This is a genomic window from Herbiconiux sp. A18JL235, assembly GCF_040939305.1.
GTDB lineage: Bacteria > Actinomycetota > Actinomycetes > Actinomycetales > Microbacteriaceae > Herbiconiux.
The window spans coordinates 3,047,162-3,104,249 of sequence record NZ_CP162511.1 but is presented as its reverse complement, the minus strand read 5'-3'; the positions used below and the strand labels follow the sequence as shown (position 1 = coordinate 3,104,249).

Annotated in this window: 49 protein-coding genes (1 of these 49 only partly in view); 20 read left to right on the top strand and 29 right to left on the bottom strand. The window is 69.1% G+C overall.

Annotated elements, in window-relative coordinates:
* Window positions 1–504: the 3' end of a glycoside hydrolase family 3 N-terminal domain-containing protein gene (locus ABFY20_RS14485; protein ID WP_368496936.1), read on the top strand. The gene continues 696 nt to the left of window position 1, outside the view; the window shows 504 of its 1,200 coding nt (coding positions 697–1,200); its start codon lies beyond the left edge, outside the window; its stop codon occupies window positions 502–504.
* A 34-nt stretch (window positions 505–538) separates the two neighbouring features.
* On the opposite strand, the gene ABFY20_RS14480 is transcribed toward ABFY20_RS14485, so the two are convergent.
* Window positions 539–1,729, bottom strand: coding sequence for a DUF4349 domain-containing protein (locus tag ABFY20_RS14480; protein WP_368496935.1), 1,191 nt, complete (start codon window positions 1,727–1,729; stop codon window positions 539–541).
* Window positions 1,730–1,931: 202 nt separating this feature from the next.
* On the opposite strand from ABFY20_RS14480, the gene ABFY20_RS14475 reads away from it, so the two are divergent.
* Window positions 1,932–2,126 carry a hypothetical protein gene (locus ABFY20_RS14475; protein WP_368496934.1) on the top strand — a complete coding sequence of 65 codons (195 nt, stop codon included), beginning with the start codon at window positions 1,932–1,934 and terminating at the stop codon, window positions 2,124–2,126.
* Between the two features lie 83 nt (window positions 2,127–2,209).
* A complete protein-coding gene (locus ABFY20_RS14470) occupies window positions 2,210–5,263 on the top strand; it encodes a DUF2207 domain-containing protein (protein WP_368496933.1) in 3,054 nt (1,017 codons plus the stop codon).
* Here ABFY20_RS14470 and ABFY20_RS14465 read toward each other — a convergent pair.
* From ABFY20_RS14465 to ABFY20_RS14450, 4 genes are all read right to left on the bottom strand, one after another.
* The gene (locus ABFY20_RS14465) at window positions 5,250–5,621 is read right to left on the bottom strand and encodes a hypothetical protein (RefSeq protein ID WP_368496932.1); all 372 of its coding nucleotides are present in this window, start codon (window positions 5,619–5,621) and stop codon (window positions 5,250–5,252) included. The two genes, ABFY20_RS14470 and ABFY20_RS14465, sit on opposite strands and share 14 nt — an antisense overlap.
* 244 nt (window positions 5,622–5,865) lie before the next feature.
* Complete coding sequence (locus ABFY20_RS14460) at window positions 5,866–7,644, bottom strand: ABC1 kinase family protein (protein ID WP_368499801.1); 1,779 nt, start codon at window positions 7,642–7,644, stop codon at window positions 5,866–5,868.
* A 464-nt stretch (window positions 7,645–8,108) separates the two neighbouring features.
* Window positions 8,109–8,744: a PadR family transcriptional regulator gene (locus ABFY20_RS14455; RefSeq protein WP_368496931.1), complete on the bottom strand. Its 636-nt coding sequence runs from the start codon at window positions 8,742–8,744 to the stop codon at window positions 8,109–8,111.
* Window positions 8,745–8,853: 109 nt separating this feature from the next.
* A complete protein-coding gene (locus ABFY20_RS14450; RefSeq protein WP_368496930.1) occupies window positions 8,854–9,789 on the bottom strand; it encodes a polysaccharide deacetylase family protein in 936 nt (311 codons plus the stop codon).
* A gap of 190 nt (window positions 9,790–9,979) precedes the next feature.
* Here ABFY20_RS14450 and ABFY20_RS14445 point away from each other — a divergent pair, with 190 nt between their 5' ends.
* The gene (locus ABFY20_RS14445) at window positions 9,980–10,270 is read left to right on the top strand and encodes a hypothetical protein (RefSeq protein ID WP_368496929.1); all 291 of its coding nucleotides are present in this window, start codon (window positions 9,980–9,982) and stop codon (window positions 10,268–10,270) included.
* A gap of 28 nt (window positions 10,271–10,298) precedes the next feature.
* Here ABFY20_RS14445 and ABFY20_RS14440 read toward each other — a convergent pair whose 3' ends face one another.
* From ABFY20_RS14440 to ABFY20_RS14390, 11 genes are all read right to left on the bottom strand, one after another.
* On the bottom strand, window positions 10,299–12,110 hold the full coding sequence (locus ABFY20_RS14440) for a DUF4407 domain-containing protein (RefSeq protein WP_368496928.1): 1,812 nt from the start codon (window positions 12,108–12,110) through the stop codon (window positions 10,299–10,301).
* Window positions 12,111–12,319: 209 nt separating this feature from the next.
* On the bottom strand, window positions 12,320–13,411 hold the full coding sequence (locus ABFY20_RS14435) for a nitrilase-related carbon-nitrogen hydrolase (protein WP_368496927.1): 1,092 nt from the start codon (window positions 13,409–13,411) through the stop codon (window positions 12,320–12,322).
* Window positions 13,412–13,597: 186 nt separating this feature from the next.
* Entirely contained in the window at window positions 13,598–14,587 is a 990-nt protein-coding gene (locus tag ABFY20_RS14430) for a LacI family DNA-binding transcriptional regulator (protein ID WP_368496926.1), read from the bottom strand.
* Between the two features lie 134 nt (window positions 14,588–14,721).
* Window positions 14,722–15,435 (bottom strand): gluconate 2-dehydrogenase subunit 3 family protein, encoded by a 714-nt coding sequence (locus tag ABFY20_RS14425; protein WP_368496925.1) that lies wholly within the window; start codon window positions 15,433–15,435, stop codon window positions 14,722–14,724.
* Window positions 15,436–15,477: 42 nt separating this feature from the next.
* A complete protein-coding gene (locus ABFY20_RS14420; RefSeq protein ID WP_368496924.1) occupies window positions 15,478–17,130 on the bottom strand; it encodes a GMC family oxidoreductase in 1,653 nt (550 codons plus the stop codon).
* Entirely contained in the window at window positions 17,127–18,071 is a 945-nt protein-coding gene (locus ABFY20_RS14415) for an aldo/keto reductase (RefSeq protein WP_368496923.1), read from the bottom strand. Before ABFY20_RS14415 ends, ABFY20_RS14420 begins: the two co-directional genes overlap by 4 nt.
* The gene (locus ABFY20_RS14410) at window positions 18,068–19,078 is read right to left on the bottom strand and encodes a LacI family DNA-binding transcriptional regulator (RefSeq protein WP_368496922.1); all 1,011 of its coding nucleotides are present in this window, start codon (window positions 19,076–19,078) and stop codon (window positions 18,068–18,070) included. Before ABFY20_RS14410 ends, ABFY20_RS14415 begins: the two co-directional genes overlap by 4 nt.
* A gap of 42 nt (window positions 19,079–19,120) precedes the next feature.
* Window positions 19,121–20,206: an ABC transporter permease gene (locus ABFY20_RS14405; RefSeq protein WP_368496921.1), complete on the bottom strand. Its 1,086-nt coding sequence runs from the start codon at window positions 20,204–20,206 to the stop codon at window positions 19,121–19,123.
* A 46-nt stretch (window positions 20,207–20,252) separates the two neighbouring features.
* A complete protein-coding gene (locus ABFY20_RS14400; RefSeq protein ID WP_368496919.1) occupies window positions 20,253–21,773 on the bottom strand; it encodes a sugar ABC transporter ATP-binding protein in 1,521 nt (506 codons plus the stop codon).
* Complete coding sequence (locus ABFY20_RS14395) at window positions 21,770–22,852, bottom strand: sugar ABC transporter substrate-binding protein (RefSeq protein ID WP_368496917.1); 1,083 nt, start codon at window positions 22,850–22,852, stop codon at window positions 21,770–21,772. The genes ABFY20_RS14400 and ABFY20_RS14395 overlap by 4 nt, the downstream gene beginning before the upstream one ends.
* A 218-nt stretch (window positions 22,853–23,070) precedes the next feature.
* A complete protein-coding gene (locus ABFY20_RS14390) occupies window positions 23,071–23,571 on the bottom strand; it encodes a MarR family winged helix-turn-helix transcriptional regulator (protein ID WP_368496916.1) in 501 nt (166 codons plus the stop codon).
* Window positions 23,572–23,661: 90 nt separating this feature from the next.
* On the opposite strand from ABFY20_RS14390, the gene ABFY20_RS14385 reads away from it, so the two are divergent.
* Window positions 23,662–24,609, top strand: coding sequence for an NADP-dependent oxidoreductase (locus ABFY20_RS14385; RefSeq protein ID WP_368496915.1), 948 nt, complete (start codon window positions 23,662–23,664; stop codon window positions 24,607–24,609).
* Window positions 24,610–24,697: 88 nt separating this feature from the next.
* Here the strand turns inward: ABFY20_RS14385 and ABFY20_RS14380 are convergent, their stop codons facing one another.
* Window positions 24,698–26,272 carry a hypothetical protein gene (locus ABFY20_RS14380; RefSeq protein ID WP_368496914.1) on the bottom strand — a complete coding sequence of 525 codons (1,575 nt, stop codon included), beginning with the start codon at window positions 26,270–26,272 and terminating at the stop codon, window positions 24,698–24,700.
* 112 nt (window positions 26,273–26,384) lie between these two features.
* On the opposite strand from ABFY20_RS14380, the gene ABFY20_RS14375 reads away from it, so the two are divergent.
* The gene (locus ABFY20_RS14375) at window positions 26,385–27,236 is read left to right on the top strand and encodes a hypothetical protein (RefSeq protein WP_368496913.1); all 852 of its coding nucleotides are present in this window, start codon (window positions 26,385–26,387) and stop codon (window positions 27,234–27,236) included.
* Here the strand turns inward: ABFY20_RS14375 and ABFY20_RS14370 are convergent.
* From ABFY20_RS14370 to ABFY20_RS14360, 3 genes are read right to left on the bottom strand one after another with little or no spacing between them, the layout of a single operon-like run.
* Entirely contained in the window at window positions 27,208–28,578 is a 1,371-nt protein-coding gene (locus ABFY20_RS14370; protein WP_368496912.1) for an MFS transporter, read from the bottom strand. The two genes, ABFY20_RS14375 and ABFY20_RS14370, sit on opposite strands and share 29 nt — an antisense overlap.
* 2 nt (window positions 28,579–28,580) lie before the next feature.
* Window positions 28,581–29,567 (bottom strand): amidohydrolase, encoded by a 987-nt coding sequence (locus tag ABFY20_RS14365; protein WP_368496911.1) that lies wholly within the window; start codon window positions 29,565–29,567, stop codon window positions 28,581–28,583.
* On the bottom strand, window positions 29,564–30,883 hold the full coding sequence (locus ABFY20_RS14360) for a homoserine dehydrogenase (protein WP_368496910.1): 1,320 nt from the start codon (window positions 30,881–30,883) through the stop codon (window positions 29,564–29,566). Before ABFY20_RS14360 ends, ABFY20_RS14365 begins: the two co-directional genes overlap by 4 nt.
* Before the next feature lie 157 nt (window positions 30,884–31,040).
* On the opposite strand from ABFY20_RS14360, the gene otnK reads away from it, so the two are divergent.
* The 3 genes from otnK to ABFY20_RS14345 are packed head-to-tail and all read left to right on the top strand — an operon-like array spanning window position 31,041 to window position 33,849.
* A complete protein-coding gene (gene otnK / locus ABFY20_RS14355; protein WP_368496909.1) occupies window positions 31,041–32,321 on the top strand; it encodes a 3-oxo-tetronate kinase in 1,281 nt (426 codons plus the stop codon).
* Window positions 32,318–33,007, top strand: a complete 690-nt coding sequence (locus ABFY20_RS14350; RefSeq protein ID WP_368496908.1) for a class II aldolase/adducin family protein — start codon at window positions 32,318–32,320, stop codon at window positions 33,005–33,007. Before otnK ends, ABFY20_RS14350 begins: the two co-directional genes overlap by 4 nt.
* A gap of 26 nt (window positions 33,008–33,033) precedes the next feature.
* On the top strand, window positions 33,034–33,849 hold the full coding sequence (locus ABFY20_RS14345; RefSeq protein WP_368496907.1) for a DeoR/GlpR family DNA-binding transcription regulator: 816 nt from the start codon (window positions 33,034–33,036) through the stop codon (window positions 33,847–33,849).
* A 31-nt stretch (window positions 33,850–33,880) separates the two neighbouring features.
* Here the strand turns inward: ABFY20_RS14345 and ABFY20_RS14340 are convergent, their stop codons facing one another.
* The 3 genes from ABFY20_RS14340 to ABFY20_RS14330 form a co-directional block, all read right to left on the bottom strand.
* Entirely contained in the window at window positions 33,881–34,351 is a 471-nt protein-coding gene (locus ABFY20_RS14340) for a hypothetical protein (protein WP_368496906.1), read from the bottom strand.
* An 8-nt stretch (window positions 34,352–34,359) separates the two neighbouring features.
* Window positions 34,360–35,463: a type I restriction endonuclease gene (locus ABFY20_RS14335; RefSeq protein WP_368496905.1), complete on the bottom strand. Its 1,104-nt coding sequence runs from the start codon at window positions 35,461–35,463 to the stop codon at window positions 34,360–34,362.
* 93 nt (window positions 35,464–35,556) lie between these two features.
* Window positions 35,557–36,084, bottom strand: a complete 528-nt coding sequence (locus tag ABFY20_RS14330) for a MarR family winged helix-turn-helix transcriptional regulator (protein WP_368496904.1) — start codon at window positions 36,082–36,084, stop codon at window positions 35,557–35,559.
* A 26-nt stretch (window positions 36,085–36,110) separates the two neighbouring features.
* Between ABFY20_RS14330 and ABFY20_RS14325 the strand changes: the two genes are divergently transcribed.
* Together ABFY20_RS14325 and ABFY20_RS14320 are read left to right on the top strand one after the other, a co-directional pair.
* Complete coding sequence (locus ABFY20_RS14325) at window positions 36,111–37,220, top strand: LLM class flavin-dependent oxidoreductase (protein ID WP_368496903.1); 1,110 nt, start codon at window positions 36,111–36,113, stop codon at window positions 37,218–37,220.
* Window positions 37,213–37,926, top strand: a complete 714-nt coding sequence (locus ABFY20_RS14320) for an NADPH-dependent F420 reductase (RefSeq protein WP_368496902.1) — start codon at window positions 37,213–37,215, stop codon at window positions 37,924–37,926. Before ABFY20_RS14325 ends, ABFY20_RS14320 begins: the two co-directional genes overlap by 8 nt.
* A gap of 78 nt (window positions 37,927–38,004) precedes the next feature.
* Here the strand turns inward: ABFY20_RS14320 and ABFY20_RS14315 are convergent, their stop codons facing one another.
* Window positions 38,005–38,670, bottom strand: a complete 666-nt coding sequence (locus ABFY20_RS14315; protein WP_368496901.1) for an NYN domain-containing protein — start codon at window positions 38,668–38,670, stop codon at window positions 38,005–38,007.
* A 157-nt stretch (window positions 38,671–38,827) separates the two neighbouring features.
* Here ABFY20_RS14315 and ABFY20_RS14310 point away from each other — a divergent pair, with 157 nt between their 5' ends.
* From ABFY20_RS14310 to ABFY20_RS14290, 5 genes are all read left to right on the top strand, one after another.
* Window positions 38,828–40,150: an ABC transporter substrate-binding protein gene (locus tag ABFY20_RS14310; RefSeq protein ID WP_368496900.1), complete on the top strand. Its 1,323-nt coding sequence runs from the start codon at window positions 38,828–38,830 to the stop codon at window positions 40,148–40,150.
* Window positions 40,151–40,211: 61 nt separating this feature from the next.
* Window positions 40,212–41,108, top strand: coding sequence for a carbohydrate ABC transporter permease (locus ABFY20_RS14305; RefSeq protein ID WP_368496899.1), 897 nt, complete (start codon window positions 40,212–40,214; stop codon window positions 41,106–41,108).
* Between the two features lie 4 nt (window positions 41,109–41,112).
* Entirely contained in the window at window positions 41,113–41,901 is a 789-nt protein-coding gene (locus ABFY20_RS14300; RefSeq protein WP_368496898.1) for a carbohydrate ABC transporter permease, read from the top strand.
* Complete coding sequence (locus tag ABFY20_RS14295) at window positions 41,898–43,064, top strand: glycoside hydrolase family 99-like domain-containing protein (protein WP_368496897.1); 1,167 nt, start codon at window positions 41,898–41,900, stop codon at window positions 43,062–43,064. Before ABFY20_RS14300 ends, ABFY20_RS14295 begins: the two co-directional genes overlap by 4 nt.
* Window positions 43,057–45,642, top strand: coding sequence for a family 78 glycoside hydrolase catalytic domain (locus ABFY20_RS14290; protein ID WP_368496896.1), 2,586 nt, complete (start codon window positions 43,057–43,059; stop codon window positions 45,640–45,642). The genes ABFY20_RS14295 and ABFY20_RS14290 overlap by 8 nt, the downstream gene beginning before the upstream one ends.
* A gap of 31 nt (window positions 45,643–45,673) precedes the next feature.
* On the opposite strand, the gene ABFY20_RS14285 is transcribed toward ABFY20_RS14290, so the two are convergent.
* Window positions 45,674–46,675 carry a LacI family DNA-binding transcriptional regulator gene (locus ABFY20_RS14285; RefSeq protein WP_368496895.1) on the bottom strand — a complete coding sequence of 334 codons (1,002 nt, stop codon included), beginning with the start codon at window positions 46,673–46,675 and terminating at the stop codon, window positions 45,674–45,676.
* A gap of 255 nt (window positions 46,676–46,930) precedes the next feature.
* Here ABFY20_RS14285 and ABFY20_RS14280 point away from each other — a divergent pair, with 255 nt between their 5' ends.
* Window positions 46,931–49,093, top strand: a complete 2,163-nt coding sequence (locus ABFY20_RS14280) for a right-handed parallel beta-helix repeat-containing protein (protein ID WP_368496894.1) — start codon at window positions 46,931–46,933, stop codon at window positions 49,091–49,093.
* Window positions 49,094–49,126: 33 nt separating this feature from the next.
* On the opposite strand, the gene ABFY20_RS14275 is transcribed toward ABFY20_RS14280, so the two are convergent.
* Entirely contained in the window at window positions 49,127–49,708 is a 582-nt protein-coding gene (locus tag ABFY20_RS14275; RefSeq protein ID WP_368496893.1) for a hypothetical protein, read from the bottom strand.
* Window positions 49,705–51,078 carry a hypothetical protein gene (locus tag ABFY20_RS14270; RefSeq protein WP_368496891.1) on the bottom strand — a complete coding sequence of 458 codons (1,374 nt, stop codon included), beginning with the start codon at window positions 51,076–51,078 and terminating at the stop codon, window positions 49,705–49,707. The genes ABFY20_RS14275 and ABFY20_RS14270 overlap by 4 nt, the downstream gene beginning before the upstream one ends.
* 46 nt (window positions 51,079–51,124) lie before the next feature.
* On the opposite strand from ABFY20_RS14270, the gene ABFY20_RS14265 reads away from it, so the two are divergent.
* On the top strand, window positions 51,125–51,334 hold the full coding sequence (locus tag ABFY20_RS14265) for an LPXTG cell wall anchor domain-containing protein (RefSeq protein WP_368496890.1): 210 nt from the start codon (window positions 51,125–51,127) through the stop codon (window positions 51,332–51,334).
* Between the two features lie 114 nt (window positions 51,335–51,448).
* Here ABFY20_RS14265 and ABFY20_RS14260 read toward each other — a convergent pair whose 3' ends face one another.
* Both ABFY20_RS14260 and ABFY20_RS14255 read right to left on the bottom strand, forming a co-directional pair.
* Entirely contained in the window at window positions 51,449–52,837 is a 1,389-nt protein-coding gene (locus ABFY20_RS14260; protein WP_368496889.1) for a DUF222 domain-containing protein, read from the bottom strand.
* 556 nt (window positions 52,838–53,393) lie between these two features.
* Window positions 53,394–55,085: an InlB B-repeat-containing protein gene (locus ABFY20_RS14255; RefSeq protein WP_368496888.1), complete on the bottom strand. Its 1,692-nt coding sequence runs from the start codon at window positions 55,083–55,085 to the stop codon at window positions 53,394–53,396.
* Window positions 55,086–55,306: 221 nt separating this feature from the next.
* Between ABFY20_RS14255 and ABFY20_RS14250 the strand changes: the two genes are divergently transcribed.
* Entirely contained in the window at window positions 55,307–55,786 is a 480-nt protein-coding gene (locus tag ABFY20_RS14250; protein ID WP_368496887.1) for a hypothetical protein, read from the top strand.
* A gap of 373 nt (window positions 55,787–56,159) precedes the next feature.
* Window positions 56,160–56,480 (top strand): Ltp family lipoprotein, encoded by a 321-nt coding sequence (locus ABFY20_RS14245; protein ID WP_368496886.1) that lies wholly within the window; start codon window positions 56,160–56,162, stop codon window positions 56,478–56,480.
* The last annotated feature ends 608 nt before the right edge of the window (window positions 56,481–57,088 follow it).

Genomic DNA, 57,088 nt, shown 5'->3' with positions numbered 1-57,088 from the left:
TCGACCCTCAAGCACTTCCCGGGCCACGGTGCGGCGGGCGGCGACTCGCACACCTCCATTCCGACGACCGACCTGGGCTACGAGCAGTGGCTCGCCGAAGACGCGCCGCCCTTCCAGGCCGGCGTCGACGCCGGCGCCGAGATGGTGATGTTCGGGCACCTCGTGTACTCCTCGGTCGACGGTGCCCCCGCATCCCTGTCGCCCGAGTGGCACCGCGTGCTGCGCGAGGAGCTCGGCTTCGAGGGCGTCGCCGTCACCGACGACCTGCTCATGCTCGAGAACTCCGGCGTCGACGCCTACGCCGACCGCACCACGAACGCCATCGCCGCGGTCGCCGCCGGCAACGACCTGCTGCTCTACAACAGCACCGTCGACGTGCCGACCCTCTCGGCGGCCATCGCGTCGGCCGTGCGCGCCGGCACCATTCCCGAGTCGCGCATCGACGAAGCCGCCCTCCGCCTCCTCGAGCTCCGCCGCACCCTCTGGGTCGCCGGCGCCCGCTGAGGCCGCCGACCCTCACCGACCTCGCGCGCTGGCGCTACGAGCCCGGGTAGGGCGGGGTGCCGCGGCCTTCGGGGTGGTCAGGCTCCGAGTCGCCCGTCGCGGGGTGGGCCGTGCCGGGATGCGCGGAGTCGGCCTCCGCTGGAGACGAACCGGTCGCTGGGTCGTCCAGCACCGCGGTGTCGGCGGTGCGCGACGTGTCGGCAGTCGCATCAGCAGCCACGGCGGGCGACCCGTAGCTCTGCGGGGCGGCCGGCGCGGCCGTGGCCGGAGTCTGCGCCGAGTACGCGCTGGGCTGCGGTGCGGTCACGTACGTCGGGATCGCGCCGCCCGAACCCGCGCCACCCGCGCCCGCGGCCCCAGCCCGCGCCGCACGGCGCCGTGCGCCGCGGCGCGACAACCCCACGATCAGCACGCAGACCGCCGCGATCACCGCGAGCGGCAGCAGCCAGGGCAAGAGCACCCCGATCATCACCACGAGCCCCGACATCGCCGCCACGAGCGACGCCCAGCCGGTGGCGAGGCCGCTCCAGAAGTCGCCGGGGGCGCTCGAGGGCAGGGCGCCCTTCTCGGTGAGGTCGACGGTGAGTGTCGAGTAGGCGATCTGGTCGGAAAGGTACTGCTTCTGCGACTTGAGGCTGTCGAGCTGGGCCTGCCGGTCGGAGATGGCGGTCTCGAGCTCCACGAGGTCGGCGGTGGTGGCGGCCTGGTCGACCAGGTCGAGCAGCCGGTCGACCGACGCCTGGAGGGCCTTGATCTGCGCATCCAGGTCGCGCACCTGCAGCGTCACGTCGTTCGAACTGAGCGACACGGAGTCGACGGTGCCGAGCTCCTGCAAGCCCTCGATGGCGGCGTCGACCGAATCGGCGGGCACCCTGATGACGAGCTGGGCGCTCGACCGCGACTCGTCGGAGCCGGCCTGCTGCGACCGCGAGTCGATCCGCCCGTCGAGCGACTCGACGAGATCGACCGTGGCGTCGACGGCTGCTGTGGGGTCGTCGACGGTCACGGTGATCCAGCCGGTGGTGATGACGCTCTGATCCACGGCCGCGGAGTCGACTGCCGACGAGCCGCCCTCGGCCGACGAGACCCCTCCGTCGCGCGCTCCCGGTGCCGGTTCGACCATCACGGGGCCGTCGGCGGACTGCGACGACCCACCGGCTTGAGCGCATCCGCTCAGCACGAGCACGGCGACGACAGCGGTCGATGCGAGGATCATTCGTCTCATGGCACTCACGGTAGGGGCGCTTGTCTGGGCACCGGCTGGGATTGCCGCGATGGTTATCCGCTCGTTATCCGGGCACCCTCGATGAATTCGCCAAGGGGCTTGCGCATCCCGCCCGATTCAGTCTCTCGGGGCCGACGGACGAGCGGATGCGCGCCGACGGTCGTAGGTTGAGCACCATCAGCTACTGACGAAGGAGGCCCCCATGGGATTCATCGATGACGCGAAGGATGCTGCCGAGGCGACGGGCAAGAAGATCGGCCGGGCCTTCGACGACACCAAGGAGCGCTTGAGCGACAAGGCCGACGAGGCGAAGGCCGAGCACGAGGTCAAGAAGGCCGAGGCCGAGCGCGACGCCACGAAGGCGAAGAACGACTACAAGGAGTCGCTGCGCGACTGACCGGTGTCGCACGCGTCGCAGAGGGCTCCGGGTGACCCGGGGCCCTCTGTGCTGCCCGGCCGCGCCGCCTTAGACTCGAACGGATGACGGGGGACATCGACGACGTGGGAGACGCGCGCGCAGTGCATGACGACGCCGACCGCATACCCGACCCCCGCCCGCAGCACACCCCGCTCTGGGCCCTGCTCTCGCGCTGGCTGCTCGGGCTCGAGGCGTGGCTGCGCTCGCACGGGGGCACGCGCCTGCGCCGCGGCCTGCGGGCGTTCTGGGCAGTGGTCGCGCTCGCCGGTGCCGTGCTGCTGTTCGGGCCGGTCATCAACGAGCCGATGTCGCTCGACGACATCACCGGGTCGGCTTCGACGGCCACCGACACCTGGATCGCCCGCGACTTCGACGTCGACTACACGATCGAGCGCACCGACGAGGGGCGGCTCGAAGCCGAGGTCGTGGAGACCATCGGTGCCTTCTTCCCCGACGGTGTGGCGGAGACGGGCATCGTGCGGGTGCTGCCCACGCAGTACGAGGGGCACGCACTGGACCCCTCCGACATCGAGGTGACGGTCGACGGCGAGCCGGCGACGGTCGATCGTTCCGAGAGCAGCGACCAGCTGACGCTGACGCTCAGCCCGGGTACGAGCACGACCGCCCCCCTCAGCGGCGACCACGAGTTCGTGCTCCACTACCGCCTGCACGACCTCGCCTACACCGATGTCGACGAGGCGACCGGAGCATCCGTCGACCTGCTCGCCTGGGACGTCTTCGGCCCGTCGTGGCCCCAGGCGTTCAGCGGGCTCGACGTGAGCATCACGCTCCCGGCCGAGCTCGACGACGCCCTCGTGCGCCAGCCGCGCGGCGCGCTGGCGTGGACGCTGCTCGCCGCCGGCGAGTGGCTGAGCCCCGAAGACCCGCCGGCCGGTGCGGGTGCGCCCCCAGGTGCCGTCAGCTACGGCTTCACGAACGACCAGAACATCCCGCCCTACGCCTCGGCACGGTTCACGATGGTGTTCGAGCCGGGCACCTTCGTGATGCCGCCGCCGACACCGCTGTTCCTCGTGCAGAGCTTCGGGCCGCTGCTGCCGCTGCTGTTCCTCGCGGTCACCCTGCTGCTCGCGCTCGCGGCGCGGGCCGTCGCGTGGAGCGACGCGCGGGGTCGCCCGTGGTTCGTCGCGCAGTCCGACCCGCCGAAGGGCCTGAGCGCGCGTGCCGCCGCGCAGGTGCTCCGCACCCCGCGCACCTTCGAGCTCGCCTCGGCGCTCGAGGCGGTGAGCGGCAGGGGCCGCCCCGACCGCACCGCGCTCCTGCGGGCTGCGGCGCGTGCCGCCCGCCGCACCGGCCGCCTCGGCGACCGGGTGCGCGCGACGCTGGGCTACCTCTCCGCCTCCGAATACGCCGGGCAGCTGCGCGGGGGCCTGCGCCGCATCCCGACCGGGTTCGTGCGCGACGTCTTCATCGCCGCCCCGCTCGCGCTCACCCTCCTGCAGTGGGGGCTCGTGCGCCAGCTCTCCCACCAGGAGCCGCTCGCCGTGGTGTGGTGGCCGGCGGCGTTCGTGGTGGTGTCGTCGGCGATCTCGCTCGTGGTGCTCGCCCTCGCGCTGACCGCCCGCCCGCTCACCAGGAAGGGTGCGCTCGTGCGGCAGCACCTGCTCGGCATCGGGGTCTACGCCGAGCGCACGCAGCTGCTCGATCGGGCGACGACGCGCGACCCGCTGCTCGCCTACGCCGTCGTGGCGTCGGGCCGGGGTGAGGCCCGCGACACCGGGCGGCGCGTGCTCAGCCTCATCGAGGGCGAGCTCGGCGACCAGGCGGCCTCGCGCGGGTGGCGCAGCAGCGACTTCCTGAGTGCGCCGCGCATCCTGGTGCGGGTGGTGGCGGTGGTGCTGTTCGCCGCCTCCGTCACCGCCGCCGCGGTGCTGCCGAACCCGTACCCGCGGTCGCTCGACCCCGTCGCCTACTCGGGCGACATCCCGGGCACGTACTTCAACGAGGTGCGCTCGTTCGAGGCGGACGCCGTGCTCACGGTCGACGACGACAGGCGCGCGCGGCTCGCGGTCACCGAACGCATCGTCGTGGACTTCGCGACCGAGTCGACCTCCGAGGTTCCGCAGTTCGTGCGGCAGTGGCCGACGCGGGCCGACGGCCAGGAGCTCGGGCTCGCCGTGACGGGGGTGACGCTCGACGGAACGGATGCTGCCTACCGCGCGTCGCGCGAGGGCGACACGGAGCTCATGACGACCATGTTCCGCGAGGTGCTGACGGGGGAGCACGAGGTGGTCGTGACATACGAGCTGGCCTCGCCCGTGCTGGCTGCGACGGGAGCGCGGGTCGCCGAGGGCTCCGACACCGTCGACCGGCTGCGCTGGACGGCGCTGCTCGAAGGCTGGGAGTCGTCGCCCGGCTGGCAGCAGGACGACGCGCCGTCGCCCCTGACGCTGTCGCTCACGATCCCGGATGCGCTGGCCGGCTCGGCGCTCGCCGCCGGCTGGATCACGGAAGACACCGACTCCTCCGACAGCGCCCGACTGTGGGAGCAGACGGTCGTGCCGTTCGGGCGGGTGGCCTCGGACGCGGCCGACGACACCGGTACCATCGACAGCCGGGAACCCGTGGCCGGCGGCACCCGATACCTGCTCGACGTGCGCGAGGACGGCAACGGCTTCCCGTTCGAGCTGCGGGTCAACGATCTCGGGGCGATGCTCGACTACCCGGCGGGCACCTTCGCCGGGCCCGACCCGGGTGCGCTCGTCTTGCAGAAAGTGCGCGACGCGTTCCCCCTCGCGCTCGTCGTGGCGCTCGGGGTGGTCGCGCTCGCGATCGGTGCGGTGAGTGCGCTCGCGGCGCGTCGGCGCGGCTCGCGGCGGGCGCCGCCCGGGTTCGTGCGCGACCTCGTCTGGTGGCTCGGCAGCTCGACCGCCGTCTCGACGGTGTGGCTGTTCGTCTGGGCGAGCTCCGACATGCCGGGCGACTGGCCCGAGTTCCCGCCCCTCGGCCTTTCTGCTCTCGCCGCGATCGTCGGCGCCGCGGCGTGCTGGGCCTTCACCCTCCGCCAGCAGCCGTCCACCGCCCGAGGCGCGAGTCGCCCCGCCGGTCGCGCGCCGAGCGGCGCCGCACGGGCGAAGAGGTCCGCTACCCGAAGATGAGTCGCGGGCCGCTCCGCATCTCGCTCGCCGTGAAGCTGAAGGCCGGGCGCAGCTCCCCGCCGACGTGGAGGCCGTAGACGTCGAGGCCCTGCGGCACGCCCTCGATCACGATCGGGAACCCGCAGCCCACGATGTCGTTGGCGACCATCGCATCGCTGTTGAACTCGCCCGCCTCGACGACGCCCCGGGCGATCACGCCGTCGGCGCCGAGCACCTGCACCTCGCCTCCGGCGACGATGTCGGCATAGCCGTCGGGTGCGAGGCAGCCGTTGTCGCCGGTGTCCCACTCGTGCTGCGCGCGCTCGGCGAGCTGCTGGGGAGTGATGAACGGGTCGTCGATGAGGACGAACCCGTACACGGTCGACGTCGCCGCCGCCAACGCTGACGCGGACGGAGTGGGCGCGGGCTCGCGCTCATCCGAACCTCCCCCACCGGGCAGGAACGGGGCGACGGCGCACGCGCTCAGGGTGAGGGCGACGCCACCGACTACAGCGCCGAGCGCGCACCGCCGAAGGCGACCGCCCGGAGTGTTCGTCTCCACCACATGCCCCCTGATCCAGGCGCGCACCATCCGCCCCCGGAAGAACGATAGCCGACGCGCGTCAGCGGTCGCGCGGGCCCGTTCGGCCGGCGAAGAGGGCGTGGAGGAGGGGGAGCACCGACACGATCATGAGCACCGTGCCGAAGACGGCGTCGTCGGCGCGCACGATGGCCCCCGCGATGAAGACGGCGCCGAAGAGCACGCCCGAGATCAGGCGGCGGGCGGTGCGCTCGAGGCGGCCGACGCGGCGCTCCAATGCCGGGTTCGACACCACGAGGCGCCCCTCCTCCGCGCGCGTGACGAGGTCGTCGAGACGCTTGGGAAGCCGCCAGGCGAGCTGGAGGTTCTCGAGGGCCTGCCGCCCGAGGTCTTGGGCGAGGTTGCCGCGCTCCTCGCGGATGAGCTGCTGCGCATACGGCTCGACCGAGTTCCACAGGTTGAACGACGGGTCGAGCGCGCTGCACACCCCCGAGGTGAGCGACATCGCCCTGATGATGAGCAGGAAGTTCTCGGGCAGCTGGAACGGCAGCGACCTCACCACGTGCCCGAACTCCACGCCGAAGTCGCGGAACTCCCGCGGGTCGACCTCGCGCAGCTCGGCGAACCCCATCCCGCCGAAGCGCGCGAAGAGCTGCGTGAGCGCTCGCTCGAGCTCGCTCGTCTCGGCCGACGGCAGCAGCACCCCGAGGTCTTGGGCCGCGGCGACGAGCCCCTTGCCGTCGCGCGAGGCCGCGGCGATGAGCATCTTGCGGAGCCCTGAACGGGTGTTCGCCGGAACCGTTCCCATCATGCCGAAGTCGATGAAGGTGAGGCGCCACGGATGCGCGACCGCAGCATCCGTCTCGCTCGCGTCGTCGAGGTCGCCGGGGTCGCCGGGTCGCGCATCCGCCGGCGGCGCGAGAGGCGTGACGAAGATGTTGCCGGGGTGCGGGTCGGCGTGGAAGAAGCCGTTCGTGAACAGCTGGTCGAACATGACGGCGGCGAACACGGGGGCGACGTCGGCCGGGTCGATGCCGGCGGCGCGGAGGGCGTCGGCGTCGGTGATCTTGATGGCGGTGACGTCTTCGAGGGTGAGCACGCGGCGGGTCGAGCGCTCCCACACCACCTGCGGCACGCCGACCCGCGCGTCGGCCGCGAAGTCGTCGGCGAAGCGCACCGAGTTCGCGGCCTCGTGCAGGTAGTCGATCTCCTCGAGCGAGGTGGCGGCGAACTCCTCGACGAGTGCGGGCGCGTCGACGCGGTCGGAGACGAGGCGCACGTGGCTCAGCCAGCGACCCACGCGGCGGAGGGCGGCGAGGTCGACCTCAACGATGGCGTCGATGCCGGGGCGCTGCACCTTGAGCATGACGGCGTCGAGCCCGGTGTCGGCGGCGTCGGCGGGTGCGAGGCGTGCGCGGTGCGCCTGACCGAGGGATGCCGCGGCCACGGGCGTCTCGTCGACCCAGGTGAACGCGCGCCAGAGCGGAAGGCCGAGCTCGGCCTCGGCGAGCTGCTTGATGAGCTCGAACGGCACCGGCGGAACCTCGTCCTGCAGGCCCTCGAGCTCTTTGGTGATCTCGGGCGGCAGCACGTCGAGTCGCGACGACATGAACTGGCCGACCTTGATCATGAGCCCGCCGAGTTCGACGGCGAGCACGTGGAAGCGCCGGGCGAAGCGCTGCATGCGCTTCGGGCGGGTGCGTTCGGCGATGCGGGTGAGGCCGATGCGGGGCAGCAGCAGCTCGAAGAACCAGGTCACCGCGAGGTTCCACCCGGCGAAGCGCAGGATGCGCCGGTAGCGCTTGCGCGTGTCGGGGGCGCGGGAGGCGGTGCCGATGACGGTGGTGGGGGCGGCGGGCAGCGGGGGCGGGGCGGGTGTGGACGGGGCCGCGGCGGGCGGCGCGGTCACGGGGCGCGCCGGCGCAGGCGGCGCGGAACCGGCCGGAGCGGGCTGCGTCGGCGCGGCAGGCAGAGCGGCGTCCACCTCCTCGATCGCATCGTCGTGGTGATGGCTCGCGTCGGCTGCCAGGCGGGCCAGCTCCATCGGCAGGTCGAACGCCACGGTGGGCTCGGCGTCGCCGGGGGCTGCGTCGCGAGCCTCGTGATCGGCCTCAGCCGCCGCTCGCGCCGCCGCCATCGGCAGGTCGAACACCATGGTGGGTTCGTCACCGCGTGAGGCGGTCGCGGCGTCGTCGTCGGCGTCGTCCACTCCGGGCTTCGGGCGGCCCCACGCCCACTCGAGCGGCGTGGTGTCGGCGGGCCCGGCACCGGGCGCGCGCGGGTCTCTGGCCCGGTCGGAGCCGGGCGGGAGCTCTGCCACCCGGGTCAGTCCTGCGCGAGGATGGCGTACAGACGCTTGCGAGCATCCTCGAGCTCGGAGACCGCCTGCTTCACCTGCTCGGGCGTGCCCGTGCGGCCCACCTGAGCGGCGGCCTGCGCGAGCTCGAACCCGGCCTTCGGCAGCGCGCCGCGGTCGGTGTCGCCGCGCCCGCCCATGCCGAACGGGTTGCGCCACCCGTCAGAACCCGAGCCAGAGCCCGAACCCGAGCCCGACGCGCTGTCGGATGCGCCCCACGGCTCGGTGCCGTCGGCCTCGGCCACGGTGGCGCGGCCCGCCTCGGTGAGCGAGTAGGTCTTGCGGCCGTTCGACTCCTCGGCGGCGATGAGGCCCTCGTCGGCGAGGAGCTGGAGGGTCGGGTAGACCGAGCCGGCGCTGGGCTTCCAGTTGCCGCCGCTGCGCTCCTCGATCTCGTGGATGATCTGGTACCCGTGCATCGGCTTCTCGGCGAGCAGCGCGAGCACGGCGGCCCGCACGTCACCACGGCCCATCCGCGAGCCGACCTTGTTCTCGAAGCGCTCGCGCAGCTGCTCCATCGCGCGCCAGAGCCCGTCGGTCTGCGAACCAGACCCGCCGCCGAATGCACCCGTACCGAAACCGCTCGACCCGAACGAACCGCTCATCATGACCTCCTCGAGAACCGCCAACGATACTCAACGATAGGCCTCGCATCCGCTCGGGGCACCCTCCTCCAGCAGATGCTCAGGCCCGCCACGCCCGGGGCGGGCGGGCTCAGCGCAGGAACACGTCGTCGAGGGTGACGGTGCGGAGCCCGCGCTCGGCGATGAGCGCCGACAGCTGCGGGAAGACGTTGGTGACGGGCAGGTAGTTGAGGTGCCCGATGATGATGTGCTGGGGCAGGAACCACTGCGTCGCGAAGTCGATCACCTGCTGCTCGGTGATGAGCCCCGAGTCGGAGAGCGAGCCGTACCAGAGCACGGGACAGGTGTAGCCGATGCTCGCGGCGAGACGGTCGACGCGTGCGTCGTGGTAGCCGTAGGGCGGGCGGAAGTAGGGGCGCGCATCCACGCCATAGGTGTTCAGGATGAAGTCGTGGTTGCGCTGCAGCTGGTCGATAACACCGGCATCGCTCTGGCTGGTGAGGTCGACGTGGTCGAGGGTGTGGTTGCCGAGCTGGATCTGCCCCGATTGCACGAGCGGGCGGAGGAGGTCGGCGTTCTGCGTCCAGCCGCCGTAGCTTCCGTTCAGGAAGAAGGTCAGGCGGGTGCCCGTCGCGGCCGCGAACTCGGTGTAGAGGCGGATGACATCGGCGTTCGACCCGTCGTCGACCGTCCAGGCGAGCAGGTTCCCCTGGCCGGGGAGCTCGGTGATGGCGCCGCCGGGGAGGGCGACTTTCTCGACGGGCGGCAGGGCCGGGGTGGGTTCGGGGGTCGGCGTCGGGGTCGGGGTCTCGGTGGGTGTGGGGGTCGCGGTGGCGGTCGCGGTCGCCGCGACCGGGGTGGCGCCCGCCGTCGCCGTCGCTACGGGTGAGGCGACGGGGGATCGGGGAGCCGCCGAGCTCGACACCGCGGCGAACACACCGCCGCCTGCCGCGACCGCTCCTGCCCCCACGATGCCCAGGAAGAGACGCCGGTCGATTCCCGCGATCGCCGACTGCGACGACTCCGCCGCGTGCTTCGGGGCGGATCGTTCATGCCTCGGCGTCACGTGCATCCTTCGTCTCGCGTCGACGAGGGTTCCGTCAACTCGACATTTGACGATATGCGTTTCGTGTGAGCGCCCGCTACCACGTCTTCGGGTGTCACCGCGCCCCGGATGCTGCCCGGGCGGGGTCGTCGTAGGGTCGTGAGTCACGAGCGAGACGCCGTGAGCCCCCAGCAGAACGGACGGAGCCCCCATGACCAGCGCACTCGACGACCCCACTCAGCGCCCGCAGACCCTCCAGCGCCCCCGGGGTGGGGTGAACCCGATCGCGATCGTGGCGCTGCTCGCGGGCCTGGCGGCGATCGTGCTGCTCGTCATCCGGGTTCCGACGTGGATTCCGCTGTGGTTCGCCGCCATCGGCCTCTTCGTCGCCATGATCTCGGTGCTCGGCTCCCGCCCCTCGGCCACCCGCTGGGTGAGCACGATCGCCATCGCCGCCTCCGTCATCCCCTTCGCGATGATGCCCCTCTACATCACGACCTGATGCTCGTCGTGGCCGCTGCGCCGATCCCTCAGAGGTTGTCGGGGAGGCCGGCGCGGCGGAGGTAGTCGGCGCGGTCGGAGTTGCGGGGGAGAGGGCGGGTCGGCGGATCGCCGGGGGTGCGGCCGGCCGAGGTCGACAGCTCGGCGGTGTCGCGGAACAGGTCGGCGAGCTCGTCGGTGGCGTCTCGGTCGGCGTCTCGCGGGTTCGGGCGGTCGAAGCGCTCGGTGGGCGCGTCGTCACGCGCGGGTGCGAGTCCCTGGTCGGCGGATGCCCCACCGAGGAGCGCGTCGAAGCGGGTCGTCTCCGCGAGGTCGCGCGGGCGGGAGGACGAGTCCTCGCGGCTCGGCGCGAAGCGGGCGGGCCACTCGATCTCGCGTGCGACGGGGGTGGTGCGGTTGCCCGCGCCGTTACGGGAGAAGGGCCAGCGCTTGGCCGGAGCCGCTTCCTGCGGGTCGGCCGCGGGGCCACCCGCGCCCAGCGCACCCGCGCCCTGACCCGCCTCCCCAGACTCGAGCTCCCGCTCCCACTCCTCCATGCGCGCGGCGGCCCGCGCCCCCGCGTACGACCCCCACACCTCGAGCGCCCGCGAGATCACGGCCTCCTGCTGCTCGAGCACGGCGGCGTTGATCCGCTTGCCGAACTCCAGCTGCTGCTCGGCCCGGTCAGACGCCACCGACACCTGCACCGACGCCTCGGCTTCGATCGCCCGGGCCCTCTCGCGAGCCCAGATCTCACCGCCCGACACCTCGCTGTCCTCACGCACGTCGAGCATCCGGTCGTAGGCGGTGGGCGAGCCGAGGTTCGACAGCACCTTGACGATGACGGGCAGCAGTTCGATGCACACGAACAGGGCCGCGATCATGATGTGCGCGACGTTGAGGAGCGCGTTCTTCTCTCCAAGGCGGAACAGCGCGTCGAGCCGCGACAGCAGCCCCGCGCTGTTGTCGACCGCGTTCTCGTACGCGGCCTGCTCGGCCGCCCGCTGCTCCTGCGCGGTGGCGAGGGTCGCTTTGTCGGCGGCGAGCTGGTCCTGCGCCGCCGAGAGCCGACTCTGAGCGGATGCTTCGAGGTTCGACTGCGCGGCGGTGAGCGCCGCGGCCTCCGCCTGCTTGGCGGCGTCGAGGCGCGCTTCGGCGGTCTGCAGGGCGGCGAGCTTCGACGCGGTGACGGGGCCGTCGCCGCGCACACCCGTCCCCCCGCTCCCGTCGATCTCGGCAAGGTAGGCCGCCTGCGCGGCGTCGTACGCGGCCTGCGCCGAGGCGGTCGCCGCCTGCGCCGCCGCGTAGTTCGGGTCGGCCGACAGATCGGTCTGCAGTCCCTTGTCGACGATGGCCTGGTTCGCCGCGATCGACTCCTCGAGCCCCGGAATGGCCGCGAACCTCGGGTCTGACGCCATCCGCTCCTCGAACGCCGCCTTCTCCTCGGCCTGCATCACCTGGATCTCGGAGTTGATCTCGGCCGCGAAGATCTGCAACGTCAGCGGCGTCGAGATGACCGTTCCGATGATGAGCGCGAGCGCGATGCGGGGAATGGCGAGCCCGATGTTGCGCGCCACGCCCTTCTGCTTGGCCATGCCGATGATGAGCAGCCGGTCGAGGTTCAGGATGATGACACCCCAGAACACACCGACGACGATCGCCACCGCGAGCGGCGCCCCCACCGCCATCGACAGCGCGAACGCCGCCGACACCGCGCTGAGCAGCGCCGTGCTGAGGATCACCCCGCCCATCGCGACGAACCGCGCCCGGTCACCAGGCGTGTCGGCGAGCACGTCGAGCCGTGCCCCGCCGAGCCACGCCATGGCGTTGGAGACGGGGTTCGAGTTGTAGCGACGAGCCATTCAGCGGCGACCTTTCGGGGAGGCGATCTCGGCCAGAACAGCGGATGCGCGCTCGACCGCGCAGGCTCGCCCTGACACGAGGAGCGAAGCTACTGCACGCGCATCCACGTTTCCTGGCACGTGCCTGTGGGGCACACAAGGGACGAACGCCCCCTCTCCCGTTGAACCGGAGGAGGGGGCGTTCATGACGGACTAGAGAAGAAGGGTGCCTACTCTCTGTACCCCGTCGGGGGCGTCAGCACTCCGCGCTCGATCAGCTTCTCGATGTTGTCGGCACGCGTCTGGTGCTCGCGAGCCAGCCAGCCCTCCGTCGGCGGCGCATCGAGGTATTGGTTCTTCGGGTAGATCGGCTGGTCGTAGATGGCCCGGTACTGCTCGGTGCGCAGGTCTTTGAACTGGTTGTACAGCCCGTTCGCCACGCGCGCCCGCCGCAGTGCCTCGATGTCGATCGTGGTGCAGACGAAGGAGTCACCGGTGGTCCACCCGCGCTGCTGCGTGAGCACCTGGCCGCGGGGGCCGACGATCATCGACTGGCCGCCGAAGAGGTCTTGCACGCCGCCGTCTTCGCGGTACTCCGGGCCGAGGTTCGGGGCCACGACGTAGGCCGAGTTGAACATGGCGTGGGCGCGGTTCTGCAGCTCCCACATGCCGTTCTGCACGGCCGGCTCGATGAGGGTGGGGCGGATGATGATCTCCGCACCGTTCATGGCGAGACCGCGTGCCACCTCGGGATAGACGCCTTCGTGGCAGATGGCGATGCCGATGTTGCCGATCTCGGTGCGTGCCACCGGGAAGATGGCATCCATCACGTTGCCGTTGCCCTTCTTCTCGATCCACTCGTCCCACACGTCGTGCGGGTTCATGTTCCCGAGCATCCCGCCCTCGTAGGCGTCGCTGGTGGCCTTGTAGCGCTTGTAGACGATCTCGCCCTGCGGGTCGATGATGAACGCCACGTTGAAGTGGCGGTCGGGGAAGTCGTCGTCTTTGACCATGTACAGCTCGGCCGCAATGTAGGTGTCGAGCTCGCGGGCTTTCTTGGCCAGCTCGTCGGTCTCGGGGCCGGGGATCGTCACGGCGAAGTGACGCTCCTTCTCGCGGTTGCCGGGGAAGTTGGCGATCATGCCCTGAATCGCCATCTCGGGAAGCACCACCAGTCGAACCGGCGCGCCTTCCCAGCGACCCACCATGACGGCGGTGTCGATGAACTCGTTGATTCGCTTCACATTCGCCACACCATCGCCCGGATTCTTCACGCTGAAGGTTCGGGGCGACACTGCCACGACGACGAAGGGGTCGACCATGTTCGTGCTCTCTTTCCGTAAGGAACGCGGAGCTGATCCGCGCTGATCGAAGTGCACCGAACTCGATCCGACGGATCTGAGTTAGCGCTCACTCAGAGTAACCACGTCGACGACATCAACGCAAGAGAAGCAGGCGGATGCGGGCCTGCGGCTTGCTTGCTCTTTGGTGTTAGCGCACTATCGTGCTCAGGGCTGCCGCATCGGAGCGGTGGTCTGCCGCACCACCAGCTCGGGCTGGATGAGCGGGATGACCTCGTCGGCCGCGCCCTTGATCATGGCCAGGATGCGGCTGACCGCCGTGTGACCGATCTGCTCGAAGTCGAGGGTCACGGTGGTGAGCGCGGGCCGATAGAAGGCCGACTCCTTGACGTTGTCGAACCCGACGACGCTCACCGAGCCGGGCACGTCGATGCCCGCCTCATCGAGCGCTTTCACCACGCCGAGCGCGAACGGATCATTGGCGGCGAAGACCGCGGTGACCTCGGGTGTCTCGGCGATCATCCGCCCCACCCGGTGGCCTTCGGCAGCCGACCAGTCGGCAGTGGTGAACGCGGGCGGAGCCACTCGGCCCTGGGCGGAGAGCTCCTCGGCCCAGCCGCGGGCGCGGGCGGTCGTCGCCATCCAGCCCTCGGGGCCCTGCACGTGCCAAACGGTCTCGTGACCGAGTTCGAGCAGGTGCCGCACCGCCTCTCTCGCTCCCCGCACCTCGTCGATGGAGATGCTGGTCGGGCTCGCGGGCGTGCCCTGCTCGAAGGTGACCATCGGCACACCGATGTCGAGGCTCTGGATGACCGAGATCGCCTCGTAGAGCGGTGCCAGCACGATGATGCCGTCGACCGCATCCGGCCCGACCGATTCGAGGGCGGCGCGGATGGCGTGGCGGTCGAGCGATCCCAGGGTCACCAGGCGTGTGGAGTAGCCGTGACGGCGGGCTTCTTCCGAGATCCCGTAGAGGGCGACCGACGGACCGAGCACCGCGAGTTCGAAGCTCACCACACCGATCGTCATGGTGCGATTGCTGGCGAGGGCGGCCGCGGCCGGGTTGCGCCGGTACCGCAGCTGCTCGATCGCCCGCTCGACGCGCTCGCGGATCTCGGGAGCGACGTTCTGCGCCCCGTTGACGACACGCGACACCGTCTGCTGCGACACCCCCGCGAGCTTCGCCACGTCGATCATGCGCGGCCCCTGCGAACGCGAGCCGAGCCGTTCTCCGCGGGTGCTTGTCGGGGAGGCTGAGGCGGCGCGAGGCATCTGCTCATTATGCCCGCCCGGGCGCCGATCGACAGTCGTCGCCACGGGCGGGCCGCCGCTCATGGCCGCCGGTAGCGCAGCACCGCGGGGTGCCGCTCGTAGGGCCACTCGGCGCCCTCGACCATGTAGGCGCGGGTGGTGTAGCTGCCGTCCATCGTCGAGGCCAGGCTCGGCGGGCCGTCGAAGCCGATGACGCCCCAGCCCACGCGGTTCTCGTTGCCGCCGTACACGGGGTCGCCGTAGAACCCCTGACGCGTGTTCAGCACGAGGAGGGGGAAGAACTCCAAGAAGTCCTCGTTCACGGGTTGGTTTCCGGCGGGCGCCCCACCGAGACCGACCCCCTCGTCGTTCAGCGCGAACCGTCCGGGCTTCGACGCTCCCGACAGCTCCTCCAGCACGGCGTCCTGCGCCTCGTCGTCCAGCGCGACGAAGGTCGACGCTCCGTGCTTCCCGGCGAGGGCGTCGAGCTGCCGCACCCCGTCACGGTAGAAGCCCTGCCTCGCCTCGATGCGCTCCCGCCAGGCCTCTTCCTCGAGCCCCTCCATGCGGAGGAAGCCGTTGCCGTCGGCGGCGGGGAAGATGAACTGCGTGCCGGCGAGCATCCGGTCGATGAAGCGCACCACCTTGGCCTCCCGGGCGCCGGGATGGTGGTCGGTGGGGATGATGCGGGCCGTTGCCGCCTCGACCGTCGCCCACTCGTGCTCGCTGAAGAACAACGGTTCGTCGTCGTCTCGTGTGGAGATGGGCGCGGTCACCCATTCTGCCTGTCCCATGTCTCAGTCCTTTCTTCGGGGTGTCGTCAGTCGGTGTCGTCGTCAGTCGGTGGTCCAGCCGTGGCGGTCGACCTGCAGGATGCGGTCGGCGCAGCGCCAGGCGTTCGCCATGATGGTGAGCGCCGGGTTGATGCCGGTGGCGGTGGGGAAGAAGCTGGCGTCGAACACGTAAAGGTTCGGCACCTCGTGGGAGCGGCACCAGCGGTCGACGACCGAGGTGGCGGGGTCGTCGCCCATGCGGGTGGTGCCGAGCTCGTGCGAGGTGTTGCCCGTGATGCGCTCCATGTTCACCGGCACGACACGGGAGGCGCCGGCCGCCTCGAGGATCTCGCCGTTCTTCTTCACCTGCCAGCGCTCCTGCGCGAAGTCGTTCGCATGGGGTGTATGGGTGATGCGGGCGACCGGCAGGCCCCACGCATCCTTCACCGTCGGGTCGAGGTCGACCCGGTTGCTCTCGACCGGGAGATCGTGCAGCAGGATGCCGATCTTCATGCTGTGGTTGAAGAACTCACGGTCGGCGTCTTTCGCGGCGGCGCCCCAGGTGGGGCGGCCGGGGAAGCTCCAGTTCACCGGGTGCCCGATCATCGAGGGGAAGATGAGCGAGCCGAGGATGTGCCCGCGGCTCTCGTCGGTCTCGTAGAAGTCGAACGAGCACAGGCTCATGTAGTGCCCGGCCCAGCCGTAGAGCGGGTCGTGCACCTCGCGGTCGAACAGGCCCACCGAGAACGAGTACTGGTGGAAAGTCGCGTTCTTGCCCACGAGTCCGCTGCCGTTGCCGAGGCCGTCGGGATGCTGCGCCGATTTCGACATGAGCAGCAGCCTCGGCGTCTCGATGCCGCCCGCACAGACGATGACCGCTTTGGCGTACTGCACGAACTCATCGCCGTCTTCGTCCTGGTAGCGCACCCCGGTCGCCCTGCCGTCGGCGCCGACGAGGATCTCGCTCACGTAGCAGTCGGAGCGGAGGTCGTAGCGGCCGGTGGAGATCGCGTCGGGGATGAAGCTGATGAGCGTCGACGACTTGCCGGTGCCCGGATCGGGGTACTGCTGCCAGAAGCCGTTCTCGCTGAACGGTTGGCGGCCGCGGTAGGGCTCGGTGACCATGCCCTGCGGCATGGGGAAGGTGCCGTGACCGAGCTTGTCCATCGCGGTCGCGAAGGTGCGGCCGATCTGACTGAGCGGAGACGGCTTGGTGGGGTAGCCCTTGCTGCGGGGTGCCTCCCAGCGGTTCGCCCCAGCGAGACCCGAAGTGCCGAACTCCCACTCCACCCGGGTGTAGTACGGCTCGAGCTCGTCATAGCTGATGGGCCAGTCGACGAGGCTCGCGCCCGGCACGTCGCCGTGGATGCTGCGCAGCTTGAAGTCGTTGAGGGTCATGCGCGGCACCATCCCGCCCCAGTGCGTGGTGCCGCCGCCGACCACCTGAGGGGTCGCGGAGAAGTTCGTGACCACCGCCTCCTCGCTATCGTTCTGGCGGTAGGTGCGGGGCTTCAGCTTCGGGTCCTGCCAGATGAAGTTGCGGTTGAGGAACTTCAATTCGTCGCCGGAGGCGTGCTCGGGCTTCAGCCACGGTCCGCGCTCGAGGCCCACCACGGTGAGGCCGGCCTCGCTCAGCACCTTGGCCGCGGTGGCGCCGCCGGCACCGGCGCCGACGATCACCACGTCGACGGGTTCGGGGTTCTTCTTCCTGGTCATCGTTCGACTCCGTTCTGTCCGACGCGGGCGAGCTCGAGGAGCTCGCTCCAGAGGTCTTCGGGGATGGGGGTTTCGAGAAGCTCGACGGTCGCGTCGACCCGCTCCGGGCGCGACATTCCGACGATGGTCGAGGTGACGCGTTCATCTCGCACGGAGAACTGCAGGGCCGCGGCCGCGAGGGGCACGTCGTGCTCCCGGCACAGGTCCTCCATGCGCTGCACGCGCGCAAGAGTCGCGTCGGACACCGGCGCGTAGCAGTAGGTGGGCACCACCGACGGGCCCTTCACGAGCATCCCGCCGCCGAAGGGCGCGGCGTTCACGACGGCGACGCCGTCGCGCGCGGCCCGGTCGAGCAGCGGCTCTGCGGTCTGGTCGACGAGGGTGAAGCGGTTGTGACTGATGATCACGTCGAACGCCCCCGTGTCGAGGTACTGCAACTCGAGATCGATGGGGCCGCCGGCCACGCCGAGGCTCTCGATGACCCCGGCATCGCGCAGCTCGATGAGCGCTTCGACCGGGCCACCCGCCGCGACACCCTCCTCGAACGAGATCTTCTCGGGGTCGTGCAGGTACACCAGCTGCAGACGCTCGAGGCCGAGCCGCTCGAGGCTCTCCTCGACCGATCGCTTGACGCGATCGCCGGAGAAGTCGGTCGAGCCGGGCAGCGGGTCGACCTTGGTGGCCACGACGAGGCCCTCCGGCACGCCGCCGCGATGGCGGATGGCGGTGCCGATGCGACGCTCGCTGTCGCCGCCGCCATACTCATTGCTGGTGTCGACGAAGGTGAACGGGCCGTCGAAGACGCGCTCGATGGTGGCGACCGCCGTGTCTTCGTCGACCTCATAGCCGTACTGGGCGGGGAAGCTGCCGAGGGCGCTGGTGCCCACGCACACGCTCGACACCGAGAAGCCGGTGCGGCCGAGGGGTCGGAGGGTTGTCATGATCTCTTCTTTCTCTGTTCGTTGGTTCGCGGTGGGGGCGCGGTGCTGGTGCGCCCCAGAAGCTGCGGTGCGACCGGGCGCGGTGCCGCGGGTTGGCGCCCGGCCATGAGTTCGAGCACGTGGTCGACCGCCTGACGGCCCACCTCGCTGAAGTCGAACCTCACGGTCGAGAGTGCGGGCCTGAAGAACGCCGACTCGGGAACGTCGTCGAACCCGATCACCGAGACCTCGCCCGGCACCTGTCTTCCGGAATCGACGAGGGCGCGCACCACCCCGAGCGCCATCTGGTCGTTGGCGGCGAACACCGCAGTCACGGCATGGTCGTCGGCGAAACGAATGCCGGCGTCATAGCCCGACTCGGAGGTCCAGTCGCCTTCGACCGGCGGGTGCGCGGGCAGGCCGGCGTCGGCAAGCGCACCCCGCCAGCCCTCGAGCCGAGCGGCGGTTCCTAGCCACCCAGGGGGACCGGACACGTGGTGCACCGTGCCGTGCCCCAGCTCGATGAGGTGCACGGTCGCCAGCCGCGCACCTGCCACCTCGTCGGTGGCGATCGTACCGAGCGTCGCCGGGCCACCGGGGTGGAAGACGACGAGCGGAACCTCGGGGGAGAGACTCCCGATCGCGACCAAGGCGGCCTCCAACGGGGCGAGCACGATCACGCCGTCGACCGAGTCGGCCATGAGGTGGTCGAGCGCGTTCTGCATCGCGCCGTGATCGAGTGCGGTGAGGCTCACCAGGTTGGTGGCGTAGCCCGCCCGTCTCGCCTCGTCGACGATGCCGGTCAGGGCGACCGAGGGACCGAATTGCGCGAGACCGAAGCTCACGATGCCGATGCTCATGCTCTGCCGGGTCACGAGGGCCCTGGCCGCCGGGTTGCGGCGGTAGCGCAGCCGGTCGACCGCGGTCTCGACGCGTTCGCGCATCTCGGGGGTGACGCTGTCGGAGCCGTTGAGAACACGCGAGACCGTCTGGTGGGAGACACCGGCGAGTCTCGCCACGTCGATCATCCTGACCTTTCTCCCGGTCGCGGGCTGCTCGCGCGCCATGGCTCAGCGGGCGAGCGCCGCGCGCCGGCCCGGGCCCCGGCCGCCGAAGAGCTTCGAGAAGAAGCGCGAGATGCGCTGCACTCCTCCCGCGCTCGACAGGAACACCGCGATCACGATCACCGCGCCCTTGATGACGAGCTGCGGCTCAGACGAGATTCCGACGAGGTTCATGATGTTGATGATCGTGGCGAGCACGAACACGCCGATCACAGCGCTCACCGGGTCGCCCTTGCCGCCCATCAGCGACGCGCCGCCCACGACCACCGCGGCGATCGCGTCCAGTTCGTAGCCGACGCCGATGAGCGAGCTGCCCTGCCGCAGCTGGGCGGCGGCGATGAGCCCGGCGAGGCCGGCCAGGATGCCGGAGAGGGTGTAGGTGATGATGAGGTTGCGGGCCACCGGGAGGCCGGAGAGACGTGCCGCCTCGGGATTTCCGCCGATGGCGTAGAGCGAGCGGCCGAAGGTGGTGAACTTCGCCACCAGGGCGGCGATGACCGCCACCACGATGAAGATGACGACCGGGTTGCGCACGCCGAGCACGGTGCCGCTCGAGAAGGCCTGGATGAACGCGTCGTCGAGGATCTGGATGAGGCTCGTCGACTGGATGATGTAGCTGAAGCCCTTGACGGCGCTCATCATGGCGAGCGTGGCGATGAAGGGAGGGATGCGCAGCCACACCACCAGCAGGCCGTTGACGAACCCGGCGGCGGCGCAGCACAGCAGCGTCACGCCCACCGAGAGACCGGCCGACATGCCTGTCTGGAGGGTGAGCGCCACGATCACCGTCGACATGGCGAGGATCGAGCCCACCGAGAGGTCGATGCCTCCGGTGAGGATGACGAAGAACTGGCCGACTGCAAGCACGGCGACGATGGAGGCGGCGGCGATGACGTTCTCGGCGTTCCTCAGGGTGAGGAAGTCGGCCGAGACGTAGTAGCCGACGATGATGATGGCGAGCAGCACCAGCAGCAGGTAGCTCTTGCCGAGCAGGCGCTTGCCGAGGCTGCGCATCCGGTTCGCGGTGCTGGGCTCGGGCGGTGTAGCGGCGGTGGAGTTCCCGACCGGTGGCCGGAGGGTGTTCTGGGACATGGGCTTCTTCGCTCTTCTCAGGAGTGGATGTGGTGAGTCGTGGGGCTCAGGCGAACCGGCTGAGGATCGCCTTCCCCTGCGGGTCGATCTCGTCGTGGTCGAGCTCGGCGACGACCTTTCCCCGGGCCATCACGAGCACGCGGTCGCACATCATCGCCTCGGTGATCTCGGAACTTGCGATGATGACGGTGCCGCCGCCGCGGGCGTAGTCGCGGAGGAGTTCGTACATGTCCTCCTTCGCGCCCACGTCGACGCCGCGCGTCGGCTCGTCGCAGATGAGGATGCGCGACTTGCGCACCAGCCAGCGCGCCAGGATGGCCTTCTGCTGTGTGCCGCCGCTGAGGGTCTTGACGGGCTGGTTGACCCCCGACACCTTCATGCCGAGCCGCGTCACCATATCGGCGGCGACCCGGCGTTCGCGGCGGGAGTCGATGACGCTCAGACGGCTGAAGGCGGGCAGGCTCGCGAGTGTGATGTTTGCGGCCACCCCGAGGTCGGGCACGAAGCCGGCCGTCTTCCGGTCTTGGGGGAGCAGCCCGATCCCCCGCCGAATGGCGTCGCGGGGTGCCGAGAGATCGACCCGCCTGCCGTCGATGCGGATGGAACCGGATGCGCGCCGCCGGGCTCCGGCGAGAAGGCCGGCCAGCTCCGACTGGCCGCTCCCGATGAGCCCCGACATGCCGAGCACCTCGCCGCGCCGCAGCTCGAACGACACGTCGTCGACGTGACCCTCGTCGGAGAGGTGGTCGGCCGAGAGGATCACCTCGTCACCGCGGCCGACACCCAGGCGCGGCGAACGCTCGCCTCGCAGTGCCGTCTCGGCGATCGACCCCTCGAGACTCTTGCCGACCATGGCTGTGACCACGTCGGAGGGGGCCGAGTCCGCGGTGTCGAACTCCGCGGCGGTCGACCCGTCGCGCAGCACGGTCACCGCGTCGCAGAGCGAGTACACCTCGTCCATGCGATGGGAGATGAAAAGCAGCGTCACCCCCTCGGCGGCGAGGGACCGCAGCACCGTGAACAGTTTCTCGACGTCGGGGCTCGGCAGGGTGGAGGTGGGCTCGTCGAGCAGAAGCACCCTGGCGTCTTTGTGCAGCGCCTTCGCCAGCTCGACAGCCTGCTGCTCCGCGGTGGAGAAACTGCCGACCGGTGCGCGCACGTCGAGGTCGAAACCGACCCTGGCCAGCGCATCCTGAGCCTCGCGGTACATTCGCGCCCAGTCGACCTTGCCCGCCTGGCGGGGGAGGCGGCCGAGGAAGATGTTCTCGGCGACGGAGAGCGAGGGCACCAGCGAGAGCTCCTGGTAGATGGTGTGGATGCCGGCGTTCTGTGCATCCGTCGGTTCACGGAAGCGCATATCCTTCCCGCCGAGGCGGATGGTGCCGCCGTCTGGGGTCTCGGCTCCCGAAAGCATCTTCACCAGGGTCGACTTACCCGCGCCGTTCTGGCCGGCGAGGGCGTGGATCGAGCCTTTCGTCACCGAGAACGTCACGCCCTTCAGGGCCTGAACGCCCAGATAGCCCTTAGTGATGCCGTCGAGCTCGAGCTCGATCGGGCCGCCCCTCATTCCTCGTTCGCCTTCACGTAGGTGTCGTCGGCCACGTAGTAGTCGGCCGCGTTCTCGGGGGTGACGACGGTGGTGTCGATGTAGAGGGTCTTGTCGGGGCACTGCGACTGGTCGTCGTTGAAGGCGGCGAGGGCCATCTTCACGGCGGTGGCGCCCTGGTCCCAGGGCTGGTTGGAGGCGGTGGCCTGGAGCGGGCCGGTGGGGTCGTCCATCATCTCCTTCACCGAGACCATGCCGCCGTCGTAGCTGGCGAGGATGATGCCGTCGCCCCAGATGCCCGCCTGCTGGAGGCCCTGCACCACGCCGCCGTTCATGACGTCGCTCATGCTGTAGACGATCTTGAGGTCGGGGTTCGCGGTGGCCACGTCGCGGATGGGGGCGAGGGCCTTGTCGGGCTTCCACTCGCCGTACTTCGTGTCGAGCTTCGTGGTCTGGATGCCCGGGTGGGCATCCATCACCTTCTGGTAGCCCTCCATGAAGCCGTTGAAGCGCAGATCGCTCAGCACGTCGCCGGGGAAGCCACCGATGCCGACGATCTTGATCTGGCCTGTGTCGCCGAACTTCTCGAGGGCCTTGTTCGCGGCCACCTCGCCGGCGAGCGAGCCGGTGTACTCCTGGTCTTCGGCGACGTAGCAGAACATGTCGGGCACGAGACTCTCGTCGAGGTTCGAGTTGACGGTCACGAGCGGGATGCCCGCGTCTTTCAGCGCCTGAACCGACGGGCCGACACCGATCGGGTCGTTGGCGTTCATGACGACGACGTCGACACCTTTGGTGATGAGGGTCTGGACGTCGGCGTTCTGGCGCACCGTGTCGCCGTTGGCGTCGAGAAGCTCGATGCGGGCGCCGATCTTGTCGGCCTCGGCCTGGCCGCCCTCGACGAGGGTCTTCCACCAGTCGCTGCCACTGATGCCACGTTGGCTCCAGCCGATGACGAGGCCGTCGCCGCTCGCCTTGTCTTCGTCGGAGGCGGGGCCGCCGCCGGCGCGGCACCCGGTGAGGGCGAGGGCTGACACGGCGAGAACTGCGGCGCCGGTGACGAGGCGGCCGGTGAACCGGCGTCGGGATGACGTGATCATGAGGACACTCCTTCGTGTGATCTCATCCGTCGGGGATCGGTGGTCACCGATGCGCCTCCGCCGTCGGAGGCTGACGGATCATGCTGTGATGTTAGCGCACTATCAAAAACATGACCAGCGCATCTGTCGCCTTGTCGGGGCTCCACCCGGCGGGAGAGCGATTGTGAGTTACCGGTCACTCAGGCGCGAGCGCACGTCACCGCCTCGCAGGCGGTGGATCAGCGCCGGCGGCGCGGCGCCGCGGAGCGCGGCGGGTTCGACCTCATGTGGTCGCGAACGACCGAGAGTGCGCGCCCGAGCTCGGCCACGTCGTCGGCGTCGATCGGCGCGAGGAACAGCTTCTTCAGCACCTGGATGTGCCCCGGAAACACCGTCGCGAGCCGGTCGCGACCGGTCTGCGTGATCGTCACCGTCACGCTCCGTTCGTCCTCGAGTGACGGCGCGCGAGTCACCAGCCCGGCCTTCTCGAGCAGCCCCGCCTGGTGGGTGAGGCCGCTCCGGCTGTAGACGACCCCGTCGGCGAGGTCGGTCATCCGTCTGCTGCCGTCGGGGGAGTCGCCGAGGGTGGCGAGCAGCTGGAACTGCACGTAGCTGAGGTCGCCCGCCTCCTTGAGCTGCTGCTCGACGGCATGCCGCAGCAGGCTGCTCACCTCGATGAGAGCGAAGTAAGCGCCGAGTTCGGCGGGATCGAGCGCTGCATCGGTCGACTCGTCGGTCATGTGCCCATTCTACTTGCTTCGATATTGAAGCACTGCTACAGTCGAGACAGATGCTTCGAGATCGAAGCAAATCCACGAAAGGACACCATCATGAAGGCAGCACGTTTCCACCAGCACGGAGCCCCCGAGGTTCTGCAGATCGACGACGTCGAGACTCCCGCTCCGGGTGCGGGCGAGGTGCGCCTCCGCGTCGCCGCGTCGGCGTTCAACCCGGCCGACAACGGGATCCGGGCGGGCTTCCTGCCCATCCCCGTTACCCTGCCGCACACCCCGGGCTACGACGTCTCCGGCACCGTCGACGCTCTCGGCGAGGGCGTCGACGGGCTCACCGTCGGCGACGCGGTCATCGGCTTCCTGCCCATGACGGCGCCCGGTGCCGCCGCGGAGTTCGTCGTCGCTCCGGCGGAGGCCCTGGTGGCGGCGCCGACCTCGATCGCACTCGAAGACGCGGCGGCGATCCCGTCGGTCGCACTCACCGCGTGGCAGGCCCTGTTCGACGAGGCGGGTCTCGCTGCTGGCCAGCGCATCCTCATCACCGGCGCCGGCGGCACCGTCGGGGGCTTCGCCGTGCAGTTCGCGAAGCGCGCCGGCGCCCACGTCATCGCCACGGCGAGCCCGCGCTCGGCGGCCTCGGTGCGCGCGGCGGGGGCCGACGAGGTGATCGACCACACCGCATCCTCGGTGCTCGAGTCGGTCGAGGCGCTCGACGCCCCGGTCGACGTGCTGCTCAACCTCGCGCCCTTCGAGGCCGACGAGTTCACCGCCCTGGTGGGCCGCGTGCGCGACGGCGGGGTGGTCGTGAGCACGACGGCCTGGATGCCCGCCCCCGACGACGAGGCACGCAACGTCCGTTCTGTGGTCGTCTACGTGCGCAGCGACGCAGCCCAGCTCGCCGAGATCGCCTCGCTCGTCGACTCCGGCGCCGTGCGCGTCGAGGTCGCGCGCCGCGTCACCCTCTCGGGCCTCGCGGCCGTGCACGCCGAGGCCACGGCGGGAACGCTCCGCGGCAAGGTCGTCGTGCTCCCCACGGTCGACTGAGGTGGTTCGCGCGAGGCGTTGGTCGCGCAAAAAGCTCCCATTCCGCGAAATGCGAGCAGATTGCGCGACCAACGCGCGGGCGCAGCCCCTAAGTGCGCGGGCCCCGCGCCTCAGGGGGGAGAGAGGGCCCGCCCGGGGGCAGCAGCTCCCCGAGGAACCTCTCGAACGAGGGGAAGAGCGCAGCGTGGTCGCGGGAGGCGCGCTCGGCCTCGAGCCCGATGCGCAGCACGTCGTTCAGGGGCATCGCGTCGGCGTCGAGGCGGGCTCGGAGGGCCGCCATGCGCTCGTAGGGCGAGCCGCCCGCATCCGACTCGGCTCCGGATGCGATGCCCAGCCCCGCCTGCAACGGCGCCAGGTCGGGAAGCACGCCGAGCGACCCGGGCACCTCGACCGTCGCCACGGGTAGCCGCCCGGGCGTCGGCACGGGCAGCACCCGCACGGGATCGGACAGCACCTCGACCTCGCCGTGGGCGTTGCGGGCCCGCACGCTGATGCGCCCGCTCTGCCGCGCGGTGAACCGCTCCGACACCACGCGCCGCGACACCTCGCGGGTGATGAACGCGCGACCCGGCAGTTCGATCGTCACCTGCTGGGCACCCGACACCGAGATCTCGAGCCGCACCTCGTCGCCCTCCGCCACGAGCGCGGGGCTCACCTCGACGCTCCGGATGACGGGTGCCGCGAGATTCTCGAGCAGCACCCCCCTCAGGTAGCCGTACCACTCGGCGGCGGTCGGGCGGTGCGCCGGGTCGTCGGCGAGCGCATCCGTCATCAGCTGCACTCCGGTCGCGTCGAGCACGGTGCGGAGGCGCTCCGGGTCGCGACTGCGCTCGAGCCCTTCGCCCGCCGGCGCGAGCACGCGCAGGATGAGCAGCGCGAGCTTGTACCGGTCGGTCGCGACGGTCTGCACCGACGGGGTGGTCGTGAGCGCGGCATCCGCCTCGCCGTAGGCCTCGGGCGCCGCCCAGCCCGCGCTGTTGCGCTGCAGTGTCTCGTCGCCCGCGAAGGCGGCGCCCTCGCATCCGACGACGAACGCCGTTGCCACCTCGCCGACTCCGTAAAGCACCGACCGTTCGCTGAGGTCGCCGAACACCACGTCGTTGCGGTGCAGCAGCTCGACCAGCACGCACACCCGCGCGAGCACGGTGATGCGGGTGAGCAGGTCGCGCTCCGACACGGGTGCGGCACCGGCTCGCCGCGCCCGCTTCGGCGCGCTCACCAGCCAGCGCGCGTGCTGCGGCGACTTGCTCCCGCGCTCCTCGGCGGGCACGAAGTAGAACGGATGCGCGGCCAACGGCACGAGGCACCCCACGGCCGCCCCGTCGTCGCCTTCCACCACGGCCAGCGGCCACGCCGCCACCCCGTCGAGGGTCGCCCGGTCGCCCGCGTCGAGCGCCCAGCGGAGGGCGACGAGCCGGGCGAGGGTCGCCGAGTTCCAGAACGGAGCCTCGACGTCGCGGAACCGCACGAACGCGAGCCCGCCGCGGTGCCCGGGCACAGTGAAGCTGTCGAGGCGGTGCACCTCGGTGGCCGGGCCGCCGCCGATCGGCGTGCTCGCCCCGAGATCGGCTTCACGCACGCGGATGCCTGCGGCGCGCGACACCGGTCGCGCGGCCGCGCTCTCGTGACGCCCGACGCTCTCGTGCTCTTCTGACTCCGACACGAGCAGCGAAGCTACCCGACGTACATCAGCGTTGTCTGAGGTGACGCCTGCGATTCCCTCACGCGCATCCCTCGCATACTCTTGACGGGACCGCGGGGGACGGGGACAGGCCATGAGTGAATTCGACCGGCACGACGTGCGACTCGGCGTGCAGCGCCGCACGATCCTGGGCGCGGCGTGGGCGGCACCCGTCGTGGTGGCCGCTGCCGCGGCACCCGCCGCTGCGGCGAGCACCGCGGGCGAAGCGACGCCTGCCTGGTCGGCGAGCACCGCATCCATTCCCTCGACGGGTGTGCGCATGACCACGTCGACGCTCTCGGTGACGAACACCACGACCGGCCCGCTCGACACCGTCGTCGTGAACGTGACTCAGCCGGCCGAGCTCACGGTGAACGTGTCGATCGTCGGGGAGGGGTGGCAGCAGGGTCAGAACGCCGGCTCGCTCGTCATCTTCATCTGGGCGGGAACCCTCGCCCCGGGCGAGACGACGCCGGGGGCCGTGGTCACCTTCTCGACCGCGGAGCTGATGCCGGGTTCGACGACGGTGCTCGCCACGACCTCCCCGTCGCCGCAGGCGCCCGCGGCGCCGCTCGTGGTGGACTGGCCGATCCTGCTCAACAACCCGTCGCAGGCGCAGTGGTCGTGGAACGTCCCCTCGATCGCGCCGGGCGGACAGGCGACTCTCGCCTTCGACCCGGGCCCGATGCAGTTCGGGTCGCCGGCGTCGTTCATCATCCAGCCCACGGGGTCGGGCAGCTTCACGAACGTCTCGTCGACCACGCAGTTCTCGTCGACGAACTTCGGCTCGGTGAACTACTACTACACCGACACCCCGCGGTTGAAGCTGTTCACCATCGCCCGTGCCGACCAACCGACCGGCACGGGCACCCTGCGTCCTTATCTGTCGTACATCAGCGGCGGCTCGCTGCAGCGACTCACCGGGCCCGACCTGCCTGTGGTCTGAGCTCCGACGCCGCATCCGGAGCCGCATCCGACCCGATGCCGGCCACGGGCGTCACGTCGTCTTCGCGCGGCACCCGCCCGCTGCGCTTGATGGTGAGCACCAGCACCGCCCCGAGCAGCATGATGCCGCCGGTGATGTAGAGCGCCACGGTCGCCGAGCCGAGCGAGTCCTTCACCGCGCCGATGAGGTACGGGGCGGCGAAGCCCGCGAGGTTTCCGGTCGAGTTGATGAGCGCGATGCCGCCGGCGAGTGCGGTGCCCGCGAGCATCGAGGTCTGGAAGCTCCAGAAGATCGCCGGGATCGACAGGGCACCCGCGTTGGCGAGCGACAGCCCGATGACGCCGAGGACGGGGTTCGACGTTCCCGCGACGATGCACAGCGCGAAGCCGATCGCCGAGAGCACGAAGGCGGCGGCGATGAACTTCTTGCGCTCGCCCGCGCGGTCGGAGAGGAAGCCGAAGGTCACCATCGACACGATCGCCGCCAGCGACGGGATCGCCGAGATGAAGCCGATGGCGATGGGGCCCGCGAAGCCGAGCTCGCCGACGAGGTTCGGTAGCCAAAAGCTGATGCCGTAGAGCGCGAAGTTGTAGGAGAAGTAGACGGCCGTGAGCATCCAGATCAGCTTGCTCTTGAACACCTGACGCAGCGGCGTGTGGCCGCCGGCCGGCGCCTCGGCGGCGAGCAGCGCGCCCAGGCGGTCCTTCTCGACGGGCTTCAGCCACTTCACGGTGCGGTAGTCCTCCTGCAGCACGAACAGGATGACGATGCCGAGCAGCACGGTGGGGATGGCCTCGATGAAGAACAGCCACTGCCAGCCGGCGTGCCCGCCGATGCCGTCCATGTTGGCGAGGATGACGCCCGAGACGGGGCCGCCGATGAGGCCGGAGGAGGCGAGGGCGATGTAGAAGATGCCCCAGGCACGGCCGCGGCGGCTCGGCGGGAACCACGACGCCATGTAGAACAGGATGCCGGGGATGAAGCCCGCCTCGGCCACACCGAGCAGGAACCGCAGCAGGTAGAACAGCCACTCGCTGTTCACGAAGAACATGAGCCCGGAGATGATGCCCCAGGTGATCATGATGCGGGCGATCCACTTGCGGGCGCCGACGCGGGCGAGGATGAGGTTCGAGGGGATCTCGAAGATGAAGTACCCCACGAAGAACAGGCCGGCACCGAGGCCGTAGACGGCGTAGGAGAAGCCGAGGTCGGCGCTCATCGTCTCCTGCGCGTAGCCGATGTTCACCCTGTCGAGGTACGACAGGAAGAACCCGAGCATGGCGAGGGGGAGGACGCGCAGCATCACCTTGCGGAAGAGCTTGTCGTCGTTGACAGTGGTCATGGTCAGCTTTCTGTGGTGGGGTTCGGGAGGCTCACGCGGTACACCCGCGCGGCCGTGGCGTGGAACAGCTGGTCGAGCTCGGTGACGGATGCTCCGGCAGCGCCGGTGAGCATCACCTCCATCACATCGTCGAAGGTGGGTGCCGTCAGGGTGGCGACGGGCAGGTTCGAGGCGAACATCGCGCGGTCGAAGCCGAAGGTCTCGAGGGTCTCGCGCACGACCGCGATGTTCGAGTCGCGGTTCCACACGTTGCGGTAGAGGCCGAGCTCCGACACCTTCACGCTGACGTCGGGCAGGGCGGCGAGCCGCCGCATCCCGTCGCGCCAGACGGCGAGGCCCTCGTCGCTACGGTCGAGCGGCAGGCCGCAGTGGTTGACGACGACCCGAAGACCCGGGATGCCTGCCAGCACGTCGGCTGCCTCGGCGAGGTGGTAGAACGGCACGCGCAGGTCGTACGAGAACCCGTGCTCCGGCAGCTTCCGCAGCCCCGCGGCCCAGCGCTCGTCCTGCAGCGACCCGGGTCGGCCCGCGACCGCGCCCGCCCGCGCGCCCGCGGCGTGGGAGGCGATGACGGGCTTCGACCGGATGCCCCTGACCAGCGGATGCGCGGCATGCCCCGCGAGCACCTCGTCGAGGTCGTCGCTCAAGAACGAGGCGTGGGCGACGACGGCCGCCGGAAAGCAGGGGTCTTCGTCGTGAAGCGACCCGAGGAACTCGTCTTCGGCCACCTCTTCGTCACGCGCGCGTTCTGCCTCGCAGTGCACGGTGCCGACGACGTTCCAGCCGCGGGTCGCCTCGAGGTACTGCTCGCGCAGGAAGGTGTGGCGCATGGCGTTGTAGTCGCCGAGGAAGAAGTCGGGGTTGTACTCGTGCTGGATCCAGGGCCAGCTGCCCTCGCTCTCGAGGTTCCAGAAGTGGTGGTGGGCGTCGAGGATGCGGAGGTCGTAGCCCTCGGGGAGAAGCTCGCGCTGGAGGGTCTCGGCGTTCACAGCGCGAACCCCTGGGTGAAGGCGCCGAGCGCCCCGGCCGGCATCTCGTCGAGGTCGGCGAGCTCGATCAGCTCGCCCTCGGCGACGTCGCGCGTGAGCGCCGCGCCGCTCAGCAGGTAGTAGGGAGCGACCCCGGCCGCGACCTCGCGGTCGACGATCGCCGTAGCGACCCCGGCGATCTCGTGGTGATGCCCCTCGACCCGGAACCGCGTGCCCGCGGACAGCGGTGCCGCGGCGCGCGCGGCGAGCACGGTGTGCTGCCGGGGCGTGCGCGCCGGCGCGGTGCCGTCGAACGCGTCGAGCACCGTCAGAACGGTCTCGACCCCCATCGCGTGATACGGCCAGTAGAGGCAGGCGTACTCGCCCGAGCGTGAGACGATGTGCCCCTTGCCGCGCAGCAATTGCCACGTGACGGGGTCGTTCGTGCGCACGACGGCGAACACACCGCCGGCGAAGCTGGCCTCGCCCGGGAGGCGGAGCATGGAGAAGACGTCGACGACGCGGTCGCGCATCCGGATCCCCCCGTCGGCACGAGCCGCATAGATGTCGGCGAGCTCGTCGGGGCGGGCGACCGGGTAGTGGAGCGCCTCGACGTCGGCGTGGGCGCCGGAGTAGAGGGAGACGACGGCCATCTCGCAGGAGTCGGCGGCGGCCGAGCGCTTGAGTGCCGAGACGGCGGATGCTCGTGCCGCGAGCGTCGCCGTCACGTCGTCGCCGAGCGTGAGCAGGCCGGGGAGGTCGGGGGTGTCGACGGTCTCGTCGAGCTGGGTGACGGTGCCTGCCGCGGGGTCGAGCACGAGGTCGTACTCGCCCGACTTGCCGAGGGCGACGACCTCGAGGCCGGTGCGCTCCACCCAGTCGAGCAGGCGCAGCAGGTTCGCGGGCTGGTCACCGTCGCCCGGGAGGTAGCGCACGCCGACCGCGGTGGCGGCGGCGGAGAGGCTCACGCCGGCGAGCGACTCGACCTCTTTGCTCACCATCACCACGTGCACGCCGTGCGCGATGGCGGTGGAGGCGTAGTCGTAGCCGGCGTCGATGCGGCCGGTGGCCTCGACGAGCACGTCGATGTCGGCCCAGTCGACGGCGTCGGCGGAGGCGACGAGGGCGGCTCGCTCTCGCGCGTCGACCCCGAACCCGAGCTCGTCGAGCATGGTCGCAACGCCCGCGGTGTCGGGGTCGATCAGCTGGGTCACCACGAGGCGCGGCACCGCGCGCACCTGCGCCAGGAAGGTGCGGCCGAACCCGCCGCGCGCTCCGGTGAGGGCGACGCGCACAGGGGTGCTTGGCTGCGGCGGGTGCACGGGGGAGGTCACCATTGGTCCCATCTGCGCGGCTCGTTCCACGCGGTCGATCTGACGATTGGCCCACCATACACACGATCGCAACAAATTTTCAAACTTTGCAACATCGATTCACATGTGATGAGATGGCGGAGCCGAACCCGTGCATCCGCCATCTCGAAGAGGAGTCCCCTTGCTGCGTCTGGGCGCCATCGCCGACGACTTCACCGGAGCGACCGACCTCGCCACCTCGCTGCGCGAGCGCGGATTCCGGGTCGCGGTGCTGCTGGGTGCCGACGCCTTGAGGTCGGCGACCGACGACCTCGCCGAGCTCGACGCCGTCGTCGTGGCGCTCAAGACCCGCACGATCCCCGCAGCCGACGCCATCGCTCAGTCGCTCGCCGCGCTCCGCGGCCTGGCCGCGCTCGACCCGGAGCAGTACTTCGTGAAGTACTGCTCCACCTTCGACTCCACGCCCGCGGGCAACATCGGGCCCGTGCTCGACGCCGTGCTCGACGAGGTGGGGGAGCGCCGCACCGTCGTCGTCCCCTCCTTTCCCGACAACGGGCGCACCGTCGTGCACGGCGAGTTGTTCGTGAACGGCGAGCCGCTCAGCGACTCCCCGATGCGTCACCACCCGCTCACGCCGATGACCGAGTCGCGGGTGGCGAGCATCCTGCAGCCGCAGACCACGCGCACGATCGGCGAGGTGCCGGTCGAGGTGGTGCGGCAGGGCCCGGATGCGGTGCGTGCGGCCCTCGACGCCTCCTCCGCCGCGTACCTCGTCGTCGACGCCACCACCAACGCCGAGCTCCAGACCGTGCAGGCGGCGACCCGCGACTGGCGCGTGCTCTCCGGCAGCGCCGGGCTGGCGTTCGGGATGCGCGGAGAGCACGACCCCGCCTCGCAGCGCTTCGACGCGCCGGCGGGCCGGCGGCTCGTGGTGTGCGGAAGTGCCTCGGCGAAGACGCGGGCGCAGATCGCCCACGCGCTTGCCTCCGGCGCAGCGGGCTTCAAGCTCGACGTCGACCGGGCGATCGCGGCACCGGATGCCGTCGTGGGCGAGGTGGCTGAGTGGCTCGCCGGGCTCGCGGAGGAGGCCGTGCCGGTCGTGTACTCCGTGGCGACGCTCGACGACATCCGGGCCGGTGAGGCCGCCGCGGGGCCCACGGCTGCCGAGGCCGTGGAGGCCGTGCTCTCGCGCGTGGTGGTCGAGGCGGTCGAGCGTCTCGGCGTGCGCCGCATCGTGGTGGCGGGCGGCGAGACCTCCGGTGCCGTCGCGACGGCGCTCGGCTGCGCGCGGCTGCTCATCGGCCCGCAGCTCGCTCCCGGTGTCTGCTGGTCGCTCACGCGCACCGGTGAGGCGGGCGGCGGGGCGGGCCGCGCATCCGGAACCGAGGTGGCGCTCGCCCTCAAGTCGGGGAACTTCGGCGCCGACGACCTGTTCATCTCGGCCTGGGAGGCACTGTCGTGACCGACGCATCCGTTCCCGGAGTGACCCTGCTCGATCTGCGCGACACGGTCATCGCGATGGGTGCGCGCATCGCGGCGGCGGGCATCAGCCCGGGCTCGAGCGGCAACCTCAGCGTGAGGAGCGGCGACCTCGTCTACGCGACCGGCACCGGCACCGACCTCGGTCGACTCACCCGCGACGACATCGCGGTGCTCGATCGCTCGGGGGAGCGGCTCGACGGGCCGCGCGCCTCGAAGGAGACCTCGCTGCACCTCGCGTTCTACGCGAAGAACCCGTCGCACACCGCGGTGGTGCACGTGCACTCGCCGCACGCCGTCGCGCTGTCGTGCCTCGAGCCGTGGAGCGAGTTCAGCGCCGTGCCGCCGCTCACCCCGTACTTCGTGATGCGGGTGGGGCAGGCGCCGCTCATCCCGTTCCGGGTTCCCGGCAGCCCCGAGCTCGGCGAGCTCGTCGGCGCTCTCGACTTCCCGTTCCAGGCGGCGGTGCTGTCGAACCACGGGCAGATCACGAGCGGGGTCGACGCGCAGGCCGCGGTGGAGGCCGCGATCGAGCTCGAGGAGGCGTGCCGCATCGCGCTGCTCACCGAGGGTCGCCCGCGGCGGGTTCTGCCGCCCGCCGATGTGGTGGCGCTGAGCGAGAAGTGGGGCACGCCGTGGTCGACCGCGGTCGCGCCGGGCACGCCCTAAGCTGGTCGCGTCGACAAGGAGGTGCCGTGTCCGATTCGGATGAGACGCCGTTGATCCCCGATCAGCGGCGCGAGCTGATCGTGAAGCACCTCAGGCGCGAGTCGGTGATGAGCTACCACCAGCTCACGGCGCTGCTCGGGGTGAGTCAGATGACCATCCGTCGCGACATCGCCGCGCTCGAGGCGGCCGGCCGGGTGCTGGCGACGCCCGGTGGGGCGAAGATCTCGTCGAGGCTGTCGGTCGAGCCGTCGCGACTGGAGAAGTCGACCCAGGATCTCATCGAGAAGGATGCGATGGCCCGCGAGGCCGCCCGGCTGGTGAGCGACGGGATGACCGTCTTCCTCGATGCCGGCACGACCATCCAGGCCATGCGCCCCTACCTCGACGGGGTCGCCGACCTCACCGTGGTGTCGAACGACCTCGCCGTGGTGAGCTCGTTCCTCGACCACCCCACGGTCGACATCATCGCCCTCGGCGGCCGGGTCGAGAAGGCCAACCAGTCGACGGTCGGGCGGCTTGCCGCGCTGACGCTGCGGGAGCTGTCGGTGGATGTCGCGTTCCTCTCGTCGAGCTCGTGGGATCTGCAGCGCGGCGTCACCACCCCCGCCGAGTCGAAAGTGGAGCTGAAGAAGGCGGCGCTCGAGGTGGCCTCGGAGGCGGTGCTCGTGGCGGGGGCGTCGAAGTACGGCACCTTCGGCCGCTACCGCATCTTCGGGCTCGACGAGGTCGACGTGGTCATCACCGACACCGCCCTCAGCGACGCCGCCGCCGCGGGCATCCGCGAGCACGGCGCCGCCCTGGTGCTCGCCGACCCGGGCGAGGCGGCCCGCGCCGCCGGCTGAGTAGGGAGAGTCGCGTTGCGGCGACTCGTTGTCAGAGAGCCCCGTCTCCAGGTTCGCCCTCGGGTAACCCGCGACGGACGGAACGCATCGACCGTATCTCTTTCGCTAGTTCAGTGCGAAGTTCCATGAGCAGGATCACGTACCGATCGGGTGTCGCTGCACTGCGTTCTAGGTACCGATTGCAGGCGCGTTTCATCGAGGTCAATGACTTCTCGATCTCTCGTTGTCCGACGGACCTTCGAGTGTTATCTATCTCACGGCGCGCCGACACCACACTGGCTGACACCCGCTCGTAGTCGTCCGACGTCCGGGCATTGGGCACTTCCCATGGATCACTGACCGGATAGAACGCCCGCCGTTCGTTGAGCTGACGAATCAACGCGCTGACCGCCTGGCGTTCGACCCGCCGAAAGCTCACTTTGTAGGTGACGTAGGCGATAGCCCCTGTGAGTGCGGCTGCAATGACAGCCACCAGCACATCGGTCCAAAAGGAGTCCCACACTGCTGCGCCTACTCTGCGCCGCGGCGGACTGATGCTCGAATTGCGTCCGCGTGTTCGTAGATCTCGTCCAAGGACTCGATGGCGACCCTGGTTTCGACCTTCTCTGCGTCGAACAGCCCCAGATATTTTTGCTTCTTACCGTTGAACCACAGGCGAGCGATGGGCTTGCGGTTGTTGTCGTCGAGCAGGATTGCGAAATACGACTTCGCATCTCGATGCACCACACGATGGGGCTTCACCTCCGAGCAGGCGATGGCCTTGACGATCTGGTACCCCTCCAGTTCCTCGAGCGTCGTCTCAACCTCGTCGCTGTTGTGAACGAGGTCTCTTTCGACGACGGCCTGGCTCTCGATGGCGGGTGGTGTGCCGGAGCCGGAGGTCGCCACTGGCAGAGCAGTCGCACCAAGGGCGGTCTTCAACCTGTCATTGACCCGCTCGTTGAGAAACTGACGCGCAGCCTTGGCCACGAGCGACGTGAATTGCGACCGTACTTTCTGTGTGTATGCGCCCTCATACACGCGAGAGGTAAAGAACTTGATCCATTCGTCCGACGGCTCCCTGAACTGCTGGGCAATCTCGCGTTTCAGAGCGCCGACATACTTGAGTTCCTCTGCGGCGCTGATGACGGAGTCGAGATCGAAAACGTCCTTGGTGAGCTTCTTCAACTCGGGAATGGTGGTCTCGTCGATGTCGGAAAGATCAAGAACGAGAAAGGGCTTCTCGTCCATTCGATTTGGGGCATCCAGGTCGGTGTAGAAGTTGTAAACCTCGCCGTTGGTGAGGACGGCGATCCGCGCATTCGTCACAGCGAAGTAGCGGAACAACTGGGACGCATGCTCGATCTTCAGCTGGCCCGTAGCCGTCTTGCACTCGATGAGGATCTGAACCTCGCCCTCGCGCATGATTGCGTAGTCGATCTTCTCTCCACGCTTCACGCCTACATCGGCGGTGAACTCCGGAACGACCTCCAGTGGGTTGAACACGTCGTAGCCGAGAATCGTCGAGATGAATGGCATGACGAAGGCGTTTTTGGTGGCCTCTTCGGTTTGAATTGCTTCACGCTGATTCTGCACCTTGGCCGCCAAAGCGACGAGACGTTCTTCGAACTCCATTGCTCCCCCTTGAACTCTTCACTGACGCTAGTGGACGAGTGTCGATTTTGGGGCAGGCAAGGAACCCCTACTTCGGGGGTGGGGCGGGCCTTGTCAATTGAACCGTGACTCCTCGTCGGGGTGGGGCTCGCGTCGGCTGAACCCATCGAGGTGGCGCCTGAGCGCGGCGGTCGTCGCTTCGACGGCGTCGAGGTCGGCCTCTGACGATGACTCGAATGCCTCTACGAACAGCTCCTGCACCGCGCGGAGGTGGGCAACCGATGCCACCCTGAACCGCGAGGCGCCCTCCGCGGTGAGCGTGACCTCGGCCCCGCGACTGTCGGCAGAGGAGGGCGCGCGCAAGACGAGCCCGCGTTTCTCCATGCGGCCGAGGTGATGCGAGAGTCGGCTGCGTTCCCAACCGACGGTCTCGGCGAGTTTGGAGGAGCGCATCCGCTTCTCGGGTGCCTCCGAGAGGGCGAGCATCACCGAGTAGTCGCCGGCCGACACACCCGACTCAGCCTGCAGTCGCGCGGCCAGCAGCGAGCGGATGCGCGCACCGGCCTCTACGAAATCGCGCCACACCCGGAGGTCGTGCGAGGTGGGCGACGGGCGCCGGCGTGCGGGGCGGGAATTCTCCACGGGTCCTCCTAGTTGACATGTCAATCATGATCGAATTCGGACTCAATTCGTTCGGCGACGTGCCGACGACAAGCGGAGGCGCCGCCACGCCCCGCACCTACACCGACGCCGAGACCGTCCGCCTCCTCGTCGACGAGGCGAAGCACGCCGAACGCGTCGGCCTGGACATCTTCAGCCTCGGCGAGCACTACCGCGAGGGCTACGTCGATTCCGCCACCCCGGTGCTGCTGGCGGGCATCGCGACCGCGACGGAGCGTATCCGTCTCGGCACCGCCGTTACGGTGCTCAGCACCAACGACCCGGTGCGGCTCTACAACGAGTTCTCGACCCTCGACGCCCTCTCGAACGGGCGGGCGCAGCTGGTGCTGGGGCGTGCATCGCAGACCCAGTCGTTCCCCCTGTTCGGCTACAAGCTCGACGACTACGAGACGCTGTTCGAAGAGAAGCTCGAGCTGTTCATGCGGCTGCAGCGGGAGGAGTCGGTGACGTGGGAGGGCACCGTGCGCACCCCGCTCACCGACGTGACGCTGCACCCGCGGATGCGGCCGGGCGGCATCCCGACCTGGATCGGCGTGGGCGGGAGCCCGGAGTCGGTCATCCGGGCGGCGCGGTACGGGCTGCCGCTGCTGCTCGCCATCATCGGCGGTGAGCCCGTGCGCTTCGCGGGGCACGTCGACCTCTACCACCGTGCCCTCACCCAGTTCGGTCAGCCGGCGCAGCCCGTCGGCCAGCACGCCCTCGGCCTCATCGCCGACACGGATGAGGAGGCCGCGGAGACCTGGTGGCGCTCGTGGCAGCCGCTCGTCACGAGCATGGCGCGCGAGCGCGGCTTCTACCCGCCGACGCGCGAGCGCTACGACCTCGAGCTCGAGACCGGTGCGCTGTTCGTGGGGTCGCCCGAGACGGTGGCGCAGAAGATCGTGCGCATGACGCAGTCGCTCGGCATCAGCCGCTTCGACCTCAAGTACGACATCGGCGGCCTGTCGGTGGAGGCGCGGGCACGCACCATCGAGCTGTTCGGCACGGTGGTGGCGCCGCGGGTGCGGGAGCTGCTGGCAGCGTCGGCGGTCGGCGCTGAGCAGTCGATGGATGCGCCAACCCACCCCCTGGCGAAGATCGGCTCCACCCATGCCTGAAACCGCCACCCTCCCCGCCCTCCCCACGATCGGCATCCTCGGCGCCGGCAAGGTCGGCACCGTGCTCAGCCGTCTCCTCCTCGCCGCGGGTTACCGCGTGCTCATAGCGGGATCCGGCAGCCCCTCGAAGATCTCCCTCATTATCGACGTTCTCGCTCCCGGCGCGGTCGCGACGACGGCGGAGGAGGTGGCCCGAGCATCCGACATCGTCATCCTGGCCCTCCCGCTCGGCAAGTACCGCAGCATCCCGGCCGATCTCCTCGCCGGCAAGGTCGTCGTCGACGCGATGAACTACTGGTGGGAGGTCGACGGCCTCCGCGACGACCTCGACGACCCACGCGTGTCGACGAGCGAACTCGTGCAGCGGTTCCTCGCCGAGTCGCGCATTGTGAAGGGGTTCAACCACATGGGCTACCACGACCTCGACGAGGGCCTGCGCCCCGCCGGAGCCGCCGACCGCAAGGCCATCGCCCTCGCCGCCGACGACGCCCCGGCGCTCGCCGCCGTCTCCACCCTCGTCGATGCCGCGGGCTTCGACCCCGTTCCCGTCGGCACCCTTCACGACAGCATCGTGCTCCAGCCCCACGGCCCCCTCTTCGGCGCCAACATCACCGCCCCGGAGGTTCAGGATGCGGTGGCCGGCTTCTGGTCGACCGACCGCGGCGCCGAAGTCGCCGCCGCGAGAGAGGGCAAAAGTTCGACTTGAAGCTGTAGGATAGCCATTACACCCCCGGATACTTCGGTTACCGGTTAGAAGGCCTCAGGCGACTGGGGCCTTCGGAATTTAAGTCCACTTCGGCGGCCGATGGAAGGATCCATTCGAGTCCCGAAGCACCTCGGCAAACTGACTCGCCGCCAGCGCCTCCTCCGTGACGTGGGCCACGAAGTCGGGCTGGGTCTTGATGAGTTCCTTTGAGCTACGAGAACTCGGCGTCGGGAAGATGATGCCGGTGCGAAAGCCATACTCATGCTTCAGCATCCGCATCGTACCGGCGAGGTCTGAGTCGTTCGACAGCATCACGACCATGTCGGCTGAACCGGTGACTGCATCGGCAGTCATCCGAGTGCCAGGGTTTACATCCGACCCTTTCTCTTCGAGCTTGCGCACGGCCGTCATGACCCACCGCCCCGTCGCATGGTCGATCCTCTGCGGGTGCACGGGCATCAACCGCTTGTCGTTCCTGAATGAACCGAGGTGAATCGAGACGGCCGGATGCGCACGAAGGGCTCGTAGATACATCTGCTGACGAACCGGTGACTGCGGGTCGACGAGCAGTCCGGGTCGGAGGTGTGCGGTGAGATAGTGCACATGGTCGACGTGGTGCTCGGGCATGAGTTTCTGACAGAGGCTGACGAGATCCAACCACTTCAGATGCTGTCGCGCCTGAAGGCATCGGCGATACAGGTTGAATCCGTCAACATAGACGCGGACGCTCGGGACGGTGGGCATTCGTCAATTATCGAGCATTCATCATTGTCATGACGCGGTACCGCGCGTCTCTGGAGAGTACTGCGCGCACTCGAGGGCACCGAGTGTTGCGCAGTGCTCCAGATCTTGTACTATGGCGCACGAGTTAAACATTTCACTCAGCAAAGGAGCACAGGGAATGAACGCACGCTGGAGGCGCGGAGCCGCCGCCGTACTCGCAGGCTCGGTGGTGATCACCCTCGCCGCATGCAGCCCGTCGAACGATGACGCGTCCTCCGATGACGCCGCATCGGTCACCTGGTGGGGCTGGGACTTCACCCCCACCAGCGACGCCCTTCTCGAGGCCTTCGAAGCCGAGCACCCCGAGATCGACGTCACGGTGCAGGCCTACAGCTACAACGACTACCTCAACGCTCTCCGCCCCGGACTCACCGGCAACGACGGCCCCGACGTGTTCCAGATCGCCTCGGGAACTCTCCTGGAGAACTACGGCCCGCTCACCCAAGACCTCGGCCCGCTCATCTCGCCCGCCCTCGGCGACGACTGGGCCGATCTGTTCAACGAGACCGCCACCGAGCAGCTGCAGCTCGACGGCAAGCAGGCCGCGCTGCCCTCGGCCCTCGTCGGCTCGGGGCTCATCTATTACAACAACACGCTCGTCGACCAGCTCGGCATCACGGTGCCCACCACGGTTCCGGAGTGGATCGAGACCTGCAAGACCGTCACCGCCGCCGGCTACACCTGCCTGGCCCAGGGCGCGAAAGACGCCTGGGTGAACACCGACGTCTTCCTCTCCCTCGCCAACAGCGCCGAGCCTGGCTACATCTACGACGCCATCGCCGGCGAGAAGCCGTGGACCTCCGACTCGATGACCACAGCGATGGAGGCCTGGAGCTCGCTCTTCACGCAGGGCGTCGCCGGAAGTGGCGCCACCGCCCAGGCGGAGTACCCGGATGCGTTCAACTCCTTCCTCTCGAACGAGGCGGTCTTCATCGCGCTCGGCACGTTCAACACCCCAGGCACCATGACCAAGGCGGGCCTCGAGGTGTCGCAGCAGGGCGTCAGTACGCCGATCGACGGCGTCTTCCTCTCGGCGCCCTTCCCCGCTGCCGACGCCGACTCCGAGCCCACCGCGCTCTTCGGCGGAGCCGCCTCGGGCTGGGCGATCAGCCAGAACGCCAAGAATGCCGAGGCCGCGGCGACCCTGGTCGAGTTCCTCACCGCCGGCGGCGGCCAGGAGCTGATCGGTGCCCAGGGCGGCTTCCCCGCCCTGCTCGACGCTCCCACCCTCACCGACGACGTCGTGGCGCCCGAGCAGGCTGCCGACATCGAGCGGCAGAAGGCCGCGCTCTCCGACCTCGTCGGGTACCGCGAGATCCCCTACCCCGATCTCGCGACAGCCATCGGCCAGGCGCTGTCGGCGGTCGCCGCAGGCACGCAATCGCCTCAGGATGCTCTCGAAGCCATCCAGACCGCCTCGGACGCGGTAGCCCGAGGGTGACGATGCGGCTCCCGGGCGGGTGGCTCACCCCACCCGCCCGGGAACCCGGAAAGCACGAACAGTGAGCAGATCATCGACGGCGCCCAGCGTCGCCAGACCCCGAGGTAGAACGCAGAGCTACCTCTACCTCCTCCCCGCCCTGGTGCTCGTCATCGGCATCGTGCACTACGGCATCATCTCGAACGTCGTCATCTCCACCTGGCAGTGGAACGGGGTCTCGCCGACACACCAGGAGGTCGGCGGTGCGAACTACGCGCGGATGTTCGCCGACCCGGTGTTCTGGCAGTCCCTCGCCAACACCGGCGTCTTCGCCGTGGTGACCGTCTCGGTGCAGCTAGTGCTCGGGTTCCTGCTGGCGGTGCTCGTGCGAACGAGGTCGTTCGGCACCGGGCTGCTGCGTACGCTCCTCTTCGTTCCGGTGGTGCTCTCGGGTGCCATCGTGGCGACCTGCTTCCGCTTTCTGCTGACGCCCGACGGTGGCTTCAATCAGCTCCTGCAGAGCATCGGCTTCGCCGACTTCGACCACCCCTGGCTGGCCTCACCGGGCACGGCATTGCTGTGCATCGCTGCCATCAACATCTGGCAGTTCACGGGCTACAGCTTCGTGATGTACGACGCGGCACTCGGGCAGGTGGACAACTCGGTCATCGAAGCGTCGCGGATGGACGGCGCCTCGACCTTCCGCCTGATGTGGTCGGTGCTCTTCCCCCTCACCCGCGGAACTCACCTCATCCTCATCGTGCTGGGTGTGATCGGGGCGCTCAAGGCCTTCGAGCTGGTGTTCCTCACGACGGGCGGCGGGCCGGGAACCTCGACCGAGTTCCTCTCCACCTACATCTACCGACTCGGCATCCCGCAGTTCGACGCGAGCTACTCGGCGACCCTGTCGGTGGCGCTCGTGGTGCTCGCGCTGGTATTCGCGGCGCTGCAGATCCGCCTCAGCACGAAGAAGGGCTAGCGCCATGTTCAACAAACAGTCCCTGCCCGGCCGAATCCTGAGTCAGCTCCTCGTGCTCGCCGCGCTCGTGGCGTTCGCCATTCCGCTCGTGCTCATCGTCGCCACCTCGCTCGACGGCGGAGGCCTCGGCAACTACCTCGACGTGCTGGCGCGCACGCCGTTCCTCGACTTCATCCGCAACAGTCTTGTCGTGGCCACGGTGACGGTGGTCGCGACGACAGCCCTCGCGCTGCTGGCGGCGTTCTCGTTCGAGACGCTCCGCCCGCGCGGAACCAGGGTGCTGAAGCTGGTGCTGCTGTCGGGGCTCGCGCTTCCGGTGGTCGCCGTGGTCGTGCCGCTGTACGCGCTGATGCAGCAGCTCGAGCTCTTCAACACCTTCTGGGCGGTCATCCTGCCGCTCACCGCGGTGTCGATCCCATTCGGCATCCTGCTCATGGGCAACTACATCGGCGGCCTCCCGCCGGAGATCTACGAGGCGGCCCGCATGGACGGCGCCGGCCCGACCCGCTACTTGGTGAGCGTTCTGCTGCCGCTGTGCCGGCCCATCATCGCCGTCGTGGCGCTGTTCACGTTCCTCGCCGCCTGGAACGAGTACGTGCTGCCGCTCATCTTCCTGCAGAGCACCGGGCTCCAGGTCGCGACGCAGATTCCCAACTACTTCCAGGGCGATCGCCTGATCGAGCTGCCGAAGGTGTTCGCCGCGAACATCCTCATCAGCCTGCCGCTCGTCGCTCTCTACCTTCTACTGCAGCGGCAGTTCCGTCAGGGACTGTCCGGAGGATCCGTCAAATGAACAACGTCCGCCCGAAGGTTCTCGCCTACTACTTCCCCGACTACCATCCCGACCCCGCGAACGAAGCGCGGTACGGAGAGGGATGGACGGAGTGGGACCTGGTGCGCGAGGCGACTCCGCGCTTCCCCGGGCACCAGCAGCCGCGGGTGCCGCTGCGCGGCTACGAGAACGAGGCCGACCCCGAGGTGATGGCCGGTCAGATCGACCTCGCCGCCGACCACGGCATCGACGGCTTCATCTTCGACTGGTACTGGTACGACGGCAAGCCGTACCTGCAGGGTGCCTTGGAAGAGGGATTCCTCAAGGCTGCGAATCGCGACCGGCTCGAGTTCTCGCTGATGTGGGCGAACCATGACTGGCTGGAGGCCTTCCCCTCGGCCTCCCCGACGGTGCCCGACGCGCTCATCTATCCCGGCAGGACGACCCGCGAGCACTTCGATCGAATGGCCGCCTACGTCGTCGAGAACTACTTCAGCCACCCGAATCACACGCTCATCGACGGGCGCCCCCGCTTCTCGGTCTACGAGATCGGCAACCTCATCTCGGCCTTCGGCAGCATCGAGGCAGTACGCGACGCCTTCGACCATTTCGACGCCCTCACCCGAGCCGCGGGCTTCCCTGGGCTCCACCTCGACATCGTCGTCTGGTCGTTCGCCGTGCTCCCCTCCGAGGTCGGACTCACCGACCCGGCCGACATCATCGCGAAGCTCGGCGCCCGTTCGGCGAGCTCCTACGTCTGGGTGCACCACCTCGACCCTGCAGTCGCCTACGACTTCCCGAGCAACCCGTCGTGGGCCGGCGTCGCCCGCCGTGCCTTCGACGAGTACGAGCGCTACCGGGCCGAGCTGCCCATCCCGTTCCACCCGAATGTGACCTGCGGATGGGACCCGTCGCCCCGCTGCGACCCTCGCGTCGCGTACGAACAGGGTCACTATCCGTGGATCCCCGGGTTCGAACCATCACTCGACGCGTTCAGGGAGGGCCTGGCCCTGGCCGCCGAGTTCCAGCGCCGGCACGGCGGGGAGCACCGGGAGGTCACGATCAACGCGTGGAACGAGTGGACGGAGGGCTCCTATCTGTTGCCCGACACCCACAACGGGCTCGCCTACCTCGAGGCGGTGCGCGACGCCTTCCCGCGGGAGCAGGGTGCCCGCCATGTATGACCTGCGAGCGAACGGCCTCGACAACCCCCTCGGCCTCGACCACACGGATGTTCGCCTCACCTGGCGCCATCACCCCACCGACGAGGTGGGTGCCGGAGGCAGCATCCGTCTCGTCGAATCGGGGTTGGAGCAGGAGTTCACCATTCCGATCGCACCCCACCAGCGAGACGCGAAGGTGCCCGCCGATCGTCTGATGCCGGGCCGTTCGTATCGCTGGACGGTGGAGATCGGCTCGGGGCCTGCAGCGACCTCGACGTTCGAGCTGGCGCTCAACGTGGAGTCGTGGAGCGCATCCTGGATCGCTGCGAGCGCGGCGCCGGTCTCCGGCCCCGACGGCGAGCCGTTCGAGGTTCCCGCCGACCGCCTCCCACGCTCCTGGCGCACCATGTACTCCGCTCCTCCCGTGCAGTTCCGCCGCACCGTCGAGCTGGATGCGCGCCCCGACCGCGCGAGGCTCGCCATCTCGGCGCGGGGCATCTACCGCGCGAGCATCAACGGCCGCCCCGTCGGCGACGACGAACTGGCGCCCGGCTGGTCGGACTACCCGACCCGCATCGAGTACCGCGTGCACGACGTCACCGACCACCTGCGTGAAGGCACGAACGTGCTCACCGTCGTGGTGGCCGAGGGGTGGTGGGCCGGGTACACGGGCTACGACACCCGGCAGCAGAGCCGGCTCTACGGCGACCGTCCCGAACTCATCGCGCAACTCGACGCGTGGGGAGACGGGGGACACGTGCAGCTCGTCACCGACGAGCAGTGGCGCTCGTCGACCGGCCGCATCCGCGTCGCCGACCTGCTTATGGGGGAGTACCACGACCCCGCGTTCGACACGAGCGGGTGGGAGACGGCACCGTACGACGACTCGGCCTGGGCGCTCGCCGAGGTCGCCGATCGCGACACCTCGATACTGTGCGGCATCAGCGCGCCGCCCGTGCGGGCCGTCGCCACCGTCGAGCCGGTCGAGATCACGCGGCGCGGCGACCGCACGCTGATCGACTTCGGACAGAACCTCGTGGGCAGGCTCCGCCTGCGGCTCCGCGGGCAGAGCGCCGGAACCGTGGTGCAGCTCCGGCACGCCGAGATGCTCTCGGCCGACGGCGAGATCTACACCGAGAACCTCCGCAGCGCCGAAGCGCGCGACCTCTACATCTGCGCGGGCGAGGTCGACGAGCAGTTCGAGCCGCGCTTCACTCTGCACGGCTTCCGCTACGTCGAGCTGAGCGGCGCGCAAGGCGAGATCGAGGCTGCCGACGTTCGAGCCGTGGTGCTCGCATCCGATCTGCAGCCCACGGGCACCTTCAGCACAGGCTCGGAACTCGTGAACCAGCTGCACTCGAACATCGTCTGGGGGCAGCGCGGCAACTACGTCAGCGTGCCGACCGATTGCCCGCAGCGCGACGAACGCCTCGGCTGGACCGCCGACACGCAGGTGTTCCTGCGCACGGCCGCGTTCAACGCCGATGTCGGCCCCTTCCTGCAGCGCTGGCTCGACGACCTGTACTCGGCTCAGGACTCCAGCGGGCGGGTGCCCGATGTCGCTCCGCGCATCCCGGGCAATCGGCAGTTCGACGAGGCGGCGCCCGGCTGGGGAGACGCCGCTGTGATCGTGCCGTGGGAGCTCTACCGCGAGTACGGCGACCGCGGCCTGCTCGAGGCGAACTACCCGGCGATGCAGAACTGGGTGAGGTGGGTCTCCGAGCACAACGGCGGAGGCCTGTGGAAGAGCTCGTTGGGGAACAACTACGGCGATTGGCTGTCGGTCGACGAGCACACTCCGCACGCGCTGGTGGCTGCGGCGTACCAGATCCACTCGCTCGATCTCGTGGCGCAGAGCGCCGCCGTGCTCGGGCGAGCCGCCGACGAGGCGCGGTATCGAGACGAGGCGAGGGCTCTGCGCGCCCTCTTCGAGGCCGAGTTCGTGGAGGCCGACGGGCGCCTCAGGGGCGACACGCAGAGCGGCTACCTCTTCGCCCTGGCCTGGAACCTGGTGAGCGCCGAGCGCCGCGACGCCCTCGGCCGTCGTCTCGTCGAGAAGATCGAGTCGCGAGGTGCCCGTCTCACCAGCGGATTCCTCGGCATCTCGCTGCTCTGCCCGGTGCTCACCTCGATCGGCCGCGCCGACCTGGCCGTCGACCTGGTGCTGCAGACGGCGTACCCGTCGTGGGGCTACTCCATTCGGCACGGTGCGACGACGATCTGGGAGCGGTGGGACGGCTGGACCGACGACGGTGGCTTCCAGGACGTGCGGATGAACTCCTTCAACCACTACTCGCTCGGCTCCGTCGGCGAATGGTTGTACCGGGCGGTCGGGGGCGTCGACCAGGCCGACGACTCCGTCGCCTACCGGCGCCTGCGCATCCGCCCGGTATTCGACGCCCGGCTCTCGCCGGTCGACGCCACCTTCGAATCGCCGCACGGGCTCGTGCGCGTCTCATGGCAACTCGTGGGCGACAGCGGCACCCTGGCCGTCGAGGTGCCGCCCGGGGCGGAAGCCGAGATCACGCTGCCCGATCGCACCGTCTCCGTCGCGGCGGGAGCTCATTCCTACACGTTCACGCGACCGGATGCGTCGTGAGCGCCCTGGCCCGACGGCGGCGAGTGCTCCGTCAGCTCGATTCCCGGCGCACCAGTTCGACGTCGAGCACGAGGTGGTCGGCCTCCGCCCGGTCGTCGTCGGAGAGGAGCAGTTCGCACGCGCGGTCGGCGATCTCGGCTATCGGCTGACGGATCGTACTGAGGCGCACGATCGAGTCGGCACCGAAGCGGATGTCGTCGTGACCGACGATCGCGATGTCGTCGGGCACCCGGATGCCGCGGCGCAAGAAGTTCTCCATCAGGCCGATGGCGATCACGTCGTTGGCGCAGATCACGCCGTCGGTGTGGGGGGCCTCGGCGAGGATGGAGGCGACGTGAGCGTTCTCCTCGAACCTCGACGGGTCGTCGGAGTCGATCCGAGTGAACGTCACGTCGGCGAGGCCGCTGTCGTCGATCGCCGCCTGAGCGCCGTCCATCCGGTCTTCGAGCAGGTGGCGTGCCCGGGGGCCACCGGCGAACACGACGTTCCGCCGCCCGATCTCGAGCAGGTGCTGCATCGCGAGGTACCCGCTGCTGCGCTGGTCGATGTTGATCGACGAGGCCCCCGAGCCCGCTTTGGGGTCGCCGAGCAGCACGACCTTGGCACCCGCCGAGCGGAGGGCGCGGAGGTCGACGCGGCTGTCGTCGACCGAGGTGATGAGCACGCCCTGCACCCGCATCTCGGCAAGGCTCCGCAGCTGGGTCTGCTCAGCCGCGAGGTCGCCGCCGGTGTCGCAGAGCACGACCACGTACCCGCGGTCGCCCACCGCGCGCTGCACGTTGCGCCAGAGTTCGATGAAGTAGGGATTGAGAGCGTCGGGGACGACGAGGCCGATGACGCGCATCCGCATGCCCCGGAGGGTGCGAACCGCCCGGTTGGGCACGAAGCCGAGGTCGACGATCGCTGCCTCGATGCGGTCGGCGAGCTCGGGGCTGACGAACTTCGTGCCGTTGATGAGGTTCGACACCGTGGCGATCGACACGCCCGCGCGCTCGGCGACATCCCGGATGGTCGACCCGCCGTCTTGACTCACGCCCCGGCCCCCTTGCTCTGCATCAGCGAATCTATCAAGTCCCCGTGCCGCCCCGCGCCTCCGCGTCGATCTGGGCATTGATTCTTCACCGACGACCGCCTACTGTGGCGAGTTAAATGTTTCAACGAGTACGAGGAGGTACCCGTGCAACGAGGTTTCCACAGAGCCGTGACGGCCGTGGTCGTGTCGGCCGGATTGGTGGTCGCCGGACTGGCAGCTGCTGCCCCCGCCCAGGCGGCGGGCACAGTTCGGTACGTGTCCACCGTCAGCTGCTCCAACTCCGGGCCGGGCACCTCGCCCTCCGCCCCGTGGTGCGACTTCACGAACGTGAACAGCGCCACGCTCGTCGCGGGCGATGAGATCCGTCTCGCTCGAGGCAGCACCTGGAACCAGGAGCTGCGCATCGACGACTCGGGCACGGCGGCTGCGCCCATCGTCGTCGACGCCTACGGCTCGGGCGCGCGGCCGGCAATCGTGCGCAGCGGCGCGAACAGCGATCGCGGGGTGTACCTCGAGAACGTGTCGAACGTGACCGTGCGCAACCTCGAGATCAGCCACGCCGCCGTCGGGGTGCAGGCGTACTACAGCACGCTGAACCACTCGGGTCTCACCATCAGCGACATCTACGCCCACCACATCACCGGTATCGCCCAGGGCAACAACCCCGTCTACGACGGCACCTGCAGCCAGTCCCCGATTCCGGGTCTGTACACCTCGGCCGGAGTCGCCATCACCGGGCCCGCCACCAAGAATGGAAGCGTCACCACGTTCCCGTTCACCTCCTCGCAGACCGCGCTGACCGGTCTCGTCGTCACCCGGGTCGAGGTGACGGCGTCGAACATGGGCGTGATGGTCGGGTGGTGCAACGGCGTGCGCAGCACCGACGGAACCGACGGCACGAGCCTCATCACGAACGCCGTGTTCGACAGCCTCAACCTCCACGACCTCGACGGGGGAGGGGATGTCCGGGCCGACTGCCCGAACGCCATCACCCTCATGAACATGCAGAACTCCACACTGCGCAACTCGGTCATCGACCGGGCCGGCGCCTGCCACTCGCGCGACGGCACGGCGGGAATCGTGCTCATGCGCATGAAAGACGTGGTCGTCGCCAACAACATCGTCGCGAACGTGCCGAACGTCGGTTCTGCCGCCGATCAGATGGGCATCGACCTCGAGTACGCGACGTCGAACGTGAGCATCTTCAACAACGCCATCACCGGCAACTACGGTGCGGGAATCAGCTCGTTGGCCATCCGCAGTGCCGCGTGCGGGTCGAGCGACACCTTCGACCACAGCGACTGGAACACGATCTCGTCGAACCTCATCCAGGGCAACGGGGCGAACGGTGACGGCGGCATCCGTCGGGTTTCCAACTGCTTCACCCCCACGGGAACTATCAACAACAACCTCTACCAGCAGAGCCAGTTGTTGGTGTCGGGGCCGGGGGAGGACTTCCGCGGGTACATCTTCTCGAACAACCGCGACGTCGCCGGCAACGCGTCGGCCTGGTACGCCGCCCGTGACTTCAGCTCCTCGGCGAACGCCTGGTCGTACGCGTCGAAGTCGGGGTCGGGCGGCTGGACGAGCCTGCCCTACAGTGCGTCGGCGGGCTCGTACACGAGCGGCACGGCCTTCGTCTCGGCGTTCCTCGCGAACCCGTCGTCGACACTCGCGGTCTCGCGGGCCTGGACGGCTCCGGCGACCGGCACGATCTCGATGCGGAGCCGGGCCCTGCTGGTCGGCGGCAGCGCCGCTGTGGTGCGGGTGACGGTGAACGGCAACCAGGCCTATCCGGCGCAGACGGTGCAGCCCTCGGCGACGGGAGTCGAGCTCAACCTCGACGCTCTCGCCGTGACAGCGGGCGACGTGGTGCGGTTCGAGGTGGATGCTGCGGCCGGTGCGCAGGTGTCGTGGGTGCCGGCGATCGGCTACGACGCGGGCACGCCCATCCTCGACCAGAGCAACGAGTTCGGCGCGTTCCAGAGCTACCGCGACATTCGAGGCACGGTGCAGCGCATGCAGTCGTTCGTGCCCCTGGCGGCTGACACGCGCGCGGCGATCTGGGCGTACAAGAACGGCAGCCCCGCCGGAGACCTGGTGGTGAAGGTGTACCAGCTGAACAGCTCGGGCCAGCCCACGGTCACAGTCGCCACTCGCACCATCGGTGCGGCGTCGGTGTCGACAAGTGCCACGCGCTTCGACGTGACCTTCGGTGCCCTCACCGCCGGTCAGAGCTATGGCATCGCCATCTCGTCACCGGGCAGCACGGGCAACGGCACGTCGAACTCGTACGGCTTCGCGTACTCGGAGGACTCCCGGTACGCCAACGGACGCGCGTCGTTCAGCGGCGACTCGGGTGCCTCGTGGGCGCTCGACCCTGCGGCACGGGATCTGCGGTTCGCAAGCTATCGGTGACGGTCTCCGGTGGCCCGCGCCGGGTGCAACCTCTCAGATTCTCGGCGTCGAGCCGATCGGGGGAGGTGCAGCGGCGCGGGCCGCACGGCGGCGGCGCAGGGTGAACGAGATCGCGAGCGCGGGCAGCCCGAGCAGCAGCACCCAGAACACGACGATGCCGCCAATCCACAGGCCCTGCGCGACCGCGAAGTCGCTCTGAGCCGTCGCGACGTCGGCGTCGGAGACCTCGTGAAGGCTGCCGACCGGGCCGTGCGCGACTCCGCGCGGTGGATCGTCGAGGACGATCAGGAAGTCGAGCTCCTTCGGGAAGTCGGAGGACGGTGGGAAGCCCCAGTGCTCATCGCCGGCTAATGAAACCGTCGTGGCCGACCCTCCGCGCGCATCCGGAATCTCGGCCGAGTAGTAGGCCGTGGCCTGCGGCAGCCCCGGGTTGGTCTCGACGTCGCTGAGCCGGCCCGTGACCACGACGCTGCGGCCGGCGGCGTCTTCGGTGAAGGCGACACGCTCGTGGGCGGAGTCTTTGGCCCCGCCGAGGAGGCCGAGCCCGATGAGACCGGGAATGATGAACAGGCCGAACACGAGCCAGACCGGCCAGGCGGCGGGTGGCTTCGTCATGTGTCGAGCACCAGCGGCGGCAGCAGCCGCCATCCGGCGAGCAGCACGAGCCGCTCGGCATCCCGGCGCTTCGCCCGCTGCACAGCGATGAACGCGAAGACCGACCACACGATCATGCCGCCGCCCACCACGATCGCGCCGATCGCGCCGATGAGCGGAACGTCGTCGGGCTCGATCACCATGATGATCCCGACCAGCGCCACGATCAGCCCGACCACGCTCGCCCCGAACGCGAGCCCTCGCCGCAGGCGGAGCGCAGGTTGGCTGAAGGCGGCGAGCAGGGGCATCGCGATGCCGAGGTGGCGATCGGATGCGGGAAGCGAGTTCCACGCGGCATCCGCAAGCCGGCGCCGACGTCGGATGTCTGCGTCGGCAATGGCGCACCAAGCCAGGTAGAACAGCACGCCGAACACCATGCCGCCGAGCACGCTGATGCCGATGGAGTCGTTGAGATCGGACTCGATCGAGCCCCCACCCGCCGTCTCGGCGATCACCGCGATGACGATCGCGCCCGCGGCCACCACGATGGGCAGCACCGTGACCCAGAAGGCGGTGCGACGCAGGCGCTGGAGGGTCGATACTTCGGCTGTCAGCTGAGCGGCGGCTGCAGCGTCCGCTTCGGCCCACTCGGCCTGGATGCGCGCGGCCTCGTCGCTCGAGATGGAGCCCGCAGGTTCCGAATGGCTGGTGGAGCGGGCTGAGCCGACTGCTGAGGGGCTCCCGGATGCGCTCTTCCCGTCTCGAGGTTCGATGAATGGTGCCAGCTCGGCGAGCAGCGTGGCCGGCGACACTCGCGACTTACCGCCCACTCCGATGATCGTCACGGCGGCCGCGCGTTGGCGTTCGGTGAGCCCCGTCTCGTCGACGGCTCGTGCAGCATCCGCGTCGATGCGGTTCGCCTCGGCGCCTGCTGGCAATGCGGCCACGAATTCGCTGAGTGCTTTGAGGCCCTCGGCGCTCAGCCCTCGCATGGGCCGCCCCGCCACGAGCACCCGCGCCGAGGGGCCCTCCTCCGACACGAATCGGTAGCTGAGGTAGGTGGCCGTGCCGGAATCCGACATCGATCGCCACAGCTCGGTGATCGAGTCGAGCGGTACCTCCCGCCCGCGCAGGCGGGCGACGCGCCGCTGAGCATCCCACGCGACCGTGCCGTAGGCCAGGCCTAAACCCAGCGAGATGCCGCCACCGAACAGGATCAGCAGCGTGATGAAGGCGAGCGCGTAACTCCAGGCGCCTGCGCCGAGCCAGCTGTACAACCCTGACAGGGGCACGGCAAGCGCGAACCCCGCGAAGACCGAGAGCCCGGCAATCAGCGGGATCGCCCCCACGAGCGGATGCCCCCCGATGCGAACCATAGTCAACAGTTGCATGACAGCCCCCTCTCGACAATGTGTGAGGGGGAGTACCGTGACCCGCATGGGAACCAGAGCGGGGCGCCTGACGCTCATCATCATCGGCATCGTCGCCATCGTGTTCGGTGCCCTTTTCGCCGGCCAGGGGGCAAACCTCATTCCGGGCAGTTCGATGACGGGCGATCCGACGTGGCTCTTCATCGGCCTGGGCCTCGTAGTGGTGGGTATCGTGCTCGTGGTGCTCGGTGTGCGGCGCCGTAAGGGCAGTCTCTGACGGGTGCCCGCGGGCTGACCGCGATGGTGATGGTCGAAGGCGGCGTCGGCGGCGGCTCGGTCTCGGGCGCAGTGCGCAGGCAGGGCGGCCTCTACGGCTGCCCTCGGCCGATGCTCAGGCGGCGTAGTGCTGTGGCCGGGCGGTGGGTCGGCGGGTGGTAGGTATGGGGGTTTGGGTGATGTCGATCCATCGGGGCGGCACGATGTGCGGGACGCCTTCGCGCATGACGAGTCTCCACGCTGATTTGTGGAGGTGGGAGTGGTGGAAGTGGCAGAGCAGCACGCCGTTGTCGATGTCGGTGCGGCCTGGCGGATGATCGGGTGAGACCCATTCGTCGGCATGATGTGTTTCGCAGTAGGAGGGTGGTCTGTCGCAGTCGGGCCAGACGCATCCGCCGTCTCTGGCGGCGAGGGCCCGGTTCTGAGCGGCGGTGAACAGTCGCTTCGTCTTGCCGTGGTGAAGCACCTCGCCCCGATCGCCGAACACGGTGGCGGCGAGGGGGGAGTGGCAGCGCAGCTGCGCCACGGTCGAAGCCGGGACGGGCTCATCGACGCCGTCAATCCAACCCACCCCACGCCCTGCCTCGAGGTCGTCGAGAGTGATGTGGACGTTGACGGTGGTGGTGGCGCCATTGATGCGTGGCATGTCGGGGGAGCCAGCGGCGCGGGCGAGAAGCTCGGTGATGGTGTCAGCGTTCTTCTGCGCCTGCGTACGCGTGTCAGCGGTCGCGAACTCCGCCATCGCCTCGTCTTCGCTGAGGAACCGCGGCCCGGTCACGCGGGGACTCTGCATCGCCTGAATGCTCGCGAGCCAGATTCCGCCCTGCTCAGGCGTGAGGGCGAACTTCCCGCGGATCATGCCGTCGCTGGCCTGCGCGATGGTGAGTGAGCGCTGCTGCTGGTGGAGTTCGTCCCGGGGTTCGGCGCCGTCGGGGTCGAGGATTTCGCGCAGGCGGATGGCGAGCTTCGCCGTCTGGTCAGCCGACAGGCCCCTCGTGAGGGTCTCGTCGACGAGGGTCTGCTCGGCACTGGCCACCACATCAACCCCACACCCCCGCTGGGCGAGTTCACCGCACTGCCTGACGATGACCGCCGCCGCCTCCACCCCGAGCCCACCCTCATTAAGCGCCGAAGCAACGCTCGGGAACGGCACCGGCCCCTCGCCCCCGCCAAGCAGCATCGCCCCGCGCATCCGCCTCCCGAGTTCAAGCCGAGCCTTGCTCTCCCGCGCCGACACCCCCGTCACGTGCGCGACGAGCTTGAGCGGGCTGGTGAAGTTCTGCGCCCGACTCAACCCCTCGTCACCGAGCTCACTCCGCGACCGCACCGCCACCTCCCCGGCAACCCGAACCTGCCCCGCCGAAACCACCCGCCCCACAGTCTCGACAGCGGCCATCACCTCAAGCACCTCGTCGTCGGAGAACCCGGATAGCAGCTCCGCGACCTCGCCCATCACGGCGCGGAGATCGCCTACGATCTCGCTCAGCCGGCAGGAGATTCTCATACTGAGATTCTATCAGTAATACCTGATGAAAAGTCGTTTAATTCGACCGCCAGTCACAAAAGATGATGACCGACCGTCCCACCGCTCATCATTCGATCTCGGCGACCAGCCATCACCTCGATGGCAAGCGCGCAGCGCGCGGCAGTGCTTACAGAATCACGAATAGACGGCCACTACCGGGTAGACGCCCACCCCCGAAAAAGCTGCCGCGCGCTCCGCGCTTGCCGACGATTGCCCAGCAGCCACACACAAACAACCACCTGAACACGGTTTGACCCCATCTCCCCAATCGCCCCACGGAAATGATCACCGCACCGAGATCGCAACGAGGCTGCGTGGAAGATGACGCATGGGAACGGGTACCCAGTTACAGCAGCCGCGGAACCTTCGCCGCCTACGTCATGAGTCGGCGACGGCGCGGCGTGAGCGACGGCGCATCCACCTCTGCGTCACGCTGCCATCCTCCAGCGATCGGGCCCGTGAACGGTGTCCCCATCCTCGTGAACCGTGACTGCATCCTCGGTTCGAAAGGTGTTGAACGTCCTGCACGGCTACTTCAGTGCGATCCCGGGCGTGCAGGTCGATTTCCTTGCCCCGCCGCTCCGCCGCGGAGCCTGGCCGCTCCCACAGCGATTGCGGTCAGAGCGATGCCGATCGCCAAAACCAAGCCGCCCACCGGCGCCCAGGTGCCGACGCCGGAGCCCGTCGCGGCGAGTGTCGCGCCGGTTCCGGAGCCGGCGGTGCCGGTCTGGCCAGCGCCCGAACCATCAGCCGGTGGGGCGCCCGCGCTGCCCGGCGGGGCCCATGCCGCGTAGTACGTGAGGGTCTTCGGGCCGCCGCCACCGAGATCCGTGTCGGTGGTCAGCCGCGTGCCGCCGTCGGTGCTGGGGTACCAACCCTCGTAGACGTATCCGTCGCGCACCGGGAGGGGGAAGGTGACGTCACCCGCAGCGTCGAGGGTTCGCGCGAAGATGTGCGTTTGGGCGACAGGTGCGGTGCCGCCGTTGCCGTCCCACTTGATCGTGGTGTTGTTGTCGGACACGTTCTCGGGGGAGTCGACCCGACCGCCGTTGACGGTGCGGATCGTGCCGTGGTTGGCGATCGTGCCCCTCGCGACGATCGTGCCGCCGTCGTTGTTCACGGTCATGCCCGCCGGAATCGTGACCGAGTTGCCGGACGGAATCCACAATTCGCTCTTGTCGACGGTGAGCTGCGAGCCTTCCGCGCTCAGATCGATCGCCACGCCACTGGATGCGGACGGGGTCACGATGGACTGTCCGCTGATCGTCAGGCTGACCGGGGCCGCCCCGTCAATGCCTCGGGCGCCGGCGCCGATCCCGGTTCCGGTGGGTCCCCCGCTCGCGTCGATGTTGCCGTTGACGATAATGATGGGCGGGAGCGCACCGTGGGCGCCGGCCCCGCCACCTATGCCGGCAGCACCGCCGTCGCCAGTCGCATCCACGATTGCATCGTTGATCGTGATCGTTCCGATCGTGCTGTCAGGGCCGCCGCCGATGCCGGCACTGGCGAATCCACCGGTCGCCGTGACGGTGCTGTGCCCCGTGAGCGTGACGGCTCCCTGCCATCGGCTGAAAATCGCGCTGCCGATGCCGGCGGCGTACTGCGATGTCGCCGTCACGGTGCTGCCGAAGTTGAAGTTGGCCACGGTGTTGTAGGTGATCGTGATGTCTCCGCTGGCGCCGCCGTTCTCGGCGCCACCGATCGCTGCGGCGGTGCGCGAGGTCGCGTCGACCTTCGCGCCGGCGATCACGATGGTCCCGAATCCGGGAGCCTCGCCAGGATGCCCGAGCGCGGCGCCGCCGATACCGGCACCGTCGTTGGCGTCGACGATGAGGTGTCCGGTGTGATCGATGGTCGTGTCGGTGACCGTCAGCTTGCTGCTCGGAGGAACCTCGATGGCCGCCCGCAGGTCGTCGCGGGTCAGCTTCAGTGTGTGCCCGTTGAGATCGAGGGTGACCGCCCCGCCGTCGCGCACCGAAACGACGGGGTCGGATGCGACACCCGTGAGGTCTTGACTCAACGTGATGACGGCGTCAGGAGCCGCGTCCGTGAATGCACTCGCCAGCGAGGCGACGGTCGGGTAGCCCTCGAGCGCATCCTGAACGACCAGAGACGGCGCCGGCGCTCCCGCGGTGTCGGCATAGGCCACCGTGGGGGCGAGAACCAGAACGCCGGAGAGCGTCGCAGCGGCGATCACGGCGGCACCACTCATTACGAACAGCTTCATGTAGCACCTCATCGGGCTCGGGTCGAAACGTGGATGCACGTCGGCGGAGTCTCAAGGCTCGCCCGACGTTGCGTTACTCATGTTTCCTGCGCCCGGTGGCGCGAGGAATAGACCTAGGTCTGTTTCGGCCACCTCAGCGACTCGGGTGGTTGGGCGCCGCGGGGTGGGTGATCCGGTCGAGTCATAGTCCCGCGGCGCTGCGCGGCCTCCCGCCAGGCCCGATGCCTATGACTCGACCGGATCACCCACCCCACGTCGCCCGCTTTCGGCCGCCCGGAGCCGAGTGGCGTCGGCACCGGGGGATGTTGCGTGAGCCTGAGGCGTCATCGCTTCGGTTCGCGGCCACCTCTGGGCGTAGCCTTTGCGCATGGTTCAACCTCCGAGTGTCTACGAGTGGATCGGCTGCGGTCGGGCGCTGGTTGGACTGTTTCTACGACGCGGTCGAGCGCGAAGACCTCTTGGCGCCGATGTTCGGAGGCAAGGTCACTCGCGAGCATCGCGATGGGGTCAGTGCATGGTGGTCCGAGGTGCTGGGCGGCCGTGCGACGTACACCGCCGAGCACGGTGGGTACCCTCGCATGGTGTCGAAGCACCTGGGGCTCAACATCAGTGCCGAGCAGCGACTCCGCTTCGTAACACTGCTCAGCCGGGCCGCGGATGAGGCCAACTCCCGAGCGATCCCGAAGCGCGCTCAGCGCTGATGGCCTACGCCGAGTGGGGCACGCGAATCGCCGTGGCCAACTCGGCTCCCGGTGCCGAGCCCGTGCCCGAGGCGCCCGTCCCCCGTTGGGGCTGGGGTGAGGCGCCGCCCTACGAGCCGAACTGACCAGCAGTCTGAAGTACCGGTTCAGAACGTGAATCGCTTCCGCGGCGAATCCCGACTCGATCATCACCACACGATGGCCGGCCGTGGCAATCGTCGATCAGAACGCGCAACGCGCACCGGGGCGAATCGCGCAGCACTGCACCTGCTAGGCCGCAAAACTCTCGCTCGCGTCGCGGAGCAACTGGACGGCCGCCGCCGCACCGGCACCCGCACAGCCAGAGACGCCGGCAAAGCCCGAGACGCCTGCGATGACCACCGCGCAGTCCAGCGCGGTCCGCTCGGACCAGTCCTACCTGTCGTTCTCGGCCTTCTCGCGCGTCGGGCTCACTGAGCAGCTAACCAGCGAGTACGGCGAAGGGTTCACGCCCGAAGACGCCGAGTTTGCGATCGCCTATCTAAGATCCACCGGCGCCGTCGACTGGAATCAGGAAGCCGCTGAATCAGCCAAGTCGTACCTTGAAATCCAAGGTTTCTCCCGCGACGGGCTGTATGAACAGTTGGCGAGCGAGTACGGCGAGGGGGTCACACCCGACCAGGCGAACTTCGGGCTGGCCGCTGTAGGCCTGTGAAGGCCAGCAGGGGAAGGGCGATCCAACTCCCCGCCTCAACGAGGCCGGCATGATCATCGGCCTCGACCTCCGCTTCGACACGACGACGGGCCGCATCGTCGTCGACCGCGCCCCGTGCTTGGACAAGAGGGGCAAGGAGGTGGACAACGCGCTCGGTCACACCTAATCCAACGAGGACCTGCTTCGGTATATCCAGAATGTCTACGCGGTTGCTATTCACGAAGAGCATCCGCGGCACCTCCGTCTACATCCACGACCCCGCTCTGCGAGGCTGTCTAAAGCAGTTCGTCTCGCAACGCCACGGTTTGTCAGTCTGCAGAATCGACGTAGCTCTGGAGTAGTTCCTTCACGACCTCGGTCAGTGTCCGGCCCTGTCGCGCCGCCTTTGCCTGAGCAGCTGAATAAAGCTCGGGCGGAATTCGGAAAGACTTGTGCGGCGTCTTGGGCTGATTGGGCATTGACTAATGGTGCCAGAGGTAACCACTTGCGGGGTGTACATCCACCCCGTATCATTGGTGGTATGACACCTCAAACTATGTTCAACTCTGTAATCGTTCCGACGTATCTCGCCGATGAGTTCAGGCGTCTGGCGCGGAATGATGGTTTAT

Bases quoted from the DNA above. Each gene is read 5' to 3' on its own strand.
- ABFY20_RS14480 (WP_368496935.1), bottom strand. From the start codon at position 1,729: ATGAGACGAATGATCCTCGCATCGACCGCTGTCGTCGCCGTGCTCGTG.
- ABFY20_RS14475 (WP_368496934.1), top strand. From the start codon at position 1,932: ATGGGATTCATCGATGACGCGAAGGATGCTGCCGAGGCGACGGGCAAG.
- ABFY20_RS14470 (WP_368496933.1), top strand. From the start codon at position 2,210: ATGACGGGGGACATCGACGACGTGGGAGACGCGCGCGCAGTGCATGAC.
- ABFY20_RS14455 (WP_368496931.1), bottom strand. From the start codon at position 8,744: ATGAGCGGTTCGTTCGGGTCGAGCGGTTTCGGTACGGGTGCATTCGGC.
- ABFY20_RS14445 (WP_368496929.1), top strand. From the start codon at position 9,980: ATGACCAGCGCACTCGACGACCCCACTCAGCGCCCGCAGACCCTCCAG.
- ABFY20_RS14440 (WP_368496928.1), bottom strand. From the start codon at position 12,110: ATGGCTCGTCGCTACAACTCGAACCCCGTCTCCAACGCCATGGCGTGG.
- ABFY20_RS14435 (WP_368496927.1), bottom strand. From the start codon at position 13,411: ATGGTCGACCCCTTCGTCGTCGTGGCAGTGTCGCCCCGAACCTTCAGC.
- ABFY20_RS14430 (WP_368496926.1), bottom strand. From the start codon at position 14,587: ATGATCGACGTGGCGAAGCTCGCGGGGGTGTCGCAGCAGACGGTGTCG.
- ABFY20_RS14425 (WP_368496925.1), bottom strand. From the start codon at position 15,435: ATGGGACAGGCAGAATGGGTGACCGCGCCCATCTCCACACGAGACGAC.
- ABFY20_RS14420 (WP_368496924.1), bottom strand. From the start codon at position 17,130: ATGACCAGGAAGAAGAACCCCGAACCCGTCGACGTGGTGATCGTCGGC.
- ABFY20_RS14415 (WP_368496923.1), bottom strand. From the start codon at position 18,071: ATGACAACCCTCCGACCCCTCGGCCGCACCGGCTTCTCGGTGTCGAGC.
- ABFY20_RS14410 (WP_368496922.1), bottom strand. From the start codon at position 19,078: ATGATCGACGTGGCGAGACTCGCCGGTGTCTCCCACCAGACGGTCTCG.
- ABFY20_RS14405 (WP_368496921.1), bottom strand. From the start codon at position 20,206: ATGTCCCAGAACACCCTCCGGCCACCGGTCGGGAACTCCACCGCCGCT.
- ABFY20_RS14400 (WP_368496919.1), bottom strand. From the start codon at position 21,773: ATGAGGGGCGGCCCGATCGAGCTCGAGCTCGACGGCATCACTAAGGGC.
- ABFY20_RS14395 (WP_368496917.1), bottom strand. From the start codon at position 22,852: ATGATCACGTCATCCCGACGCCGGTTCACCGGCCGCCTCGTCACCGGC.
- ABFY20_RS14390 (WP_368496916.1), bottom strand. From the start codon at position 23,571: ATGACCGACGAGTCGACCGATGCAGCGCTCGATCCCGCCGAACTCGGC.
- ABFY20_RS14385 (WP_368496915.1), top strand. From the start codon at position 23,662: ATGAAGGCAGCACGTTTCCACCAGCACGGAGCCCCCGAGGTTCTGCAG.
- ABFY20_RS14375 (WP_368496913.1), top strand. From the start codon at position 26,385: ATGAGTGAATTCGACCGGCACGACGTGCGACTCGGCGTGCAGCGCCGC.
- ABFY20_RS14370 (WP_368496912.1), bottom strand. From the start codon at position 28,578: ATGACCACTGTCAACGACGACAAGCTCTTCCGCAAGGTGATGCTGCGC.
- ABFY20_RS14360 (WP_368496910.1), bottom strand. From the start codon at position 30,883: ATGGTGACCTCCCCCGTGCACCCGCCGCAGCCAAGCACCCCTGTGCGC.
- ABFY20_RS14335 (WP_368496905.1), bottom strand. From the start codon at position 35,463: ATGGAGTTCGAAGAACGTCTCGTCGCTTTGGCGGCCAAGGTGCAGAAT.
- ABFY20_RS14325 (WP_368496903.1), top strand. From the start codon at position 36,111: ATGATCGAATTCGGACTCAATTCGTTCGGCGACGTGCCGACGACAAGC.
- ABFY20_RS14320 (WP_368496902.1), top strand. From the start codon at position 37,213: ATGCCTGAAACCGCCACCCTCCCCGCCCTCCCCACGATCGGCATCCTC.
- ABFY20_RS14315 (WP_368496901.1), bottom strand. From the start codon at position 38,670: ATGCCCACCGTCCCGAGCGTCCGCGTCTATGTTGACGGATTCAACCTG.
- ABFY20_RS14310 (WP_368496900.1), top strand. From the start codon at position 38,828: ATGAACGCACGCTGGAGGCGCGGAGCCGCCGCCGTACTCGCAGGCTCG.
- ABFY20_RS14300 (WP_368496898.1), top strand. From the start codon at position 41,113: ATGTTCAACAAACAGTCCCTGCCCGGCCGAATCCTGAGTCAGCTCCTC.
- ABFY20_RS14295 (WP_368496897.1), top strand. From the start codon at position 41,898: ATGAACAACGTCCGCCCGAAGGTTCTCGCCTACTACTTCCCCGACTAC.
- ABFY20_RS14290 (WP_368496896.1), top strand. From the start codon at position 43,057: ATGTATGACCTGCGAGCGAACGGCCTCGACAACCCCCTCGGCCTCGAC.
- ABFY20_RS14275 (WP_368496893.1), bottom strand. From the start codon at position 49,708: ATGACGAAGCCACCCGCCGCCTGGCCGGTCTGGCTCGTGTTCGGCCTG.
- ABFY20_RS14270 (WP_368496891.1), bottom strand. From the start codon at position 51,078: ATGCAACTGTTGACTATGGTTCGCATCGGGGGGCATCCGCTCGTGGGG.
- ABFY20_RS14265 (WP_368496890.1), top strand. From the start codon at position 51,125: ATGGGAACCAGAGCGGGGCGCCTGACGCTCATCATCATCGGCATCGTC.
- ABFY20_RS14260 (WP_368496889.1), bottom strand. From the start codon at position 52,837: ATGAGAATCTCCTGCCGGCTGAGCGAGATCGTAGGCGATCTCCGCGCC.
- ABFY20_RS14255 (WP_368496888.1), bottom strand. From the start codon at position 55,085: ATGAAGCTGTTCGTAATGAGTGGTGCCGCCGTGATCGCCGCTGCGACG.
- ABFY20_RS14250 (WP_368496887.1), top strand. From the start codon at position 55,307: ATGCCTATGACTCGACCGGATCACCCACCCCACGTCGCCCGCTTTCGG.
- ABFY20_RS14245 (WP_368496886.1), top strand. From the start codon at position 56,160: ATGACCACCGCGCAGTCCAGCGCGGTCCGCTCGGACCAGTCCTACCTG.